The sequence below is a fragment of the Fibrobacter sp. UBA4297 genome (assembly GCF_002394865.1).
In the GTDB taxonomy this organism is placed as follows: Bacteria; Fibrobacterota; Fibrobacteria; order Fibrobacterales; family Fibrobacteraceae; genus Fibrobacter.
The window spans coordinates 1-57,671 of the sequence record NZ_DGUZ01000022.1 but is presented as its reverse complement, the minus strand read 5'-3'; the positions used below and the strand labels follow the sequence as shown (position 1 = coordinate 57,671).

The window sequence follows — 57,671 nt, the reverse complement described above, 5'->3', positions numbered from 1 at the left end:
CGTCAGATGCACCGCGGTTGCCGGCTTCCATAATGCCCGGACCACCGCCCGTCATGATGGCGTAGCCGTGGTGGCGCTTGTTTATCCACTTGCCGAGCTTGGCAGCGAGTTCACGAGCTGCATTGTAAGAATCCGCGACTTTGGAGAGTCGGTCAAGCCTTGCAAGTTCCTTTTTATCCTTGCAGCCCTTGCGGCGTTTTTTGATTTCGTCGGGCGGGAGTGTACGTGCCGAACCAAAGAACACGATAGAATTCTTGATATCTTCTTGTGCAAAAACTTGTGCAGGCTGGAAAAATTCAGAAAGGAATCGAATGGGGCGTGCGGCATCGCTTTCCATAAATTCGGCGTTGTGGTATGCCATCTGCCCTGGAATCGTGCGTACTTTTTTCGGTGCCATAATGCGAACCTCTTAATTAAGTTTAAATTGATTCATTCTTGTCATTCCCGCGAAGGCGGGCGGACAGCACTTAGCGCTTTAGTGCTTAGTGCGCATGGCCACCAAGGTGGGAATCTCCTATTTTCTTTTAAAAGGGAGATGCCCGAATAAATCGGGCATGACATTGTTGTATCTTATTGAATAATATACGTTAAAATGGCTTTAGGGGCGAAAAAATAAGGTTTTTATCTTCTTACTTGGACTAACATTTATATATTAGTGGTATGCTAGTAAAAATGTGGACAGATAATTTTGTCATTACGGGCGAAATCGACACGCTGCGTGACGAACGCCTCACGGACTATATCCGTGAAAACAAGGATTTTATTGCGGTGACGCAGGTACGCGTTTGCGACAGGAATGAGAAGGACCTGTTCCGTACGCACTTCCTCAACGTCAGCACCAGTCACATCGAGATTATTCTCCCGGCTGAATAATTACCACTCGATTGCAATCTTTGCGACGAGGAAGCGGCGGGAGACTTCATCGAGCTTGGCCGGGTCAATCTCAATGCCAAGCAACCCTGCAAAAATGACAAACGGACTGGGGGTTGTCCCCTGGTTGTTGCACTTGACGCGCACAACCATTGTTCCGTTTTGAATATCAATTCCAAGAACCTGCTCGTTCAAGTCCATCTGCTGACCGCGGTGGTTCGTGACAATTGGCAATTGCTTTTGTTCGAACTTTTGCATAAGGTCGGCGGGGATGCTTTCGGGCGTGTGGCGGTAGACCATCGCCTTCGGGAAATGCTTCGAGAGCTTTTCCTTCAAGGGCTCGATGTCCACGATTTCCATGCCGCGCGGGAACGGAGCGCTGAGCTTTGCAATAATGGCGGGTTTACCTTCGGCGGAGAGGTCGAGCTTTTGCAATAAATCAACGCTGATGACTTCGCAGTAAGTTTCAAGTCCAAGCGGCAAGGCCCCCATGTTCACAATGCGGGGCTTCGGGCTGAAGCCTTCGCTGAACTTGATCGGGATGCCTGCGCAAATGAACGTGCGTTCGAAGAAACTGAGCATGTTGTGGTGCGGCAGGAATCGGCTGATGCCAGTCTTCTTGAACGTAATCTTGTAACTGTAGCTCACCTTCTGGCTCGGGCGGCGTTCTGCCACGAGCTTCTTGATTTCTTCAGGGGTACGGCTCGGCGCCTTGTGGCGCACAGGGTCGTCGGCGAGGACGATTTCTTTGCCGAATCCCGGGATACCGCAAGCTTGGCAATCACCCCATTTGCAGTTCGGCACGGGTGCGGAATTCGGGTCGAACGCCTTTTCCCATTCGCGGCGCAAGTATTGCTTTGTCGTGCCTGCGTGAATAAAGTCCCACGGGAAGACTTCGTCCTTGTCGCGTTCGCGGTAGACCCAGCTTGTGTCGTAGCCGCATTCTTGCCAGACTTCGAGCCATTTGTTAAAGTCAAAACGATAGCTGTCGCTTTCGAAGATGATGCCCTTCTTGTAGGCGGCGTAAATGACTGGACCGAGGCTGCGGTCGCCTCGGCTGTAGACTGCTTCCAAGAAACTTGTTTCCCAGGCCGCCCAGTTGATTTTCACGTTCGGATGCTTGAAGAACTTTTCGCGCACGTAGCGGATGTGCCCGAGTGCTGTTTCTTTGTCCATAAACGGAGCCCATTGCAGGCCAGTAAACGACTTCGGGATGAGAATGCCGATACTCACCGCAATTTGAATGCCGCGGTTATACTTGCGCCCGATTTTCACGAGATTGAAGATGAGCTCGCAGAACGCCTGCATGTCATCCAGGTTCTCGGTCGGAAAGCCAATCATCGTGTAAAGCTTAATCTTGTTGAACCCGCTAGAGAAAGCGTGTTCGGCGGCGTCGTACATGTCCTGGTCGCTGATGGTCTTGTTGATCATTTTGCGGATGCGTTCAGAACCTGTTTCCGGTGCGAACGTGGCGCTACGACCGCCTTTGAGCGCTGCAACCTTTTCGGCGAGACTTTGTCCGAAACTATTGACGCGGATACTCGGGAGGCTTACATCTACGTTATCGTAAAAAGGGTCATCGATAATGGAATCCGTGAGCGCTTCGACCGGCTTGTAGTCAGCGGTCGAAAGTGACAAAAGACCGAGTTCGCGTTCGCCAGTCGCCTGAATGCCCGCCTTTGCAATGTCCAAGACATCGTCCGGATTGAGCTCGCGGCACGGCCTGTACCAAATGCCCGCCTGGCAGAAACGGCAACCCTGCGCACAACCACGCATCACTTCCACGCTAAAACGATTGTGAACAAGTTGCATGTTTGCAATCAAGTTCTTGATGGGGTAGTCTTTTGGGTCCAAAACCGGGATGAACTGGCGACGTACACCGTTCGTTTTTTCGTAAGAGCCCTTTGCGGGTTCTGCCGGGACAATCACGCCGTATTCGTTCTTGACAACCTTCATCAAGCTCGGTACGTAAACGCCATCAATTTTAGACAAATTTTCCAAAATCTGGGCGCGCTTGAGGCCCGCCTTGCGTCCTTCGCCAACGCAACGCACAAATTTGACAATCAGCTTTTCGCCATCGCCAATCATGAACGCGTCAAAGAAATCCGCGACCGGCTCCGGGTTCCCCATCGAGGGTCCGCCCGAAACGACAATCGGGTCGCTTTCGGCACGGTCTTTTTGCCATGCCGGAATCCCAGCGAGTTCAAGCACGTACGGCACGTTTGTAAAGTTTAGTTCGGTCTGGAGCGTAAGCCCCACGACTTCGTAATCCTTGACCGCCGTATAGCTTGCGTGCGTATAAAGCGGAATATCGTACTTCTTCATCTCGGCGGCCATGTCGTCCCACGGCGCAAAAGCCACTTCGCAAAGCAAATCCGGTTCGCGGTTCAGCACATGGTACAAAATTCTGAGCCCGTTGTTGCTCATGCCGATTTCGTAAGTGTCTGGGAACACAAACGCCATGCGTGCAAGCATTTTGCTGTGGTCTTTGATGACGCTGTTCGCTTCGCCACCCATGTAACGGGCGGGGGATTCTACTGCGGGGAGTGCAAGTGCGATTTTCTCAAGGATTGTCATGTTGGTAAATATAGAATAGAATGGGGAAGGGTTGTCTTTTTACGAGTGATAATCTATATTCAGGATATGGCTGACAAATACAAAATCCCATATGTGAATATGTGCATCCGGCTTTTTGCGAAGCGTTTTCGATTGTCGCTTCAGGCTGCAGCAAGTTATTTATGTGATTTCAAAGGCGTTCGTTTTCTCGATGAATGCTATTCTTCGGAACACCTTCTTCCTGTAGAAGATGCATTGAATGACTTGGTTGTTGTTTGCAAAAATAATGGGGGCACAATTGGATGATTCTTTATCATGGGACAAATAGCGATTTTTCTGAAATAGATTTGAAGAAAACAAAGCCTTATAAGGACTTTGGAAGAGGCTTTTATGTGACTGATATCCAACGTCAAGCGTATGAGTTGGCTAAAAATCGTAGTCGTATTTTTGGAGGAAATCCTGTTGTCCAAGAATATGAATTTGATGAAAGTATTTTTCAATCAAATCAATTGAGATTATTACGATTTGAAAAAGTGTGTGTTGAATGGGCTGAATTTATTTATAAAAATAGAAGTAGTTCTGCTAAGTTTACTCATAACTATGATATTGTTGTAGGTCCGATTGCTGATGATGGAGTCGCTTATTTGCTGAATATGTATGAAGACGGCCTACGTACGTTAGAAGAGTTGGCTAAGGAACTTGAGTATAAAGACTTGAATAGTCAATATTGCTTTTTAACAGAAAAGGCTGTTTCTCTTTTGCGGAGGGTTAAGTAATGACTACGGCTCAAAGCGAATCATTGGTTTCGAGGATTGTTGAAAAAAATGTTCAATCTTTGATGAATGAGTTTTCTTTGGATATGGAAACTGCTTTCAATTTTGTTTATAAGTCAAAGATTTTTGATTCTTTAAATGATCCTAGTACGGGATTGCGGGCTCGAAGTGCTGATTACATCTATGAATTCGTTCGCGAAGAGTTTTTGCAAAAGGGCTAAGTTTTATATCGCACATTAATAGTTCCATCCTTTTTGTATCAATGAGTATCGTAGAGAAACTTCGCTTTTAAGGGGCTGTTTTAAAAATTCTTTACAGCCATGCCCTGTAATATTTTAATATTATTTATGGTATGAATATCGTTAAATATATCTTTTGGTTGGTCGCCTTTTTGATGGGCGTTATTGCTGCATATGTAGTCCCCGAAGAAACCATGTCCATCGGGGCGAAGTTCATATTTGTCGGAGCTTGGGGCGCAGTACTCGGCTTCGTTTTTTATACCGTCTGCAGTCGGCAGATTGAAGCCATCGAAAACGATTTTAACGAGGTGCTGAACAAGCCGCAGCCCAAGGACACACAGTTCGTGTCGGTTCGCCTCCAAGAAGAAAAGAAGAACCCGCTCCCGCCGGGTGCAATCCCCGCCGCCGAAGCCCTCAAGCAGCAGCCCGTGCCCGCTTCCATCAAGAAACTCGATGCAGCCGCCCTCAAGGTCGGGTTCCCGCTCGAAGCCTGGAACGGCTTTAAGCTCGGAATTCTCCGCAACCGTCCGTTTACCGAAGTCATCGACGCCATGCAAAAGCTCTTGCCGGAACTCTTCCCCGAAGCTTCTGGCGTACTTTATATGTACGGCGGCGTGCAGACTGAACTCTCTCAGATTTTCCGCTTTGGCCCGAACGTCATCAGCGACGAAACCGTGCTCCCGGCTGAATGCGCAAGCTTCAATACCGGCGACATCGTCGTGACCGACTACAGCTCGCCCGAAGTCCCTAGCGGTTGTACGCACTTGCACCACCGCCCGAAGGGCATCGCCATTTGCGCTCCGATCGAAGGCCTTGAAGAACACTTCGGCATCCTGACCCTCCAGGTCGATAAGCTTCCGGAAACAGAAACCAAGGAATACTGGCAGGCCAAGGTGAGCATTGTCGCTACCGCGTTTGGACTTTACGTGGCGAACCAGGACCTCAGCATACGCTTTGAACAGCACAGCATCCGCGACGTGCTGACCGGTCTTTTTAACAAACGTTATATGGAAGAATCGCTCAGCCGTGAAATCACCGCTGCCGTGCGCCACAAGTCGCCCATTGGCATTGTGATGCTTTACCCCGATGCTATCCCTGCCGTGCAGAACGCTCAAGGCCGCCATGCCGTGGAACAGCTCTTCTGGGAACTTGGACAGCGCTTGCCGAGCTACATCCGTGGCGAAGACATCCCGTGCCGCTACTCCGACGACGTGTTCTGCGTGATTATGCCGGGCGCTGACCTCAACATCACGAGAAACCGTGCCGAACGTATCCGCAACGAAATCTCGCAGCTCCAGATTGCATACGGCGAAGGGATCCTCGCGACCACGCTCAGCATGGGTGTTGCCGTGATGCCGACCCACGCAAATGATGCCGGCTCGCTCATCTACACCGCAGAAGCCTCCCTCCAGATGGCAATGCAGGCCGGTGGCAACCGCGTCGTCGTTGCAAACTCTGTGATGAAGTAAGCGTCAATCCAGTTAAGTCTTGTAAAGCCTCCTGCGGGAGGCTTTTTTATATGTATAACCGTGCTAAAATGGAAGTGGACTTCCTGTTTAGCACGGATTTTTGAATTCAGGTCGGAAAAAGTGTATGATTTGGCCGATTTTAGCCTCGAAAAAATGTCGAAAAGTGCAGAAAAACATTTCTATGTTGAAAAAATGGAATTTTTATCCATGTTTTATGTTGAATTTTTGTAATTTTTGGTGTATTTTTATATTGAATTTTTGGAATTTTTCTCAAAGAGGCGAATAAGTGTTGTTCAAACGTAAGGTTTACGATAAGTTGCTGGAATGGAAAAAGTCTTATTCGGGACGGTACGCTTGCTTGTTGGAAGGAGCCCGTCGTGTGGGAAAAAGTACCATTGCTGAGGAATTTGCGAAAAATGAGTATGACTCCTATATTGTAGTGAATTTTGCAAATATAACGGAGGAAATGCTTGATGTTTTCAAAGATATAGCGAAGTTGGATGTTTTTTTCTTGCGACTTCAGGCTGAATCGGGAATATCCCTCAAGGAACGAAAATCTGTCATTATTTTTGATGAAATCCAGCTGCAACCCAAAGTTCGGCAGGCTATCAAGTTCTTGGTAAAGGATGGTCGTTACGATTATATTGAAACTGGATCACTCATTTCTATAAAGAAAAATGTTCAAGGGATTGTAATCCCCTCAGAAGAACATCGGATAAGTGTGTATCCCATGGATTATGAGGAATTCATGTGGGCTATAGGGAAGGACCCGAATACCATCCGAGAGATTTATAAGGCGAATACGGCTATTGGAAACTCAACAAACAGAAGTTTAATGCGAGATTTTAGGCTTTATATGGCTGTAGGCGGTATGCCCCAGGCCGTAGAAGCGTATATTCAAAAAGAAAATTTTGAATATATCGATAATGTAAAAAGAAAAATATTAAATCTGTATTTTGAGGATTTGAAAAAAATTGATCCGACAGGTCGATTGTCTAATATTTATAAGGCAATTCCTAGCCAATTAGCCTTAAAAAAGAAACATTTTGTCCTATCTTCTGCGATTGGAAAACGGCAAACCGCAAAAGATGAAAGTCGTTTCTTTGAATTATTGGATTCAAAGACTGTTCTTTGTTGTTATCATGTTTCTAATCCCGATTCGGCCCTTGCTCAGACAAAAGACTTGGAGCGATTTAAGCTGTACGCGTCTGATACCGGGTTGTTTATTTCTTTGATGTTCGACGATTCGAAACAAGCTAATGAAATATATGCAAAACTCTTAAGCGACAAATTGGATGCTGATCTTGGTTATCTGTATGAAAATGTTGCAGCCCAAATTATTACCGCTAGTGGCAAAGAACTTTATTACCATACCTGGTTGAAAGAAAACAGTTCCCATCATTTTGAAATAGATTTTTTGCTTTCTAAAGGAAACAAAATTATTCCTCTGGAAATTAAGTCTTCTGCTACACGAAACCACGAATCTATTGAAAACTTTGTAAACAAATATTCTAAAAAAATATACAAGGAATATCTGTTTTCTCAAAAGGATGTTGCTCATGTGGGACAATTGCTGTTAAAACCGCTGTATTTGCTGCCTTTTATGTTGGAAGAATTTTAGTTTTTAGTGATAATTATCTTTGAAAGTAAAGAATTTTAAACAAACAGGGCTGAAAACAGTGTGACGGTCGTCACACCTCCGGTTGATATATTCCAAATTGGAATATAAAAAACAGATGAAAATCCCTTTTTCGTAAAAAATTATCTATATATAGTTCATCGGAAAGTTTGGTTAATATTTGCGAAATTTTACGAAAAACGGCACTTTTAAGTTGGAATATACTGAGTCATGACAAAAACGTGACAAAAGTTTGACAAAAGTATTGCTTTTCGGGAAAAAAGTGGATATATTACTGAATGTAAACGAGCAATAACGCTCAAAACAAGAATGTGTCACAAAAACAAGGAGAACACACTATGAAGAAGCAAGGTTTTACCCTTATTGAATTGATGGTCGTGATTGTTATCATGGGCATCCTCGCCGCAGTCGCAGTTCCGAAACTCTTCGGTATGATTGCTAAGTCCAAGGCCTCTGAAGTTGGTCCGGCAGCTGGAACCTACGTGAAGTTGCAGGATGCACACGCTGCTGAAACTGGTGCATTTGGTAACTGGGCAAACATCGGTTACATTGCTCCGGGTTCCAAGACTAACTCAAACAGCTACTCAACTACGGTATTCGATTATACCGGTGCATTCACAAACGGCACTAAAGATGGAACAACCATGGTTGGATTACTTAGTGACAATACTGAAGGATGGAGAGCTACTGCCAAAACAGCTCTGAACGATTGCAAGATTGGTAGCTATTGGATGATTGTGTCGTCTAAAGCCGGCAATGGAGCATCTCTTAGCTTTACTGCTAGTATCACGGACCTGGGCAATAATAAAGATAACGTCAACTGCAAGTCTTTGACTGCAAACTTCACCAACATTGGTCACGAATAATCAATTGTCTGAGTTGATAAAGAACTTCAAAAGCCTTCCCTTTCGGGAAGGCTTTTGCAATATTATAACCAGTTTCAATTTTTTTGTGCTTAAACCTATTTTTACAAAATTTTTTCAAAAACAGGTGAACCAAAATCTCCAAAAAAGCGTGTTAACTATATGGATGGAGAATGTTTCTTCGTTCAAAAAAATGGAGATTTTAGAATGAATATAGATGACGAATCCTTATTCGAAACATATGACCATATAAATGATGTTGAAAGCGCTAGAAAATAATTTGAGGGGCAAAAATACCTGGATCCTCGATGCGATCCCGCATTTAGGGCTCTGCTTGACAGCGAAGATGCGCTCGTGAACTTTCTGAACGCAATTCTGCATTTTGAAGGCGAAAATGCGATTCATTCGCTGACTTATACCGTTCAACAGGATGAAGTTTTTCATTTGCCAGAACCATACCGTGTTAAGTTTGATATAGGAGCCAAGACCAAAGCCGGAAAGCGAATTGATGTTGAAATGCAAAAGCTCAAATTGAACGATTACATTGACCGAATGATGATATACAATGCTTTTCTGTTGTTGCGAGCGAAGAACGACTACAATAAAGAAATAGACTTTCAGAATATGCCTGACGCCAAAAAGAAAAGGTTCCGCTACAAATTACCAGAAATCTATTCTATTTGGATTATGGATTACCCTGTTCAGTTTATGGAGGATGTTTATAGAGATGAAGTTGGCCTTTACAATCAGTCCAGTGTCGGTAAGGACGGTTGTATTCCAATTTCTACAAAAAATAAGTATATTATTGTAGACCTTACCAAGTTTGACAAGCCGAAAGACAAACTCAAAACGGATGAAGACCGTTGGCTTTATATTTTGAAGAATGCAGGTTCTTCTAGTTCGCTGCCGGAATTTGAAAATCCCACTTTCGAAGATGCTCTAAGGCGAATTGAATGCGATACGGCAAGCGATGAACTCTTAATCAAGCAGGCGAATATGAAAGATTTTCTCTATGCATATAGTGATGCTATTGATGAAAGCTTTGAAAAAGGGCGTGATAACGAGCGTACAGCAACTGCGCTTGACATGCTCGCAGATGACAAACCCATTGAAGAAATCGTAAAATATTCGCATTTGCCTAAAGAAAAAATATTAGAATTGCAAAAGACGCTGGCAACTAAAGCCGATAAATAACGGAATCGGTTATATATAGTAAAAGCCCTCCCGATGGGAGAGCTTTTGAAGTTTTGTAATCTTTTAAAGATTATTGGTGGGCAATGTTGCCAAAGTTTGCAGTCAAAGACGCGCAAGACGTGGAGTCACTATTTGCAGCCGGGACAATCTTAGCAGTATAAGCAAGAGCATCACCAGTACCAGACTGTTTGAAACTCATCTGCCAAGTGCTCTTAATTCCACAGTCGTTCAAAGCTGTTTTTGCCTCAGCTTTCCATCCATCTGCATTGGAAGTAAGTTTGTTAACCATGGTCGTATTATTCGTTGAGCCTGTGAACTCATCGGTATAATCAAAAACATTGGTGGAGTATTTTTTATCATTTGATGCATCCTTAGCACCCGGAGCAATGTAGCCGATCAGCTTCCATGTACCAGCGGCACCAGTTTCAGATGCATATGCATCCTGCAACTTCACGTAGGAAGTGGTGTAAAAGTTGGCTATTTATGCAAAAAAAAACACGTTTTTTACAATATTATATGGTCAGAAAACGGTTCCCTTTTAGAAAAAATCCAAAATAGACCAGCAAAAGCAATATAGCTAGTTGACTTAAACTGGTTGTTTTATTTATATTTATAGTATGACGAAGATGGAAATGAAATCCTTGCAAAAAAAAGCGAAAGCGGCATACGAAGCGATGTTGCATTTTCCTGTTTATAACGAAAATAGGTTCCGCAGGATTAACAACTTGCCCAAATTGTCAACGAAACAACTCTCGAAATGAGTGAAGGATCCTTTTTCCCATTAAGACAGCCTCATAAAGGGGATTTCTATTGCGAACCGCTTTCTAAAGCCCATAAAGCGGTAATAAAAACTTTTCAACCGTCTCATAGCAAAGGAAAAAATTTAGCGATATATCTCAAGAAAAAGGCTTTGTCGGATATAGAAAACGGGATAGCAAGAACATTTCTTGTCTTTGAAGATCCCGGCTATCTTTGCGGATTTTTTACGCTCAAAGCAGGTTTATTTCCGTTAGAAGCGAAGGGTAAGCTGTTCTACACTTTGCCGGGTATTGATTTGGTGTATTTTGCCAAGAACGGAGCTTTTGTTGGTAACGGCAACACAGATGTTGGCTCAATAATGTTCTTTGATTTCATCCTGCCCATTGTTCGTGAAGTAAAAGAATATATTGGGGCGTCCCATTTATACATTTATGCTATTCATGAAAGCCCGTTGCAAGAAACTTATAAATCTAAGTATGGTTTTTCTTACCCTCCGGCTCCTGTAAAGGAATTCATTGAATCGCATATAAAACCAGATTACGACGAAGATTGCGATTTCATGTTCATTCATTTAGGTGGAGAAAATCTGCAGTCAAAAAATCGTCAGCCGAAATCTAAGAAAAAGATATCTCGTAAATAAAACATAATAACCGAAACTATACGAAATTGTATACTATCCGTCATTGTATTTTTTAGAAAAATGAGTGGTATTGACGTCCTTTCCTAAATAATCTATATGCATATACTGATATGCATTATGCTCTTATAAACAAGGAAACACCTCTTTGTGACTTCATCATCGAAGGTGAAGGTGAACTTGAATTATGCGAAATCGTAAAAATATATGCACCATTGCCATTATGGTGTGAAAATATTGATTCGTGGGTAGCTGATAGAAGTTCTGCAAAGCACCGTAGCCACATAAATAAAATACTGAAATTATGCGGTGGAAAAACAAAGAGCGGTTTTATCACTTTGACGCATTGTCTTTCCTTGACCGACACTACCTAACCGTTTTGATGAGGACGTTTCTAAATTTGCGTTTAACGGACATGATGTAGCTAATTTACAAAAAATAAGGATATTTCCTGAGCTCACAACAGATGGCGCTTACGATAAATGCTGGTTGAACGAAAAAGACGGAATCCATCTTATAAAAACAGGGAGTGCAGGAGCAAGAAACGCAGGATTAGAACCCTATAGTGAAGTTCTTGCAAGCCAAATCTTTGAACGGATTTGCAAGTCCGTAAAATATGATATGAGAAAATACGATGGTCGAATTGTGTCTGATTGCAAAATTTTCACAAGTCAGGAATATGGTTATAAACCTGTCAGCCTTTTCTTGAAGAATGGTGTGAAATACGGACTTCCCGAAACTCTTGAAATTTATCGCGAATTTAATTGCGAAGACGAATTCCGCCGTATGGTCGTGGCGGATTGTATTACGTTGAATTCAGATAGGCACTTTGGAAATTTCGGTTTCTTAGTGAATAATGAAACCTTTGAGCGTACCGGCTTGAATCCATGCTTTGATTTCAACATGGCTTTTGTCCCTCTCGCCGAAGACGGCTTTGATTTCGGCATACGAGCTGATGGATCAAAGGCAGACTTTGACGAATACTTGTCGAAGCGAGGCCCTGTAATCGGAAGCGATTACGTTGCTCCAGCTCGTGCAATTCTCACGCCTGAAATCAAGAAAAGCGTAGAGGAAATTCGTGAGACTCCATTAACAGTGTCATGTGATGATCGATTCACCGAGAAGCGTCTTTCGCAGATGAACATGATAAAGAACGTCCAATGCAAACGAATTCTTGGTTTTGATTCAAAGTGGAAATTTTAAATTTCCGTTTGAATTAATTTCCCGTTCTTTAATTCAGAATCTAGCAAATCGTAATTGTAGGCTGAACTTTCCGTACAAAGGCCTGTTGATGGATTTTGTAGCAACTCAAAAGTTTTTGAATTGTAGATGAGGCCCAATGCCGACTGTAGAGAAAGACTACGTTCTTCCATCAGCCATTTAGCCATATCGCTGACGATTCCCTCAACTAGAAATTCTTGTTTTGGTCTCATACTTAAAATTCACGGCACAACATTATTGAATCTGACCTCCGTTTCTTTGGCAGATTGCTGTCAAATCTTCAACGGTATCTTCAAAAGAAAGCAAATGCTCAGCCCCATAATGTGCTTCTAAGAAATCCATTCCTTTAAATAGGCTCAGATAATTAAATGCCTGCTTTACCGAAAGTGCTTTTGCTTTCGCAAATTCACTAATAGCAGCCACAGTCCATGTTATTTGCTTTTCCATATAGAGAAATATATAAAAATGAATCATTCGGTCAATATAAAACACATACACGTGAAGTTGCTGCAGACTTACTTCACCGAAAACAACCAGATTGGTAGTTGGAATATGGTTGGTTATATTGCTCCGAACAGTGGCGAAACGACTAACTTCTATTATGGTACTGGTGTTGCTCTGAACACGAACTCCCAGAATGCCACAAATGTTGTTGGTTGGGCTGCTGATAACAGGGTCACTCTCAACAATTGCCCAAAGGGAAACGATGTGAATAGCGCAAATAAGGTTGGTGCAACAGCTGCAGCTCATTGGCAGATCTTGGTATCTGTCAATACCGCAAATGCTGCTGACGTGACATTCCAGTCTGTAGCAGCAAACACTACAACTACAGCAGAATGCTTGGCTCTTACTCCTAGTTTCGAATCTATCAAGTAATATTTAAGAAAACTTAAATATAAAAAGACTCCCTATTTAATAGGGAGCCTTCCTTTTTATAATCTTTCCAGATTATTCGTGGCTGATGTTCTTGAAGTTTGCTGTCAAAGAAGAGCATTCAACACCCGTGCCATCGATAGAGGCTTGGTACTTAACCGTTGCACCCGTACCTGCAGCAGCAATCTTGACATGCCAAACACTGTTAATCGGGCAATCATTCAAAGCTGTTTTTGCCTTAGCTTCCCAAGCATCTACGAAAGACGAACCAAGAGCGTTGACCATGGTTGTACCTTGGTTTGCACCAGTAAACTTATTATCGTAATCGAATACTGTGGTTGAATAACTTTCGGCACTACCTCCATTTTTTGCACCTGGAGCGATGTAGCCAATGTTTGCCCAGTTTCCTACTGCACCAGATTCAGATGCAAAAGCATCCTGCAACTTCACGTAGGTTGAGGTCATTTGGGAAAGTGAAAAAATTAGTTCAATATCACGAAAGGCACCCATCGTTTGTAGAAACGTTCCTGAAATTTTATTGGGGATAGGATGGGGTTGTGGTCGCCTTGAACAATGAATCTTGTTTTGGGGTACTTGTGTGCTAGTTTGGCGATTTGAATGAGTGTGCTATTAAGTCGTTCTGTGTAGGCAGAGTCTACTGCATCAGCGTTGCTGTTGTATATGTCTGAAAATTTTGCCAGTGGAAATTTTGTATCTTGGGTTGTCCATGCGATAAAAAGCTTTTGCGTTGTGTCTGCGAGGATACTATTGATTTTGCTAATTACTTTAACATCGTTTAAGACTCTGTTGTTTGTATTTTTGCCGTAATAGGCCTCGCTAAATCCAATGACTTTGATATACTTGTATCGTTGGTGTTCTAGGCTGTCACCACCGAATAGAAATGTTGTCTTATAGCCGATGTTACTGAGTTCTTTAGGTAGGAATGTTGTATCGCGTTTTCTAGTGACGGAATCGCGCATGATGGTTTTAATTAAATCTTCTCTTTCGGCAGTTCTAGTACGGCTGTACATGCGGTTGTGTATGCCGACAACAGTTGGAGTGTTGAAATTTTTTAGTCGCTCTTCGAATCGTTGAATGTCTAGTGGAACGCCCCAGCTTTCGACAAGAATGATGACGTTATTGCGGGTTGTATCTATGTAGTCCCGAGTAATAGTTACTGAATCTGTAACTGTGTACTTATCGTAAAATTCATTGGCTATTTTAGTGCGTTGGACGGGCTTGGGTGCGGTTCTTTCTAGATAGTCGATTGTAGGAAATTGAGCGAGCGGCTGTGCTGCGTATTGGTTGTATGCTTCTAGATGTAATATGAGCGCTACGAAAAGAATGAAACATATTGTGTTAAATTTGAAAGGTTTGATTTGCCAAACCATCGCGATGGCGAGTCCACAAGTGACGAATGGGATTAATCCGTACCAACCTGTGCTCCAATTTTTTATGGCTAGGAGATTCTGTAAATCAATCCAGGCGATAATGAAAAGTAATGCGATTGATGGTATTAGGATCCCTTTTAACTTTTTGAAAAATACAATAAATAGCAGTATTGCAAAATATTCATAACCAAATAGCCCGCGGACAATATTTTGACCTTTCTCAAAAGTCAGTAAAAAGGGAACAATTGTAATGAGCGAACTTGCAATCAGCGGGTAGAGTAGTTTTTTCATTATTTACCCTCCGCTTGTTGAACGCTTGAATTGACAAGTCTGTATTTAAAGAATGTCATATCACCAATAGACTTGAGTGTATCAACGGCTACGCTGTCATAATAGTGGCGCTGCAAAAATCCTGCAAGACCAGGCTCGTTTAGAACGATAACATTGTCTTTGATGACGTCTTTTATGGGATTGGTGATGTCAAATTCATTGAGGGCTTCGGTTACTTCGGGTAAATAGGGTGTCCAATATCCGAATGATACTGTACGCTTGAAAACCCCTGGTGGTGTCGCTAAATAGGGTGGATTGCGATGGTGGCTGAATCGCATGAATGCGTTCATGGATAGTAAGAACATCTTGTCGGGTTTGCTGTCTATGTAATTGAATACTTGTGCGTAATCTGTAGAGTCTTGAACGACGATAGTTCTCATTTGCCCATTGACTGGATTGCGGACCATGGTTCCTGAACTAGCGTATGAAATGGTATTTGCTGTTGCGATTATGCCAAGAATTGTAAAAGCGAGTTTTTGTGAAATTGAAATTGTGATTTTGTTAAATAAAGGAATTGCTAGAACAGCAGCGTAAAGCCAAAAGCCGCTTTCGACTCGGTAAACAAGACGTCCAATAGCGAGTAAGTGTGCCATTAAAGCAAGTATCAGAATTAGGGATGTCCATGCATACAGATTTTTTTTTGAGTTCGTAAAATAAATGATTAGGCAAAAAATGAACCATGTCCAGAAAAGTGGTGAGTGTAGAGATTTGCTGAGAGCATTGAGTAAATTGCGTGGAATGTCTTGAATCGGATTTTCATCTCGATAAGGCGGGATTATGTCTGTGTAGCGCTTAAGGCTATCTGCTGAAAAAATTTCGGTGTCGTAATGAACCCATTTTGTGAGCATGAGGTAATCTTTGCTGGATAATCCAAGTTCTTCGACATCTTCTAATACTGCGTTTTGGTTGTAATTGCTATTGTCGCCTAAAACTATGCGAGGTCCTTGAAATTTATTGAATGCTTCGTATTCGGGAGCCTTATATATATTTTGATCGAATGCGTGCATGCCGAATGCGCCTGCAAAAAGAATTGCAAGCCCAGCAATGACGAGCCTCTTGGCTGACCAACATTCGCGTAGAATAAATAACAGCCCAAGACAAAAGAAAGGCAAACCCATCAAGAATGCTTGCCAGCGCATTACGGAACCCCAAAGCATTAGGAATATGCCTAAAATAAACGGAGCTATAGTTCGAAGAATGCTCCAAACGTCATTGTGAGCCCCATTAGGGGCGTGGCAATCTAGTGAAATAATGCCGTATGCAAATAACAACATTCCTGCTGCACTCAAAATCGATGCGCATTGTGTAAATTGAACCACCAAATAAAAGTCGCTTGCGAAAAGGGCCGTAAATAGAGCCGCTAGAATTGCTCCCCAACGTTCTCCGCATCGCTGTAATAATACGTACCCAATGACAGTGAAGGAGAGAAAAACCGAGAACATTTCGCCTATGTAATACCAGCCAATTGCGGGGAATAGGTGGTAAAGAGGCAAAAGGGCGTATCCGTAAATAGCGTTGACGAAAATCAAGTGTGGATTGTAATCTGTGCCGAGCGAGCCTGTGAGACGAGCTGCCATAAAGTAGTCATCGACGGCGCCAAACTTAAGGTCGCCGAAAATCAGGCATAAAGCTAAAAAGAAAAGATTAATAACTAAAGAGAATGTGAGTGCGCGTTTAAAAGGCATGTGAAAAATATATATTTTTTTGATATGATTCGCGTTTGTCAGGTGCTTCATGGAATTGTGGGCGGCGGTTCGGAACAGGTGGTCTTGAACTATTGTTCTCGTATGCACGATATCCATTTTGATTTGCTGTATCAATATGAGCCGAACTCGCAAATTTTGGAACGGTTCCGCGAATCTGGAATAAATTGCATCCAAATACCAGACAAGGTCCATCATCCGATGAAACATTTATGGACGATGTTTAAGATTTTTCGTAATGGTAATTACGATGTGGTCCACTGCCACTTGGATTGGTTTATGAACAGCTATGTGTGCTTCTTGGCAATGCTTGCTGGCGTCAAGAAACGTATTGCTCATCACCACCAGGCTTACACCATAGATACGTCATTTCGGACCCTGCCCCGGAATCTCATTTGCTCTATAATGCGTATCCCTTGCAAATTTTTTGCGACTCATTGGCTCGCTTGCGGCGAATCTGCTGCAATTAACGGCTGGGGTAAAAGAGCTGTACAGAATGGCAAGGTGATGATTTTACCCAATGCTATCGATCCTGAACGATTTAAATTCAGCGAATCTGCCCGGCGAGAAATCCGTGCGAAATATGGAATTGCCGATTATGATTTTGTAATTGGGCATGTGGGGAGATTTTTTCCTGAAAAAAATCACAAGTTTATTATTGAACTGTTTTCGGAATATTCGCAGAACCATAGTAATTGCAAATTACTATTGGTTGGGAATGGTCCGCTTCAAGTTGAAATCCAGGACTTAGTAAAACAAAAAAGTCTTGAAGATAAAGTTGTTTTTGCAGGACTGCAAAAAGATGTGGTTGGATTCTATAGTTCGATGGATGTGCTGCTGCTGCCGTCAACGCGTGAAGCCTTCCCGATGACGCTGGTGGAGGCTCAATATAATGGATTGCCTTGCGTAGTGAGTTCTGCTGTGCCAAAGGAAACTGCAATAACGGACTATGTATTCCCATTGCCAATTGATGATGCAAGGTCTTGGTGCGAAATGTTAAGCTCTCCGAATGTGGTTGTTGACCGCAAAAATCCGCAGATAAAAAGCGAACGATTTGATATTAGAAAATGCTATGGAATGCTGGAATCACTTTATCAGGTTGTATAATTTCATTACCAGTTTTTTTCCGAAAATTCGAATCATAAAATTTGCAAAACGTTGTTTAGTGCCAATCCATGATGCCGCGTAGTGGTGGATTGTATGTGTATTTTCTGTAATTTGAATTTTTCCAAATTCTGAAGGTTTGGGGCAGAAATATTCGGCGGGATAGAAGTTCGCTCCTCCGAATTCGATAATGCAGGGTGTTGGTTGTAAGCCTTTTAAAATCAGCATTTCAGAAAAATATCCAACAATCGTTTTTTTATTGAGCTCGCCAGATGCCGTTTCGAACTGCATGTTGGCGTATAAGTCTAGCATTTCTTTTAATAAATGAAATTTTGGTTCGCAGGCAAATCCGAGGCCTGGATTACATGCGAAAAAGCTTTCGTTTTCAAAACCGAAAAATGATCCTTTTGCGAGAATATCATCTAGAGATTTGATAACCTCAACGTCTGTGTCAAAATAAATTCCGCCGTATTCATAAAGAATTTTGAAACGTGCGTAATCGCTGACGAATGCGTATTTCTTATGTTTATAGGCTTGCGCTGTATAGGGGATGCTGTTTACGTCAAAGTTATCTTCGTTCCATTCCTTTATCTCATAATCGGGCAGAAACTTGCGCCATGATGCAATGCATTTTTTTGCAAGAGGGGGCAACTTGTTATGGCCGAACCAACAGTAATGTATGACTTTAGGGATCATTGAAGTATTTCACTTAGAAAAAAAATTGTATAAAGATAAAAGTAGTGTGGCTATAAGAACGGATATCTTTGATGTTCCTAGTTTTGTTGCTGTTTCACTAATAGATTCAGTATTGTTGACTGCATGACGATATATTCCTATGGCTAGGAGTCGTTCTCGCCATGAATTTGGGAAAGTTTCTAGTTGTCCCTTTGCCCAAAGCAACCTTCCTTGAGGATTTTTTTTGTCCTTGGCGTTGTCTCTGGTGAGTCCGCCTTCAAGGTAATTACAGATATAGATGATTTCGTTAAACCATCTTAAATAGTAGTCATCGCGAGCTATAGTGTTCCAAACGATTTCTTCAGAAATGAAATTTTCACCAGAAATTTCTGGGAATGGGTGCTGCTTTAGGACATCTGTAAAATAAATTTCGGCTTTGTCGCCTAATAGATTGTATTTGCGACGCTCGCTATTTTTGGCGTCTATATAAAGAGTTGAATTGTGTTGACCTACGACTTTATTATTGGAATAGCCTCTCAGTCCTGCAATGCCTGCCCACTTGTGCGATTTGTCTAGTGTCGTTGTCCATTGATTGATTTTTTCAATGGCTTTTTCTGTTAGATAGTCGTCGGAGTCTACTATGAAAAATAATTCACCTGAAGCATTTTGGACTCCTTTGTTGATTGCTCTATGTTTGCCTCCATTAGGTTCTTTTTTATAGTGGATAGAGAATGGTTGTGGTATTGATAAAATCTCGGTGAAATATTTTTCGGTGTCATCTGTGCTGCCGTCGTCAATCACCAACCACTCAAAATTTTTTTCAGTTTGCGCCAACAGAGATTGATAGAGTCTTTCTATCAAATCTTTGCGATTGTAGGTGGGTGTAAAAATGGTGATGAGTGGCATTATAATTGAATTGTTTTTAAAACTTTCTTATTGAAGTCAATATATGAAAAATAATCAGTTATTTTTTGCTGCTGAATGTCGTTTTGATCTTGATTTTTGTTGATTTTGTAAAGAGCGTTTTCTTGAACTTTAGATATGACTACAGGATCTCTATATTTTGCTGCACATACAACAGGAATGTCGCTCAAAAGTTCCATATATTTCAACCAAATATCGTCTGCAATGGGCGAACACTTTTGAATCGCTTCGATGTTAAAAGTTTCTTTTGGTAATATAGCGGGAGGGTATAGAGCTCCTGCAAAGCCTTCCACAGACAAATCGTGCCTAGGAAAAAGGATTGTGGTGTCATAACAAGGAATGCTTTGACTATAGGGAAGGATTTTGTTGTTTTTTACGATGAGTTTGCACGTGCATAATCCAGAAATTGCTTTTGGAAATTTTCTATAGCTCTCAATTAATTTTTTAGTGGTTTTTCTTGGGTATAAAATGTCATCATCGATAGTAATTATTGCCGCTTTTGAATATTTTTGCATTGCATAGAAATACTTGTTGTGCGGTTTTAAATTTTTGTCGGCCCAAAGAATTTCAAGGCCACATTTTTTTAAGTCTAGAAGCTTTTGTGGAAGAGCCTTTTCTTGATTAGGAAATTCTTCTAATGATAAAGTTAGTATGATTTTATTGACGGAAACTTTTTGTGCTAGTAATGAACATATTACGTAGTATGTATCATTTATTCTTGCAGGATAAGATGTTAATGATACATATATTGGTGTAAAGGGTTCTTTTTCTTCTGGAAGCTTTTTGCCCTTTGCGAGAAATGCATAATATGGGCAAAGAATTTTAGATAAGAGTATGTTCTTCCATTCTAGACTTTTTCGATACAAATTGGCAAATATGGATATAAGAAAAAAACTTCTGCATTTTTTCCAAAAAGACGATTGCCAAAATTCTTGTTTAATCATTTTGAAATCTTTTCTAGTAGGTGGTGTTCTTTATATGCTTCTAATATTGCAAGAAATTGAGCGTCATTTTGATTATTCTCCATATTGATTTTGTATAATCCAACATTTTGGGAGAATGAAATTATGAAGACTTTTTGATTGTTGTTGTAGCATACAACAGGAATGTTTGCAAGAAGTTGCATGCATTTTAGCCAAATGTCATCGGCATAAGGTGCTAGTTGTTTGATTTTCTCGATGTTGAAGGTCTCTTGCGGCATTATTGATGGTGGATATAAAACAGAAGAACCTCCTTCTGCAAGAAAATCCATTCGTTCTTGCCCTAGAAGTTCTTTGGATATTCGATAAGGCTCATAACATAAATTAGCGTTCCATTTACAAAATGCTTTCGGTTGCTCATTTTCCACTGTGATTTGCCTTACTCCTAATGCGCAGATTGCATGAGGATGTTTTTTGTATGTAGCGATAAGCTTTGAAACAGTATTTGATGGATATAGAATGTCATCATCTGCTGTAATTATGATTGCTTTAGGATACTTCTTCATTGCGTAGAAGTATTTGTTATGTGGTTTAAGATTCTCATCACACCATAAAATTTCAAGACCTTTTTTTTGAAAATCTAAAATTTTTTGAGGGATATCTTTTTCGCCATTGGGAAATTCATCTTTTGCCAAAGTCAAGATAATTTTGTTTGCTGGAGTGTCTTGGGCAAAAAGAGAGCAAATTGCAAAATATGTTGCTTGAAGTCGTGCAGGAAAGGACGTTAATGATATGTAAAGTTCTCCAAAGGGGTAGGACTTGGATTCTAGTTTGTGGTGTTGAAATTTTTTTTCAATTTTTTTTGTGAAAAAAAAAGTTTGAATGGAAACTTTTTTTTTAATATACCACCAATAAATGGTTCGAAGGAGCTTGAATGGTTGTTTTGCCTGTGCCTTCAACCAAAAATTTGATTTCCAAAAATTTGTGCTCATTGCTTTTCTCGTTGAAATAAATCCCAAATGATTTTTCCTATTTTTATGAGTATTTTTGATAAAAAAATAGATTTTACCTCTGATTTCCATAGCTTATAAGCTTTGTCTATTTGTCCGTTATGTCTTGTTTTATAAGCTTTTTTTATTAAATCTAAATAAACATTTGCAAGTACAAGTTTTTTGTAAAATGAAATGTACCCTCTTTTTCTCATATAGCGGAAAATTCTGTAGTTTTCTACATAGTTATTACCTGATTCTACGTTTTGAATTGTAGTGTTTTTTGTGTGTTGTCTCCAATAGTTGAGTGAATTTGGAGTGAAAAAAACATTTCCTGTTTCGCAAATTTGAATCCAAAAAAAATAGTCTCCAGACCCTTTGAATTCTGTATAAGACTGGTCGACTTTACTAATTCGATCTTTTCTAAATAAAACGGAACTTGCATTGTGTATTGAATTATTCCAATACATTTGCTCTTTTATGAATTGGAGGCCGTTTAGTGTGGTTTCTTTCTTAAAAGTAGGGTAGGATTTGTAATCTTTATCGAAATACCAAATAGAATTGCAATATGCCAATGCGATGGATGAATCGGTTTTTATTTTTTTTATTAGGGTTTCTAGGAAGTTTAATTCCGCCCAATCATCGCTTTCTGCTATCCAGATGTATTCTCCTCTTGCTAAATCAAATCCTTTTGCCCATTGTTTAAAGGGGGAACCGCTGTTTGTCTCGTTGTATACGATATGACTTACTTGTGGGCGAATGCGATATTCTTCTATGATTTCTTTGCTGTTGTCTGTGCTGCAATCGTCAAGGATGATGACTTCAAAATCTTGGTAGGTCTGATTAAATATGGAATCAAGACGTTGCCTTAGATAAGCTGCGTGGTTGTAATTGGGGACTATGACTGATACAGTGGGCATTTTAATAGTTCTTAAAGATTGAATTTTTTTTGCATTGTCCTAAAGTTAGAAATAGAAATATCTTTTGCTAAAGCATAATTGATGTAGTGTAATTTGTTGATATTACTGATTTTCGTTTTAAATTCATCTAATATGGAATCTGCGTTTTTAAAGATATTTTTTAAAGATATCCCACAATTATTTATGTTGAGCTTGTTTAGCAGACCTTCCATTTTATGTTCGTAATTTAGTGCGATAAAGGGAATACCCTGATTTATGGCAAATACAATAGAATGGTATCGTGCTCCTATTAAAAAATAGGCACCTTTGATTAGCGTTTGCTGAATGTCTGAACTATAGCAGTCTGCTGTTATCATTACTCGATGGTCGTTGACTTTATTTGCTATTTCTCGGAAAAAATTGATATCGTTTTCATCTTCGTTTGTGTTGTCAAATGTTTGAGGAAGCATTAAAATAGAATAATTACTATGAATTTCTAAAGTGTTTTTGATAATATTTGCGTAAAAATCTATTAGTTGTTCTTTTGAGCCTTTATTTTTATAGGCGTAATGCCAAAGAAGTAAATTGGGAACAAAGATGATATATTTTTTTCCTTTTATCAGTAGTTTTAGTTCGTATGGTAAATCTACATTTGGTGTTTCGAGGAATGCTGTATCTGTTGTCGAATGGTATGATATTTTTAAGTTAAGATTATCCAGTATTTGCTCTGATTTTTGATCTCTAATTGACAGAAAGGAAAAATACTTTAGCATTTCTATGCTTTTCTTTTTGAAAAGGATATTGTCGCTTGTTTCTGTTGGAAAGGGACCTAAAGATCGTGCAAAATAAATGAGTGGTTTATGGCAAAATTTTGCCCACTGTAGGAAGTATAAGTGGTTCCAATCTTGAAACCCTCCCATGCATATTCCTCCAGGAGCACAAATTACGTAGTCTGCCCATTTGTACTGTTTTTTTATATCATGAGTTGTGGGATGAAATTTCCAAAGAAAATATAGTCCGTTTTTTAGTGCTCCTGGACCTATTTGCGAATGCCACCAAAAACTTGTTATGTTAATGTATTTTACTTTGGGGGATTTTATTGTGAATTGCCTCATTCCATCAGGTGAATAACAGTCTACAAAGAGAACACGTATTTCGACATTGGCAATTTCTCTTAATAGGGTTCTTATAAGAGCTTTATGTGCTGCTTCGTCGCCTCTATTATTAAGTGGTTGATTTACAATTAGTAGTTTAGTCATGGTAAACGACAACCTCAGAAATTGGTTTGCGTCTTGATTCAGCTACATTAAATGAATCTTGCAAAAGCCCCGTTGCTACAATTTCTATGGGTACTTCATTTTCTGGAATGTTGAAATCTTGCCGAAGTTTTTTTAGCTTAGAACTGTCAAAACCACAAGAAAGAGGAATTGTACCTAAACCGAGTGAATGAAGTGCGTAAATCAAACTCATTGCGTACATTCCCCCATCAATATATGCTTGGAATGGTTCGTAATATAAAAATGCTTGCAAATCTGCAGTGATTAAAAACGCAACGGAAGGTTCTGATTCAAAACCTCGTGCGCCTTCTTGCCATTTTAATAATTTGGTGCAGTTTTCTAGATCAAATTGATGGACTTTCCAGCATTGTCTATTGCAGGCTGATGGCGTTAGTTGAGCCATTTGAAGTGCTCTGTTTAGTAATTCTTGTGCTGGTTTTTCTTTTTTATAATATCGGATGCTATGTCTTGCCTTTAAAAACGTTTCAAAGAATGCACTGTGATTAGGAATATCTTTTTTGCATAATTTTTTTATTCCATAAAGATGAGAATTATGAAGGGGATACTTTAGTTTTTCAAGGTTGCATGTAATTTTTTTGCTGTCCCAACCATTTTCTCTTGCATATGTAAGATATGCTCGTAAAATATCTGTTGGATAAGTAATGAAATCAGAACTGTTGTCGCCATATTTTTTTTTGTATTGTAATAATTTATTGCTTACATCTTCTGCATTGATAAGGCCAAAGAATTTATGAGGATTTCTCATTGAGAGACCTTTTTCAATAACATGACACTGTCGCAAAAGTGTATATTCAAATTTTTTTTGATTTTGTTCTGTCTTGAGAGATGCGTTATATTTGTAGAGCCTTTTGAAAAAATCGATTAAATCGCAACCAAAGCTATACCATGGTTTGTCTGAAAAAAAATAGTCAAGAAGCTTCATGTGCGGCCTTATAGTATTTCGAAGTCGAGAATTTGGTTGCCTTGACATGCTGGCAGTTGAATTCCCTGATGATAATAATCGTCAAAAATAACTTCAAAATGCCCGATATGCTTTATCCAATCGGCTTTGCCAACATTTGTTTCGCAATGCAGGTTTATATCGTATGAACCTTGATTGAGCATTAAATGAGGAATTTTATAAATGACAACTCCTTGATTGTAATCTAACTCTTTTTTGAAAATTCGTGAGCTGATCCAGGTGATTCGTTCTTCCCGGTCGTTGTTGAAGCCAATGTCGATATAAGAGCTTGTGATTCCGTTTAAAGAATGATCGGCTTCAAAGAATACTTTGATTGTCATTTCTTCACCTGTTTTGAAGGTGTTTGTTTTTAGTCCGTTTGAATTAATGTATTCTAATTTTTTTATTCTAATAGACTTGTTTCCAATTCTATTTTTATAATTGGTAAAATCATTTTGCTCTATGTTTTGGTTTTGTGTCAGGTATTCATCAACAATTTCGTTGACATTCCCTGTGTTGCGAATCATTCCACTTTCGAGCAGTACTCCTGTCTTGCACAGATTCTTCACTGCGCCCATGTTATGGCTCACGAACAGCACTGTTCTGCCTTCGCCACGACTTACGTCCTGCATCTTACCGATGGCTTTTTTTTGAAATTCGGCGTCGCCCACGGCCAGCACTTCGTCCACCACCAATATTTCGGGTTCCAGGTGTGCTGCGATGGCGAACCCGAGGCGCACCGTCATGCCGCTGCTGTAGCGTTTCACGGGGGTGTCCAGGTAGCGTTCGCAACCGCTAAAATCCACGATTTCATCGAGCTTGCGGGTAATCTCGCTGCGGCTCATGCCCATGATGGCGCCGTTCATGTAGATGTTCTCGCGGCCGGTCATTTCGGGGTGGAATCCGGTGCCTACTTCGAGGAGGCTTGCGATGCGGCCACGTGCGCGGATGGTGCCGGTGGTGGGAGCGGTCACGCGGCTGAGGAGTTTGAGAAGTGTACTTTTGCCTGCTCCGTTCCTGCCGATGATGCCTACGACGTCGCCTTGTTCCACTTTGAAATTGATGTCCTTGAGAGCCCAGACGTATTCGCTTTCGCCTTTGTGTGCGCGGTCGTTGACTTCGCCTACTTTGAGATAGGGGTCTTCGCGGCGCAACACTTTTGTCTGCCAGAATCTGTTCAAATCGTGGCTGAGCGTCCCGGTGCTCACTAGCCCCAGTCGGTACTGTTTGCTGATATTCTCAAATTCAATCGCGGTCATGGTATGCTAAGGAACCCAATTAGGACAGTGTTCAGCTTTAAAAATGCATTTCCCAGATTCAAAACGGGCTACACGTTGTTTTCCGGTTCCGTTGCATCCGGCGAATAAAATATATCGTTTCATCTAGAACAGGTTCTCTTCGATAACTTTTTTCTGCTTTTGCTTCAGGATGAAATCTGTTCCCATGCGGAAAAAATCGGCTTCTTCTTGGTTTTTAGCCGATGAGATAATGTCAAAGGATTCGTCAAAATTGATTTTTTGACATTGAGTATAGAGTTGATGTAGTGCTTCTTTGTTTGACATAGAGACCTCTTTCAATAATATAGATTAAAAGAAATCTAATGGCGAATTTTTGTGGGTGATATGGTCTAATTTGACCTTTTTACACCGTATCCATAAACGTTCTTTGGATTTTGTTAAACACGATAATTCCGAGCGCGAGGATGAATGCGGCGAAGCCTGCTGTGTAACCGAGGGCTACCCAGCTGAATTCTCCGACGCCGAGCATGCCGAACTTAAATGTTTCCATGATGCTGGTGAGCGGGTTTGCCTGCATGAGCATTTTGAGGCGAGGGTCTTCGATGGTGCTGAGCGGGTAAATCACCGGGGTTGCATACATCCAAAGCTGTACGATAAACGTGAGCAAAAATGTGAGGTCGCGGTATTTGGTGGTAAGGCTGCTGAACAGTACGCCGAAACCGAGCGCAAGGGCTGCAATAAGGAGGATGAGTACGGGCGTAAGCAACAGATAAATGTTCGGGTGTACGGGTGCGCTAGTGAAGATAAGGTAATAAGCGTAAACGATAAGGAACAATCCCATCTGAATACTGAGTCGGACGAGGTTGCTTGTGACTGTTGCGAGTGGCACGACGAGGCGCGGAAAATACACCTTGCCGAACATGTTCGCGTTCTCGATAAACGTTTTGCTGGTCTGGTTCAGGCATTCCGAAAAATAGGTCCACAGGCAGATACCCGCGAGGTAGAACAGCGGCTGCGGTAATCCGTCTGTGCTGATTTTGGCGATGCCGCCGAACACGACCATGAACATGATTGTGGTCATGATGGGCTGGATAAAGAACCACAGCGGTCCGAGAATGGTCTGCTTGTACCAGGTAACGATATCGCGCTTCACGAACATGCGGTAAAGGTCACGATACTGCCAAAGTTCCTTGAAGTCTACTTCGAGGAGGCTTGCCTTGGGCTTGATGACTGTAGTCCATTCGCTAGATTGTGTTGCTTGTTCTTGGGGCATTCTGCTATTTTGGTTTCTCGGTAGGTATGCGTGCAATATAGATTATTCTGCCATATGCTTAAGGCTAAAGATGGCGAATTCGCCATAATTAAAAATCAGCTAGGTTCTTTTTCCTGATTTAAACCCCTCGAAATCGAGGGGCTTGGTTTATTGAAAAGTGAAAAAATCCGGTTTAGGTTTGTTTTTATATATTTTATTAACGATGGACGAAAAATCGCAAATCATCTATATGCAGACTAGGCTTACGCGTCTTGCGGCGGAAAGGTGGAAAATGTCGATTCCGCAGGTTGCAACCCTTTTTGAAGAAAAGGGGGTGTATCATTATATCGCGAAGATGTGGGATTTGTTCCATGTAGAGGGTGATTTAGCTGTACTTGACGATGTAAAGCAGTATCTTGACGCGAAGGGGGCTACCTGTGGTTGATTTATTGAAAGATGGAGTCTTCCTTTACCATGGTAGTTTTTGCGAAGTTCAAACTCCTGATTTACAGAAGTGCGCTCGTTATAAGGATTTTGGTCAAGGCTTTTACCTGACAACTGACAAGAAACAGGCCGAATCCTTTGCTAAAATTTCTACGCAGAAGGCTATAGAAAATGGCGTTGTCGCAAGTCAAAGATTTGGCGTTGTCTCTGCATTTCGGTATAATGTAGGCGTCAATCTTAATATCAAAATTTATGAGACTGCTGATTCATCTTGGCTTCATTGTGTAGTCGCTCATCGGAAGAAAAATGTTTTCGCTGATGTGCTGGGAGATTGCTCTAAATATGATGTTATTGGGGGCAAAATTGCAAATGATGCAACCAATAGTACGATTGTGACTTATATGGCGAATGCGTTTGGCGAGATTGGCTCTGCCTCTGCAGATGATATTTGCATTCGGTTGTTACTTCCAGAGCGATTAAAGAATCAGTATTGCTTCAAGTCTAATGCCGCATTGAACCAACTGTCGTTTATGGGGAGTGAACGTGTATGGATGTAATGACTGATCGCATTAATGCAGCCATTGACTTGCTTACTACGATGGTTGTTGAAAGCATAGCAAAAGAGGATGGTTGTGATGCATCCGATGTTTTGCCTGGCTTTTTACGCTCGCATACGGGACAAATGCTCTATAATGAAAGTAGCAAGCTTTGGTGGGATGGCCCCGCATTTATAGAGGAACTATACCGTCAGGAACTATCTAAAACGTCCGTTCGCGCACAACATATTGCGGTGACTGGTTGATGCTGATGTAGATGCGGCCGACGTATTCGCCGATGAGCCCGAGCAATAGCATGATCATGCCGCCGATAAAGAGTATGGTGGCGAGCATGCTGGTGTAGCCGACGGGGACTTCGGGGAACATGAGTTTTTTGTAAATGACAAAGAGGCCTGCTCCGAAGCCTACGAGGGCGCAGAGAATGCCGATGAAGGTGGCGGCGCGGAGGGGCTTCACGGAGAATGCGGTAAAGCCGTTAATCCAGAGTCGAATGAGGCCTGCAAGCGTGTAGCCGGATTCGCCTTCTATGCGGTGGCGGTGTTCGACTTCTACGTTGCCGAGGCTCTTGGTGGCGCGGAAAACGAGGCCACTGATGTAGGCGAAGGGGTGGGGATAGCGCACGATTTCATCGGCGATGAATTTGCGCATGATAAAGAAACTCGTGGTGTGGAGCGTCTTGGGTTGCCCAATGATGGTTTCTGCCATTTTTTTGTTGACCCAGCTGCCAAAGCGACGGAACAGGTGTTGTGCGGAGTGCCTGTAATAGCCGTAAACGACGTCGTAGCCTTCTTCGATTTTGTCGACGAGCTTGAAGCTTTCGCTGGCGGGCGTTTGTCCGTCGTCATCGAGGCTGATGATGTAGTCACCGGTAGCTTGTCCGTAACCGGCCATGAGCGCGCTGTGTTGACCGAAATTTTTGGCGAGGCAGATTCCCTTGATGTGCGTGTCTTCGGCGGCAAGCTTCTTGATGACTTGCCATACGTTGTCGGGGCTACAGTCGTTGACGAGCACGATTTCGTATTCGGTGCTTGGGCGCGTGGCGATTGTTTCGCGGATTTCTTGGACGACAGCCGAAATTGTGTTTTCGCTACGGTAACAGGGAATTACAAAAGAGAGTTTCATCTAGAACCTTTGCTGAACGGATTCCCACTTGTTGCTTTGGGCGGACTTGGCGGCGGCTTGCATCATAGCGAGGCCTTCGAGCGATGTGCGGATGCCGCATACATACTGGCTTTTGAAGCTGCCGGTGGCAAAATACTGGCTGAGGCAATCGGCGATGTCTTTATAGTAGTTCGCGAATGCTTCGATGAATCCGGCGGGGTGGCCTGCCTTGAAGCGGTTGTAACGTTGCTGGTTGGCGATCTTGACGTCTCCGGTGCGGTCGCGGAGGCTAACGTTGCCGCGCAGGTCGCATGTCTTGAGCGTTTCGGGTTCGAGCTGGAACCATTCGGCGCTGCCTTCGCTGCCGTAAACGCGGATGCGGAGGCCGTTGCGGTTGCCGAGTGCGGTTTTGCTGAACCAGATTTGTGCGCGGACGTTGTTCGTGTATTGCACGAGTGCGCCCACGTTATCAACGATTTGCGGGAAGAGTCCGAAGGTTGTCTGGTCGGCCACGATGTGTTCCGGGCGTTCGCCGGTCAAAAAGTAAATCATGTTGTGCAGGTGGCTGCCAAGGTCAAGCGAAATCTTCGGAATCACGGTGTCCTTGAGTCGCCAAATTTGCGGCTTGGGCGGTTCGTTGTTTGCGCCTAGGCGCATAAAGCCTTCTTGCGGCATTTCAACTTGCACTTGCTGAATTTTTCCGAGCTTACCATCGGCGATGAACTGCTTGAGTTCGCGAATCATCGGGTATCCGGTGTAGTTGTACGTGGTGCAGAAAAAACCTTTTGTCTCGGCAACCGCTTTTGCAATGGCTTCGCCTTCGGCAACGCTTGTGGCGAGCGACTTTTCGCAAATGACGGGGTAACCTGCTCTGAGAGCTTCGATGACGATGTCTTTGTGGTAGTCTGTCGGTGCGAGCACTACGACGGCATCGAGTTTGCCTTTTTCGGCTTGCAATAAATCTTGATATTTTGCGTACGTGCGTTCTTCGGAAACACCCCAGGTGCGGGCGGTTTCGCGGTTTGTTTCTTCGTGTGTGCTGAATGCGCCGGCCACGAGTTCAAAATGGCCGTCCATCTGGCTTGCTGCCTTATGGACTTCGCCAATGGCTGAATTGATTCCGCCTCCGATAAACGCAATTTGGTAAGGTTCTTTTTTCATCATTTTGAATATAGTAAAGGATTAGACGAAAGACGAGAGAGGAAAGACGAGAGAATGCTCCCTGAGCTTGCCGAAGGGTATATCTTAAATTACTCGGTGATTATTTTCACGAGGTCGACCATTCTTGCTGTTTTGTCTTGCATTTCGGCGAGGGTGTTGAACTTGAAAAATACGATGCCTGCTTTGTATAAAAGCTTGTCTGAAATAGATTCGCCCGGCTTATACCACAGCAATTTTTCGACAATGTTCTTTTGAATTTTTGGAGCAAAGGTGACTTTGCGGACAATTCCTTCTCGATCCGTCATAATGCAGTGCCTGAGCCAGAATCCTTGCGTGGGAATATCGGCGATGCCTGAAATGTCCATTCCTGTTTCAGCCATCACAATGAATTTTGGGTAGTCAATTCCGGTGGCGTATTTGACGAACTTGATGTACAAATCTCCTGGCGGTCGGCGACATATCTCAATGATGACTGGCGTGCCGTCAGCACGCTCAATGTACTGGATATGCAAAATGCCATCGACGAGGTGCAATTCGCGGGCGATGCGTTCGCTGTAGTCTCGGAGCTTGGCGAGGCCCGCTGCACTTGTGGTGCTTGGCGTGTTTGCTCCCGAGACCATGTACTTGTTGAGGTAATACTGTTCGTTGTCGGAAAATGCAAATGCGACTTTGCCTTTCACGAGCATGGCGGAGAAGCCGTGGTTCGTACCTTGTACGAATTCTTCGACTACAATGTGGTCTTGTCGGGTGCGGCTGCAGGCATCTTTGTAGGCCGCGCGAGCTTCTTCGATGTTGACGGCTCGGTGGATGCCTTTGCCACCGGTCAAATCAACGGGTTTGACGATGATAGGGAAGGTGAGCCGCGCAATCGCTGTATCAAAATCTGTGGCGTTTTCCCTTGCAGAATCAGTGCCAGCGACTTTGACGGTAATCGCGCGTGGTGTCGGTATTCCTAGTCTTGTCGCAAGTGCGCGATACTTGTCCTTATGATGTAACTCAAGGCTTGTCGCATAGGAATCATGCCCTGGCAATCCCAATTTTTCGCAAACGTAGACTGTTGAAAGCAAAGCGAAATCGTTGCATCCGGAACAAACGGCTTGCACGCCTTCATTGCTGGCTAGTTCTAGCATAGCGTTTTTGTCGCTGAAGTCTGCAAAAACGGTCTTGTCGGCGTAAGGGTGTCCGAGCCCATCGCGGTTGTTACCCGTAGTAATCACGTACCAGCCGAGTTCATGTGCCGCTTGAATGAGCGGAATTTCAGCATGGCTGCCGCCTAATAGCAAGAGTTTCTTTTGAGGATTGCTTTGCTCCATTTCTTTTTACTTCCCGAAAAATTCCTTTACTTTATCACACACGAATTCCTGATCGTCTGGCTTTAATCCGTAGAACATGGGGAGTCGTAACAGACGGTCGCTTTCGTGGGTGGTGTAACGGTCTTCGCCATTGAAACGTCCGAAACGTTTACCGGCGGGGGCGTTGTGGAGCGGCACGTAGTGGAATACTGCGAGAATTCCATTTTTGACGAGATGTGCAATGAGTGCTGTTCGTGTTTTGAGATCGGCGACCTTCAGGTAGAACATGTGAGCGTTGTGGCAACATTCTGTCGGAATGTACGGAAGCTGCAAATCGCCAGCATCTGCGAGAGGTTGTAAACGTTCTCGGTAGGCGTTCCAGCTTGCCATGCGATTGTCGAATATTTTTTGAGCGTTTTCGAGTTCGGCGTAGAGGTAGGCTGCGTTGAGTTCGCTCGGCAAGTAGCTCGAGCCGAGTTCAACCCATGTGTACTTATCGACTTCGCCACGGTGGAATTGCACGCGGTTTGTGCCTTTTTCGCGGATGATTTCGGCGTGGTCGGAATACTTTTTGTCGGCGATGAGAATGGCTCCGCCTTCGCCCATGCTGTAGTTCTTTGTTTCGTGGAAACTGTAGCAACCGAAATCACCGAGTGAGCCGAGCGAACGTCCTTTGTAGGTAGCCATCATACCTTGCGCGGCATCTTCGATGACGAATAAATTGTGCTTTTTGGCGATGGAGTTGATGGTGTCCATTTCGCAGCCGACGCCTGCATAATGCACAGGGACGATTGCTTTCGTCTTTTCCGTGATGGCGTCTTCAATCAGTTTCTCGTCGATGTTCATCGTGTCCGGACGGATGTCTACGAACACGCATTTGGCGCCTCGCATGGCGAATGCGTCCGCAGTCGAGACGAACGTGAATGACGGCATGATGACTTCGTCACCGGGCTGGATGTTGCACAAAAGTGCGGACATCTCAAGAGCGTGGGTGCAACTTGTAGTGAGCAATGCGCGGGCGACACCCGTTTTTTGTTCTAGCCAGGCGTGGCATTTCTGGTTGAATTGCCCATCGCCGCAGATTCGGCCGCTTTCGACGGCCTTCCGTACATAATCAATTTCAGGCCCCACGAAGGGAGGCTGGTTAAAAGGAATTTTCATTGCTCTACACATCCCTAATTGTTTACAAAGCGTAATATATAATTTCTTTGGGAGTGTAGTTGGTTTCCCTTGTGGTATAATACTTTAATTTGGAGAATTTTTAATTTTTATTTTGAGTCGATGCCGAGTATGATTTTAGGGCTATTTAGGAGTGTCCTATAGCTTTATATAAGGGGTTATTGACCATTTTACTCAATTTTATATATTTCTCTATATGGAAAAGCAAATAACATGGACTATAGCGGCTATTAGTGAATTTGCGAAAGCAAAAGCGCTTTCGGTAAAGCAAGCTTTTAATTATCTGAGCCTTTTTAAAGGAATGGATTTTTTAGAAGCTCACTATGGGGCTGAGCATTTGCTTTCTTTTGATGATACAGTTGAAGATTTGACCGCAATCTGTCAAAGAAACGGAGGACAGATTCAATGATCTTGTATCATGGTTCTAATTGCGATATTGAAAAAATAGACTTGGCCATGTGCAAACCGTTTAAGGATTTTGGGCAGTCTTTTTATCTAACAACAATATTAGTGCAAGCTCGCGAAATGTCACAAAAGGTTGCTGATAGATTTGGGGGTAAGTCGGTTGTAAATGCCTTCGAGTTCGACGATTCCGATTTGTCATCATTGAAAATCAAGAAATTCGAGCAACCTAATCGGGAATGGGCTGAATTTGTGATGGCGAATAGAAGTCGAAATCAAAAGCATCCCGCAGATGAATTTGACTTGATTATCGGTCCTGTGGCAAACGATGATATTGCTACGTTGTTCAGGACATTTGCAATTAACGTGATTACAATAGATGAGTTAGTGAATGGGCTGAAATCTCGTAGATTGAATAATCAGTATGCTTTTAGGACTCCGAAGGCGATATCTTTTTTGCAAAAGAGGCCAAGCGTATGACGTCAAAACAAGAATTTCTCGTTGAGGGGATTGTTGGCGATATGGCCAAATGGTTGATGGAAGAGCGCGGCCTTTCATTGCAGTCGGCCTTGAGTCTCATCTACAATTCAAAAACATTTGAGTTGCTTCAAAATCCGGCGACAGGCCTTTGCACAGAAAGTTCGGCCTACAATTACGATTTGCTCGATTCCGAATTAAAGAATGGGAAGATAGTTCAAACGGAAATTTAAAATTCCCACTTTGAGTTAAAACCGAGAATTCGTTCGCATTGGACGTTCTTTACCATGTTCATCTGCGATCCAACCGTGAACTGGCGAAGATAGTTTCCAATTTAAGCCACTGAAATTCAACCTTAGTTTATCACGATAATCGGCACCCACCTAAAATAGAACGATTGAACAAAGCCAGATTGTTCTAAGGAGCCTATTGGACGGTGATCGCCTCGAATGACAAAACGACATTCAGGGTGTTTTGCGGCAAGCTTTGCAAGCGCACTCATTGAGTTTTCTTGCAATGTCAAATACGTGCAATCCACATTAGACAGCGAAAGTTCCTTGCAAAATGCAGATCTTTCGGCAACTCCAGATAATTCATAAGGAGGATGTGCATCAAGCATTGTCCAATAAATGAATTTGGGTATAGAATCCGTAAGAAGTGAATCAATGTAATTGACGATGGATGTGTCGCAAATTCCGTCGAAGCCATAGTGGCAGCTCGCAAGCCCGCGGCTAGCTAAATCCTTTTTGAACAACAGACTGTCAAATCCAAATTTCCCATAATTTTCGCCACGCTCATAAAATTTTTCATCCCCCCGACGGGGAGCTTTTTGGGGAGGGGATGAAATGGTTTACCAATCGTGTTTACAGTACATGCCTTTGCCTTGTGGTGTTGATTGATTAGAGTTTGGTGCTGGGGATGTTTTTGGAGCGAGTATCTCTACATTTGCGATGTATCCATTGTAGCATTGGGTATTTTGCCCGTCAACGGTCTTTCCGTCATTTTGGGTGGATTGAACTTCTACAAGCATACCGTTGTATCTCATTTGACAATCGTAATAATTCGATACGGCATTGGGACATTTACATATTAAGTGTCCTGAATATTGATTTCCTGTGCATGCAATTTTGTGCGTTCCCTCACTAATGAAAGTCCAATTACCTCCTCCGTAAGTGAGTTCGATATCTCCACTTTGTTGGCTTTGGAAAGACACATTGAAGTTACAAGAATAGTTGTGTCCTTCGTTGTCCGAAACCTCAAAACGATAAGTTCTAGTTCCTGTAGCGTTATTGTCGTAGAAAAATAGTTCATTGTTTTCGTTTTTCTGTACATTGTTGTAGAGTATTTTGTATTCGCAATCTGTACAATCCGAAGTATGGCCATTTATGGTTATCTGAGCGCTTGCACTCACATTGATAATGTTTTCTGGATTTTGATTGGTGATTGTTGTAGGGCAAGTTGCAGAAAGAGTCGAAGTTACTGATAGAGTTTTTGTACACGTTTGTGTTTCCCCACCATTGATTGTGATGGAGTACCTATAGGTTCCGGATCCCGCCATTCCTGGAGTATAAGAATATGCAAGGCTTGTTTCATTACTTGAACCGCTTTGACCGGCAAAAACATTACCTAATGGGTCGGTAACTCCGAAGGTATAGGTGTATTGGATTTCATCGGGGTTGCTGATGCTAACTGTGAATGATCCATTATTGTCTACTTCGCTTGATTCGCAGTTGATTGTTGGTGGGGTCTTCTGGACACCGTCTTCAACGTTGAAATCAGCAGTGCAGGACTGTGCCCACATTGATGCGTATGGTCCATTTCCGAACCAAGTTTCAACCTTGTATTGATGTTCGCCACTGGAAGGCTTTGTGTCTGATGATATGTTTTGGTTGGATCCTAATTTTGCACTGCCTTCTTTTATAACATCGTCGTCTAAGGATACTCTATAATTGGCTGTTACTCTATCCCAGCCAGGTCCGAGTCTTGGTTCACCGATTTTAAATGAGAATGTAGGTGCATCACTGCCTGTGGTAATGTTTGTTGGGATTACGCTACAGGTGGGTGTAAATGTTCCTAAATTTTCTCCTGTGACTGTGCAAGAAACTGTGGAACCATTGTTGTCCAAAGCTGTTACTGTAAAGGAGGGGGCGCTGCCCAACCAATAGTAACCGTTTTCCTTATATGTTAAGAACGTCTCTGAATTTGTGCATCCGATGATGTTTTCAAGGGGTTCTATATTGTTGTCTGACGATGTGTAAGAGCATTTTATGCTTGGACTCATCGGGTGGACTTTTACATCGACTTTCCACCCTTTATTAGGATCAAAATGCGCTTTTTCACATTCAATAGAAAGCTTGTTTGAGCATTTGTTTGCTATATGGATGTTTTTAATATAGATGTTGTTGTCGCTTGTAATAATGATTTTTGAAACATGCTGTGGATCAAATCCAAAAATATTTGATAAATTGTCAATTCCAATTTCGTGATGTCCAGCTGTACTGATTAATCTTGACGAACTTTTTATTCCGTTTGTTGACTGTAATTGAATTTCCAAATTAGCGTTAAGGTTATTGTTTTCGTCATTTGAGTCGTCTGTTTCAATATCAATATGCAAAATGGAGCCACGCATGTTTATGTATCCATCGCCATTTTCTTCTGTTGAAATTTCTTCAGGAACGTTGCTTGTTAAATATATGGGCTTATCAGGTATAGAAAGTTCACTTGAGCAATTAGTAACCTTTCCAACCCAGAATGTGCCACAGCTATAGTATTCTTTAGCAAGGTCCAGACTTGTAACTTCTCCTGGACAAACGACTTTTACGGATGCATCTTGGGCCCTTTTATCATCATCTACAAGGTATCCATGAGCTCCTTCCGCTGTAAATTTGTAATTGCTTCCCGACAATGTCGCTCCGATTTCTCCAGGTTCGCCAGTGCCGTTTACGCAGAGAGATGTTGCATTGTCACATCCGTTGTAGTGGTATTCTGTTACACAATTTTTATCAGTAAACCAACTGGATATAATGACTTTGGGGGTGACCTCTTCATTAAGGGGAACCGTTTCGCCTACATATTTGTCAGCGAAGGAACATGATATCGAGGGAAGTTCCCAGCATTGGTCATTGAACGAGGCTGATGTCCAGCCATTATCAAATATTTTAAATTCAGGATCTGCTAAACTGAAACCAACGTAGGTATGTGTAATGTCGTTGAACCCAAAGTCCTTGATACTGAGTTCGCCGGACCATGCTTTGTTATTTACGCTAGCATTAACCGTTAATAAATCTTTATTGTCGATTGTGAAAGCCACTTTGATGAAATCCGTGCTGGATATGGGTACATTCAATACGTCTTTTCCTTTTGGAATAAGTTTGCAATCACCTTGATTTTTATTGTTTATTGCTTGGCCAACCACTTTGCAAACTCGGAATGTTAAGTCTCCTGAGCTTTTTCCTGCAGTACTAGTTCCATAAACGTTTAGTATTAAGTGTTCTTTCCCGTTACTCCTAAAAATAAATCCCGTATTTAAGAATTCATTTGGATTTGAACTTGCAAGAATGGCTGTTTGTATAAGGGCGTTCATTGTACCATATTGTCCTGCATTCTTGTTTCTGAGAATTACCGATACTTTTCCGCTCTGATTGTTTCCATTCTGGTTATTGGGGGCGAAAATAGAGCCTGAGCCAAAATTAGGTCGAATGTAATTGGAATTGTTTCCTTTGCCATTGTTGTGGTATGTCATTAGCCAGTGTGATTTTGGTTGTTTGCTGTTTCTAGGATCGCATACTTGCTCTCCTTCAATAATTGTTGCGCATGTATCTATGCAGTTTTCCGCGTCAGTGTCGCAAAATGCCGTTGTTTGTGAAAAATCATCGTAATAGCAATGGGATTCAACACCGTAATCAGCAGTAATTGTATGACTGCTGTAGAATCTGAATTCTTCTTCATCATTGTAATAGGTAGATTTTGAACAATTATCTCCAGAACATCTCCAAAAAGCAAAACTTTCTTTGTCTTCACCGTAATCCTCATGAGAAATGATAATTGGAGCGCCTGCGATGATGTTATATTGGCAAGGATAGGGGGTGCTGTTTTTTGTGCAACGGTGCTCAGTAGATGTCATTTGGTCGTAAACGCGAACATACGTGTCGTCATCTTTGTTGTCTTTGAGCTTGACTGTCAGTTCCACTTTTTTGTGTTTTAGTGATGCGTAAAGATTTTGAGATTCACCACTGTGTGGTTCATCGATGCTATTGTTGTCTGTTGGTATGACGATTTCGCAGTTGGATGGAATATCGGATTCGTTTACGGATACAAGAGAAATTGCCGTATTCGTTAGGCATGACCACCGGTCATTTTTGACAATTTCACTACAGCCTGTACCACTGACCGTAATCCATTCACCCTCATAGATGCAGTCTGGATAATGGCTTTTTTCTAGAGTCGCTGCATCACAAGTGAAGTTATCACAGTAGTCGGATATGGAGGCTCTGGTTATATATAAATGGCCTCTTACGTAAACATGATGAGTGTTTTTAGAGCCTCCGATGATGCATTGCTCAGTTGGCGTAGTTAAAGATATGTGAATGTCTCCGTCTTGAGCATCTGCTTCTGTTGATACCTTTAAGACATCGATTATTTGATCTTCGGACGCATTAGGTGTAACTTCTACGGTGTAATAATGTCTACCGGAAAATCCTCCTGAGCGTTCCTTGATGTAGGTTGCTCCACTAGGTGGCGTAACAGTCCATCCAGAAGGAATGTCTCCAAAAGAAAAATCAAATTTTATTTTTCCGTTGACGGCTTTGGATTTGTCGATTTTTACGGATACGGTGACTTCTTCTCCTAATTCTAGTGATTGATCACGTTCTGTGAAATTGACTTCTGGAAGATCACCACTTGCGTCTGAAACTACAACGTAGAATGGGATATCGCCATAGTTTTGTGATTTATATTCGCATCTGTGCGTACCGATGTCCAAATAGGAAGATGTGTACATTTTCCCTGTTGGTGGAATAGAAGGATTGCATGACACGTTTGAAGCGTTCTTGACTTCGTTTGCTCCATTTAAGTTGATGACAGAATAGTAGTCTGCTAATGTTCCTGGCGCATCTTTTGGGAGATAAATGATGCGAGGAAGGATTAATATTGAAGGATCTAGTTCTGCAGCATCTGCAGGTGCATCTTCTGATGACTTGTATTGTGTTTCAAGAGTTATTCCTAGCTGTGGTGCAATGGATATAAAGTAAGGGTCTTTCCCGTTAATGGCTCCTTCTGCTGATGCTGAACTTGTCGGTTCGGCGACAGAAGATGAACTTGTGGCTACACCTCCACAATTAGTGACAGAAGCGTCGCAAATAATTCTGCTTTGGTTGAGGCTGTTGAGCAAATCATGGTTGAATTTCATTTCCTTACTTGATGTGAGTGCCGCAACTTTTGAACAACTTGCGGCTTCCGCGTAGACGGAACCGCTAAGGGTTGCGTTGTTGAAGAGAATGCCTCCACTCGGAGATATAGAATTGTCTGCCGCATTGTATGATGATGAGCCTACATTTCCCTTTGTGTAAATGAAGTAGTTGTAAGTGTCGGTTCCTTGTCCGACTATTTCTCCTGCGCCTTCTTGTAAGTACAGAAATACATAATCATTGATGCCTGCTGTGGGTGGGGGCGCCATTTGCGAGGGCTTGTTTGTTACGATGATTATGAATTTTCCTTTAAGTCCTTCTGAATAATCCTTTTTTTGTGTGGATGTAACCTTTACAACTAAATACCCATTATAGAGATCAGTTTTCTTTTTTTCTTCATCTTTGATATTTGTATCATAACAGCTATTTGCGTTTGTAACAAAGTTTTCGTCCATTTCTGTGATGTTTTTAGCACATCCTTTATTTGCATAATCTTCGAATGCATCGTATGCAGTTTTTAAAATATCATCAACTTTAAATTTAGCTCCATCGCATCCTGGTTTTTCTTTCCATATGTCGTAGCAAACTTTTCTTACAGAGTCGGCACAGGCTATTGGTCTTGATGATGGTAAATTGTGTGTGACAGTACCATTTGACTTAAACCATGGCGATACATGGCATTCTGGGCGAAATTTGTCATTGTTGTGAATACAATAGGGGGACCTTTTTTGTGGAAATCCGTCTCCATAATTGTATTCTGCCCATGTATTTGGTTCATTTGTTTTGTGATAGACTTTGCCACCTATAAAATAGGCCCCCATAGCCGAAGGCGATTCCCATGCACCTGCGGTTCTATTTTTCCAATATGTATTGTTGTATTCTTTAAATTCGACATCTGTTACTCCTGGCTCAACGTAATAAAAGTAGTACATATCTGAATTCGGTGCGATATAGCCGTATGGAGTTCTTGAATCATCATGCCAATAGTCCCATTGGTGGTATTCTCTTTCAGAACTATTTGAGTTTTTATTGTAACAGCCGTATTGTCCATAACCAATTGATATAGGATTACTGCAGTGTTGTCTGTAATTTGAGTTTTCTATAAATGTTTTATTTTCTCTCAGTTTTACGTAATCGCTATGAGGGTAAGCGTCTATAATATATACTTTAGATGAATTTTTGTTGCCTAAGATGATTTTATTATAGTACTCGTGAAAATCCCCATGATTTGGATCTCTTGCATAGAAAGAATATGGGTGTGTAATCCAGACATCTCCATCAACACGAAAGTCGCAGTTGTATTGTGGAGTCGTGCCTTGCATTCCGCCAATTTGAACTTGTGCATTTGGGCCAAGGCACAGATTTCCTTCAATTGTAAAAGCCGCACTTCCTGTACCCATGCTAGTTTTGACTTTATTATTGGATGTCATGTTTCCGCCAATTCTGATTTCTCTATTTTGGTCCTGTTCCAGAACTCCATCAAAATAGGCGTGGTTTGAAACACCTATGGCGTTTTTTGTGCCAAATTGTTTTGAAGTCCCTGCTACATAGATGTTTGCAGCGTCAATGCCGTTATCTGCAAATAAATCACCTCCGAAACAGCCTGTTCCGTAAATGTAGACGTTGTTACCGGATAGTTTTGCGTTACCTGTGATAATGATGTTCTTGTCAATTCCAAGAGGATTTCCGTACCAGTTTCCGTTAATGAGCATTGATGATAGTTTTGCCGATCCGTGGTTGGAAATAGAAGCGCCGAAGTAGGAGTAATCATAAGCGATATTTTTAATTTCGACTTCTTCTTCTGGAGGAGTGACTTGGTAAAGTCCTGAAACGTTAATTATGGCTGCTTCTGTGTATTTGGAATTGTCACGAGAAATACCTTCGGATAGTATCTTTAATTTGTGGTGTCCGTTGATTTCTGTTACGCCTGTAAGCCATACGTTAAAATTTTGCTTTCTGTTTATGTGGGCTGCGACGCGACTGTTTAGCAATATCGGCTGTTTCCCATTCAAAAGGTATTGCTTTATTAGGGCGCCGACATCATTTGCGTTATTGGTCATCCAAGCTCTGATACTCTGAATGCCTGCATTGGCGCTCAGCCTTGCTTCTTGTATTTCCATTCTAGAGGAGGACGACTTGTTTTCGGATGTCAGCCATTTGAATGTAGCTGTTGCGGCAATTGTCGCAACAAGCATGAACAGAAGAACTGTTATAAGAGAAACACCTTTTTTGTTAAACATTGCTACACTCCTAATCTCTGGGTCCATTGCTGGGTATAGACACAATAGCTGTCTCTGTACCTGTTTCGCCATTTTTGTTTATGGCGATTTCTATTTTTAGGGCTTTTACATTTTTTTTGTCTGCGATGGCAAGAATCTCATCTGTAAATGTGTAATTTGAACTTGCTATTTTTCTGAGCTTTATATTGGCTAAGTTTATATTTCCTGCAGATGCAACAGGTGAAAAACTCGCAAATGTAAATGCCAAGCATACGCCATCGATGGTTTCGTTGGTTGTGAAGCGCATTTTACGAAGTCCTGTATCTTTGCTGTCGCCAACTGTTGGTGGGTAAAATTGAAAGTCGCTAAGGCTACTAGGCTTGTTTCCGTTTTCTGCATATCTAAAACCGACGGCCATGTGATCTCGTCCTGGGCAAAACATTCGACTAGGGTCATTTTCTGTAAGAGGCATTGAAAACGAAATTTCGTACTCAATATAAGGCTCTAGAGTTATTTGAGTACACTGAAAATTCCAGGAGGTAATATCGTCACCTTGATTAGCCAAGAAAACTTGGTTTGCTTTAATTTGGTCTTTATTTGTAATGGGGATGTTTGCATCAAAATCGTAGTTCATGGAAAAACCTGATAGTCTGATAGTTTCCCCTCCATTTGGAGGGTCGATATTGATGGGCTCAAAATTGCCATCTCCAAAACGCGAAATGAGTTTGAATGCTTTTACGGGTTCAGAACTTGACGGAAGAACACTAGTCATTGTGACTGTTGTACTTGGTTTGGCGGGTGTAATTTTAAATTTGTCAATACCCTCGGCGATTATTACTATTGCGGAATCTGTTGATGGGCAATTTTCATCTTCGGTGTTTGAAACTATTGTTCGACAAGCTCTTTTTAAAACATTGTCTTCCACAAACCAGGTTACTTGTTCTACGGCGTCATACGCACCTGAGCTTGTGTAGCGCAAACGACGCATTGTAATTTTGTCTAATCCCGTACCGCCATCGTTTTGCGTGATTATAAATGAAGATGAGTCCTTATCAGAGTCTGTGATATTGTCGGGATCCATATATACGTCATGCATATGAGCTGTGCTGAAAACATTCATTGAGGTAATAGTCGGATCATCAGTTTCTGTGGAACTTTTTGCGCCGAGTTGTGCTATATCGTCTTTTAATATCGAGGATACATTCCCAACAATTTGGTTTGCCTGCAGCATGCTCTGCGTCCTAATTCGCATTTTGGTGCTATCGCTGAACGCCTGGCCCGCGATGAGAACAATACCTCCAAGAAGGGCGATGTAGACCATCAGCTCCATGAGGGTAAAACCAGTTTTAAATTTAAAATTCATTTTAATTCCTCTACACCACATCGTTTTTACCATTAAAAATAAGTTTTTTGGAAATAAAATGAAAAAATATTTTTTCAGCGTGGCTAGTATCACCAAAAAAAGAACCCGAAAGGGTTCCTTTTTTGTAATTTTGCCCAAAGCAGCAAAGCTGCGACCTCATACCTCAAAGGCACGAAGTGCCAACCTCACTCCTCTTACTTACTTGATGATGAGTATGGAATCGTCCCAAGCTTCTCGTGAGACTCCGCACCTATGGTGCGGGAGGAGGGCTTTATGCCCTCCGTTCGTCGAACGAAATCGTTGTTATTAGAGATGCGCCAGCCTATGGCTGCCGCAGCTCTTAACAAGGATTTGGAAGCGTGGCAAAAATGGAACCCTCGCGGGTTCCATTTTTAATCTCGTTATATGTTAATCGTTTATTTAACGATTAACATAGATTCGTCCCAAGCTTCGTGCTTCTCGAGGCCGAGGAGGTTCGCCGTCGTTGCAGCGATGTTCGAAAGACCCCAGTCACCTTCCTTGAGGGAAAGCTTGCCGCCCGTTACGTTGTCGTAAAGGATGCAAGGAACCTTGTTGAGCGTGTGGCTCGTCTTGGCCTTGAAGGAACCATCCTTGTTGACCTTCGGCATGCCGGTCTTCTTGTCGATTTCGTACATTTCGTCGGCGTTACCGTGGTCAGCCGTGATGATTGCGACACCACCGAGGGCGTCAATCACCGGGAGGAGTCGAGCAAGGCCGATGTCCACAGCTTCGATAGCCATCGTAGCGGCGCGGAAGCTACCGGTATGGCCCACCATGTCGCCGTTCGGGAAGTTGCAGCGGAGAGTCTGGTACTTGCCGCTCTTCAAGGCTTCGATCATGGCGTCGGTGATTTCGGCGGCCTTCATCCACGGGCGCTGTTCGAACGGAACAACGTCAGATTCAATTTCGAGGTAGGTTTCGCCGTCGAACTTGCTGGAACGGTTACCATTCCAGAAGTAGGTCACGTGGCCGTACTTCTGCGTTTCGGAGCAGGCGAACTGCTTCACGCCCGTTTCGGAAAGCCATTCGCCGCTGGTTTCCTTGATGGCCGGAGGCGGCACGAGGAAACGGTTCGGGAGCTTGAGGTCGCCGTCGTACTGGAGCATGCCAGCGTAGCACACATGCGGGAAGCGCTTGCGGTCAAATTCGTTGAAGGATTCTTCTTCGAAGGCGCGGGTGATTTCGATGGCGCGGTCGCCACGGAAGTTGAAAAACACCACGGAGTCGCCATCGTTGATGGTACCCACCGGAGCGCCGTCCTTAGCAATCACGAACGGCGGGAGATCCTGGTCAATGGCCTTGGTTTCGCCACGGAGAGTTTCGATAGCCTGCGTAGCGTTGTCGAAGTAGCGGCCTTCGCCCAGCACGTGGGTCTTCCAGCCGAGCTCCACCATCTTCCAGTTAGCGTTGTAACGGTCCATGGTAATCTGCATACGGCCACCGCCGCTAGCAATGCAGACGTCGAATTCCGGGCTGCGGAGTTCGTCGAGGAACTTTTCGAACGGGCCAACGTAATCGAGGGCGGAAGTTTCCGGAACGTCACGACCGTCGAGCAAGATGTGCACGCGGACCTTCTTGACGCCTTCCTTCTTGGCCTGGGCGACCATGGCCTTCAGGTGTGCAATGTTGGAGTGAACGTTACCGTCGCTGAAGAGGCCGATGAAGTGGAGAACCGAGTTCTTTTCGCGAACGTTGCCGGAGATTTCCTTCCAAGCGTCGCGATCAAAGATGTCGCCGCTGTTGATCGCGTCTGCAACGAGGGCTGCACCCTGGTTGTAAACCTGGCCAGCACCGATAGCGTTGTGGCCGACTTCGGAGTTACCCATATCTTCGTTGGTCGGCATACCGACGGCGCGACCGTGAGCCTTCAAAAGCACGTTCGGGTACATCTTGAAGAGGTTGTCGAGAGTCGGGGTGCGGGCAGCCTTGATGGCGTTGCCTTCGACCCTATCGGTGATGCCAAAACCGTCCATCACGATGGTGACGACGGGTCCCTTGATACCGGGGAAGTTGGAAAGTTTCTTGAGCATAGTTTACTCCGTATTGTGCCGGCGGATTCCCGCACGGACGGGTTAAATTACGGTGTAAATTTAGAAAAAAAAGAACCTCCACAGGGGAGGTCCTTTTAAAGCGTTTCCGTTTTTAGATTACTGAGCTGTCTTGTAGAAGAACAGGGTCATCTGTCTATGGCCGTTGGCATCTGCAATACCCTTGTCTATGACGACGAATGTAAAGAAGCCTGTGCCCGGGTTTGTTTGCGGGTCGTATGTCGGAGCGATGCCAACAAAGAACTTGTCGGTGGCGCTCAGGAAGTTAGGATAGGTTTCTTGCAGGGAGGCCGGTGCGTAAATGAAGTCCGTTGTAGTCGGGTTGCTCGGATGGCGTTTCTTACCGTAGTCGTTCGAGTAATCATTGTCATCCTTGTTGCCGTAGAGGGCGAACTTCACGCCTGTCGTGCTGGAAAGACCAATTGAGGAAGTGTTTACATCGAAGCAGACATCGCCGTTTTCGTCCGGAGAGACAGCCTTTGCTGCGACGTTGATGCACTTGTTAATCTTGGTATCGACTTGGATTTCGAAGCTATCCAGCGGGGCGCCTATGACTTCCGGAGCTTCAGAGGAGGAACTTTCCGGTTCCATGCACCATCTGCTCGGACGTTCGAATGGGATTCTTGCAACAGAAACAGAAGGTTCTGCAATGCCGTCTTCAACCACGGCTGTGATGATGAGTTCAAAATCACCACAATCGGTATAACCGTTTTCAAAATCGGTCTTGAGACCCCATTCTCCAAGCGGAACGGTTTGGATTGGGTATTCGTTGAAGTCTATAGGGATGCTGAATGAAGCCGTACCTTGCTGGACCTGGGTTTCTTTTTTGACAACGACCGTGGTAACTTGTGTAAAGTGGGCGGCAGATACGTCTACGACGGTATTAGAGTCGCCGAGGTCGATAGAAATTGTACCGCTGAACTTGACTCCAGTGTTAAGATTTGCGGCGTCAAGGCTTTCGAAAACGATTGAAGTTTCGATAGATGGTGCTGGCGGAACGTAAACGCTGGAAGAACTCGGGGTGGTTTGATTCGGAAGGTTCGGGTTGGAATCCTCACCGCAAGCGATAAAGCTTAAAGTTCCCAAAGCGAGAACTGAACTTAAAATAAGAGGTGATGTGAATTTAGAACTCATTGTAAATACCCTTTCTTTGTAATCTTAAAATGAAAATAAACAAAATTAGCTTGAAAAGTATCAAGTAATTAACTTTTTATAATAATACAAAAATTAATATACATTACGGCGTCTAAAGCGGGACCGTGTGATGAAAATTATAACAAATTTGTAAACAAATTTAAACACTATGCGTCCAACGAGCGTATGATATCGCGGATTCGGGCGGCTTCTTCGAAGTCGAGGCGGGCTGCCGCTTCTTTCATTTGACGTTCCAGGTCCGCGAGCTTGGACTCGGATGCTTTGGATGGTTTGTCGGGATGTGCGCCGGGGGCCGCTGCATTCTTTCGTCTCTCGTCTCTCGTCTTTCGTCTATAATTAGAGGGCTGCAACGGTTCCATCGGGCGGATACCGGGGGTAAAGTCTTCGCTGGAATCGTAACTGGATTCTTCGCTTTGCTCAGGATGACGTTCGTCCACTTCTTCATCGATTCCGAGCGGGTCCACGATTCGCAGGTCTTCTTCAATCTTGCGGGTGACGGACTTTGGCGTGATGTGGTGCTTGGCGTTGAATTCCTCTTGCAAAGTGCGGCGGCGGTTTGTCTCGTCAATGGCTTTTTGCAGACTTTCGGTCATGTTGTCTGCGAAAAGGAGCACTGTGCCGTTCACGTTGCGGCTTGCACGGCCCATCGTCTGAATGAGGCTCCTGTAGTTGCGGAGGAACCCTTCCTTATCGGCGTCGAGAATCGCGACCATGCTCACTTCGGGGAGGTCGAGGCCTTCGCGTAAGAGGTTGATGCCCACGAGCACGTCGTATTCGCCGCTACGCAGTCCGCGGATGAGCTCGTGGCGTTCGAGCGTCTTGATGTCGCTATGGAGGTACTTGGCACGGACGCCTGCTTCGATGAAAAATTCCGTGAGGTCTTGCGCCATCTTCTTGGTAAGCGTCGTGACGAGCACGCGGTCGCCGTTTTTGACGACTTCTTCGATGCGGTACAGGAGCACGTCCATTTGGCCCTGGATCGGGAACAGCTCGATTTTCGGGTCCAAAAGCCCGGTCGGACGGTTGATCTGTTCTGTGACAACGCCGTTCGTCTTTTTGAGTTCGTAGTCGCCGGGGGTAGCGCTCACAAAAAGCACTTGCTTCGGGTACATGTACTCGAATTCGGCAAAGTTCATCGGGCGGTTGTCGAGAGCGCAGGGGAGGCGGAACCCGTACTGCACAAGCGTGGTTTTGCGGGACTTGTCGCCTTCGGCCATGCCGCCCACTTGCGGAATGCTTACGTGCGATTCGTCAATCATCAAAAGCCAGTCATCGCCAAAGTAGTCGATGAGCGTGAAGGGGCGTGTGCCTGGAGCGCGGTCTTCGATGATGCGGGAGTAGTTTTCGATGCCGTTGCACATGCCGGTTTCGCGGAGCATTTCCATGTCGTAGCGGGTGCGGCTCGAAAGGCGTGCCGATTCAAGAACCTTGCCTTCCTTGTCGAGTTCGGCTAGGCGGTCGGTAAGTTCCATTTGGATGCGCTGCAGCATACCCGCGCGGTTTTCTTCTTTGGTGACAAAGTGCTTTGCGGGGGCGATGGTGAGTTCTTCAACTTCCTTGATGACTTCGCCCGTGACGATGTTGAAGCGGTAAAGGCGATCGACTTCGTCTCCGAAAAGTTCAATGCGTAGCCCATCTTCGTCGTAGCTCGGGTGGACTTCAATCACATCACCGCGAACGCGGAATGAGCCTCGATCGAGGCTAAAGTCGTTGCGTGAATACTGGATGTGGACAAGGTCACGGAGAATCTTGTCGCGGTCGTAGATGTCGCCCTTCTTGATGCGGACCATCAAGTCGAAGTATTCGCTCGGACTTCCCAAACCGTAAATGCAGCTCACGGAAGCAACGATGATGACGTCGCGGCGGGTGAGGAGGTTGGCCGTTGCGCGCAGACGGAGTTTGTCGATTTCGTCGTTGATGCTCGCGTCTTTTTCGATGAACGTGTCCGTGTGCGGGATGTAAGCTTCGGGCTGGAAGTAGTCGTAATAGCTGACGAAGTATTCCACCGCGTTGTTCGGGAAGAACGACTTGAATTCTTGGTAAAGCTGGGCGGCGAGCGTCTTGTTGTGCGTGAGGATGAGCGTCGGCTTTCCGACATTCTTGATGACGTTTGCCATGGTGAACGTCTTGCCGGAACCGGTCACGCCGAGAAGCGTCTGGAACTGTTCGCCGTTCTTGAATCCTTCGGTCAATTCTTCAATGGCCTTGGGCTGGTCGCCTGCGGCGCCGTAAGGACTTACGAGGTCAAAATCCGCACGAGTGGGCGCCTGGAACTGCTTGAGTTTTCCGGGCAAGCTCTTGGAAGGCGGTAGCGGTTTCGCTATCGGTTTTGCATACGGATCAGGAGTAATAGTCTTACGTGCGCGAGCCATTGTTAGGTGATAGGTTTTAGGTTATAGGGGGTAGGAAATTGTCATTGTGAACAGTGCAATCAGCCTTTGAGGTATGACTTGGGGCTTGTCATGCCGGACTCTGTTCCGGCATCGCCTTTACCCATTAAGATAGAAAATAATTGTATCATCCTAGAGGAAACCGTAGGGCGACCCTTAACAATAACCAAGAACCAATGACTAATGACCAACAACTAATCACTATTTTTCTACATTGCGTTCCATGATTTGCAATCGAATTCTTGGTACGACTCATCACGGCACTTACAAGAAGGTCGTTGATGTTCCTCTTTTGCGCGAGGAACTCTCGGCACGTTCTATCCGCTGCATTGCACGCGATGGCGTCGAAATTGAAATCGATGTTTACGAAGACTTGCAAGAAGGCGATATCTTGGCAGAGACGGACTTTAACGTGTATGCCGTAAAGATTTACGTACCCAAGAAAAAGCCCGCCGAAGCACCTGCGCCGAAGTTCAAGAGCTATTTGTAATTGCGTGCCGCGCAGTCGTTTCCGAGATGCGCATCGATTATTATCTTGTCATTCCCGCTATACGAAACTTAGAACTTTAGTTCTGTAGTTGAGTTATGCTCTTTGAGTAGAAAGCGGGAATCTCCATCGAGCTAAATTTTGCTCAATCTTCTTTTTGCGTTTTAAAAGGGTGATGCCCGCTCGGAGGCAGGCATGACAGGAAAAAGGTGCCCCCGGCACTGAGTCCGGGGTGACAAATGGAGCGGTAATGACAAAAGCGGGCTAGAGAGCGCTTTACTCTTTAATGCAGAGGCTTTCTTTTACGCTGATTTTTTCTTTGCCGAGTAGGCGGTGGAGTTTGCATCGGAAAAGCGGAATGGCGGCGATGGTGCCGAGGGCTACAATCGGGATGGCGATGTAAGCGATTCCGGGCTGGTTGATTGCGGGACGGCAGAAAAGTCGCAGCATCAGGACAATCCACCAGTGAACGGCGAGAATCACGAGTGCGTTGCGGGATATGTTGCGCAAAATGCCTTTGGTAATGCGGATGGGGGCGATGTCGGGAAGCTTGCTTGCGAGCAGAAACGTGGCGATAAGGCCGATAATGCCTGTGATGGAACTTGCGACAAATTGGGGGAGGCTCTTGCCCAAGTCGTTGTTCATGATGCTAAAATTCGGACTTGGCGATTCCAAAAATGCGTAGGCGATATAGTTTGCTATTCCGATGGCGGCAACGATGATTGTGTTTTTTGCGGCGTGAGCTGTACTCGCAGAAATGGCGTTGTGGATTTTTTTGATGGGTTCCTTGCAGAGAAAACCGCATCCGAAGAAGAATAGGATAGTAAGGTCGCGTTCAACACCAAGCGGCAAGTGAATATGGTTCTCGTTTAAAAGCCAACCGCAAAGGAGCCCTTCTATGGACATGACGGCGAAAAACAGTTTGGGGTTAACTTGTCTTTTCGACATCTCATGAAGCAGGTAAAAAAGCAAGCTGACGGAATAAAGTGTAAACACAAACCACAGCGGGCCCGCTCCGACCGAGGACTTCCCGGCGATGAAAATTTTAGCGATGTTCCAATAGATGTATTGCCATGTATTGTTGATGTCGGGAATGGTATTCACGACCATCATCGTGGGCGATTTTGGAAACAAAGCGAAATTGTAAACGACCGGGTCAATGGCAAAAAAGAGGAACGAAAGATAGAGGTATGGAATTAACAGGACGTGCGTTTTGTGGGTAAAGTAACTCTTAAAATTGCTGAACCGTTTTGTGCTAAAAAGAAACCCTGAAATAAAGAAAAATGCCGACATGCGGAGTGCGCTCAAGTGATACATTCCCAGGTGCGCGTTCGGGAAATTCTGCTCAATGTGAAACAGGCAAACGAACAAAAGAACGAATCCCTTGAACTCGTCAATCCAGCCGATTCTTACCTGCCCGTTGTTGCTCATAACAAAGGTCCCTGAGCCTGTCGAAGGGTTAATACCACATCTTCTCGTTGCCAATGGTAGTGCTTGGTCCGTGGCCGGGGAATACAACGGTTTCTGCCGGGAGCGTAAGGAGCTTCGACTTGATGCCGCTCACGAGGGCGAATTCGTCACCGCCGTAGAGGTCGCTGCGACCGCGGCTTCCCGCGAAAATGATATCGCCCGGGAAAAGGAGTGGTGGGACGTTATCTTGTCCGTTCACTTTGCCTGGATTCTCGCAGAAGAAGGCGAGACCGCCCGGGGAATGCCCTGCAACGTGAATCACTTGCAGACGGATTTCTGCAATTTCGACGATGTCGCCATCGTTCAGGTAATTGCCCAACGCTGGTGCTAAATCGTTGCAGGGGAGGCCGAACATTTGGCTCTGTTCTTTTTGCGCGTCGAGAAGGAAAGTGTCGTCTTTATGTGCTTCGGCCTTGATGCCAAAAGTGCGTTCCGCAAATGCGTTCCCGAGAACATGATCCAAGTGTAGATGTGTGTTCAAAACGCGCACGACTTTGAGATTTTCGCTTTTGATGTAATCGGTGAGTGCCGCTTGTTCGCGGGCATTGCTCACGCTTGGGTCAATTAAAATGGCTTCGCCCTTGCTGTTACTCAGGATGTAGCAGTTCACTCCGAACGGATTGAATACAAATTGCTTTATTTCCATAATAAACCCCTAACGTTTCTTTTGGCGATTACGTAAACGACGTTGTATGCGGCGCTCCCGTTTGAGCGTTTCCATCGAGACCGTGTGGAGAATGTCAATGACGCGTTCGCGGGCGTAAGACTTGTTCAGTTTTTTGTGCGTTACGTAGTCCAGCAAACACACGCATAAAAGTAACAATCCGACAAAAATCGAGAGTGAAATCGGCCAAAGATGGACTGTGAATTTAGCAGCAACGAGACCAAATGCGGGCGGCATCAAAATGGAACCGACGTAGGAACCGGCGAGCTGGATGCTAATCGCTTGACTCGAAAGCGATTCTCCAAAACGTGCGGGAGTCGCGTGGATTAGCGACGGGTAAACGGGGGCGCAACCGAGTCCGAGCAGGCAAATACAGGCGGGCTGCAAGTTCAGCGGGAGCGGGATTGAAAGGATGAGGCAACCCACAGAGACGATGGCTATGCCTGCGTAAATCAGGCGATGGTCGGTGAACTTGATTGCAAAAAATCCGCTTGCAATTCGGCCAATCATCACGGATGCGAACATGAGCGAAACGATGAATGCTCCGATTTCGGGTTTGAATCCGCAAGCGATGAGGTAGGTGCCGCACCAAAGACTAGTCGAAATTTCGAGTGCCGAATAAAAGAAGAACGTGAGGAACGAAAGTTTCATTCCCGGGACGCGGAGCGCTTCGCGGATACTGATGTGCGGCGCATTATTTGCGTTGTTGTCGGAGGGCGCGGCATTTTTTTGCGCATTCTCGGGAGCGGTGCTTATAGAACTCGCCGGGATGGTGACGTTTTCCGAGAGCCCTCCACGCGCTTCCTTTTTTTTCCACAGCGGGAGTGAAATGAGAATCAAAACGAATATTGCAGCGAGGGTTATGGCGACATATTCGTATGATCCACGCCAACCGCTGCCGGTCAAAATCGAAAACGAAAGAAGCGATGGTCCGAGCGTTGCTCCAATGCCCCAGCTGGCATGCAACCAGTTCGTGTGCTTGGATTCCAGATAAATGGCGGCGAAGTTGTTCATCGCCACATCGACGGCTCCTGCGCCAATGCCCATCGGGATGGCCCAAAGGCAAAGGATGTTGAACGAGTCCGCAAAGCCGTAACCGATGGAGGCGATTGCGGTAAGCGCAATGCTGTAGGCGACGAGTTTTCCTGTGCCTAAAACGCGCAGAACTTTCGGTGTGCAGAGACTAGAAACGATTGTCCCGAGCGAGGCGATAATCGAAAGAATACCCGCTGCAGAAATTGGCGTTTTGAGGTCTAAATGCATTAAGGGCCAAGCCGCCCCAAGAATGGTGTCGGGGAGACCTAGCCCAATAAATGCAACGTATATGACAACGAGGAGGAAAATGGCTTATTCCTTCACGCTCCAGGTCGTGCCTTCCTTAGAGTCCTTGATCACGATGTTCATCGCGGCAAGTTCATCGCGGATGCGGTCGCTTTCGGCCCAGTTCTTGTTGGCGCGAGCTTCCTTGCGGGCTGCGATGAGAGCTTCGATCTTAGCGGTATCGATGTTGTCGTTTGCGCCCTTCTTGACGTATTCTTCGCGCGGCTGGTCGAGCTTGAGACCAAAGATCTTGTCGAAATCAGCCACGAGTGCAGCCTTTTCGCCGTCATCGATGTCGCTCTTGAGCATCGTGTTCATGATGCCGAGTGCACGAGGCATGTTGAGGTCGTCGCCGATGGCGTCCTTGAATTCCTGCTGGAAAGCCTTGGCAGCTTCGCTTGTGATAGCGGTTGCCTTGCCAATCAGCGGGTCCGTCTTCTTGTGCAAGCTCTTGAAGGCTTCCTTGGCGCCGGTGAGGGCTTCCCAAGTGAAGTTCAGGTAGTTGCGGTAGTGGCTGCCGAGTGCAAAGTAGCGGTAGTCGAGCGGGTTGAAGCCGCGTTCCATGAGGAGCGTGACGGTCAAGAATTCGCCCGAGGACTTGCTCATCTTACCGAACTTCTGTTCGGTCGTGCCGTCTTCAAGCTTTTCTTCGCTTGCGGTGCGGAGGAATTCACCATGCATCCAGAAGCGGCTGAACTGAACGCCGTTGGCGCATTCGCTCTGGGCGATTTCGTTCGTGTGGTGCACGCGGATGTGGTCCGTGCCACCGCAGTGGATGTCGAGCGTCGGGCCGTTGTACTTCATGGCCATGGCGGAGCATTCGATGTGCCAACCCGGGAAACCAACGCCCCACGGGCTGTCCCATTCCATAGCGCGCTTCTTGTCCTTCGGGCTGAACTTCCAAAGTGCAAAGTCCGTGGCGTTGTGCTTTTCGCCCATGTCGATGCGGCTACCCTTGCGGAGATTTTCTACGTCAAGGCGGGCAAAGTCGGCATAGCGCGGGAACTTGAGGCTATCGAAGTAGATGCCGTCCGAGGTGCGGTAGGTGAAACCCTTTTCTTCGAGCGTTTTCACCAAGTTAATCTGTTCCTGGATGTGGTCCGTGGCGCGAGTCCAGCGGGTTGGTTCCTGGATGTTGAGGCGGTGCCAGTCGGCCATGAATGCGTCGGTGTAGAACTTTGCAATGTCCCAGACGGACTTGCCTTCGCGGGCTGCGCCCTTTTCCATTTTGTCGTCGCCAGTGTCGCCATCGCTTGTGAGATGGCCCACGTCGGTGATGTTCACGATGTGGTTGACCTTGTAGCCGTAGTAGTTGAGCGTGCGGACGAGGAAATCTTCAAAAATGTAAGTGCGGAGGTTGCCGATGTGGGCAAAGTGGTACACCGTCGGGCCACAACAATACATACGCACGGCGGGAACGCCTTCGGGAAGAGTGAACAGTTCTTTCTTGCGTGATGCGGTGTTGTAGAATTGAAGTGCCATAAAGCCTCCGGTTAATGCGGCGCAACATGCGCCAAACATGCTAATGCGCGAGGCAATTTAGAAAAATCTGTGGCGGACGGCAATTGTGAGGGGGCAATAACTGGCTATAGGATTTGGCTAAGACTGTTTGGGTGGTGTGGATGGATGATTTAGAGATTGACGAGGCTATAAATGGGCTGTTGGAACGGGCTTAGCTTGAATCTTGGGAGCTACGTAGCCTGGGTTGGGGCGTAATTGTTTTTGTTTTGGGTAGTTTACGTACTTGAAGTGTGTTTTGTGATGTTTTAGTACGTAAGGTGAGTTTGCTTAATTTGTGTGCTACGTACTAACGGGCGGTTTTGCAAGGCTTTAGTACGTAAAAATGCAGGCTGGTCCCATTTTATTGCCGGTTTTGAGTTTTCGGCAAGGATATTTTACGTACTTGCGGCGTTGTTTTACTTGGTTTAGTACGTAATTGCGCTGGGCTTCGTAAAATAGGCTTGTTTGACTTTTGATTTTTACGTACTAGTTGCGTTCAAAATTCTTGTCTAGTACGTAAAAACGCGGCAATCGCTTTTTCCCAAAAGCTTATTCGGCCACAAAATTGCTTCGCCTGCAAACGGTTGTTTGCAAAATGATTGGATTGTCTCTTTTTTCTTGCCAAAACATAGGTGAGGGTTGTATTTTATCCACATGAAATGGATTAATGATCTTATGCCTCATGATGAACTTGTTGGTGCTGCTCAAAGTCGGATTAAAGAGCTGATGCGTTCTTTATCTCACATTGAAACGGAACTTCGTAATGCTCCTTTGGAAAAATTAAGAGTAGTTCGCTGTCATAATTCAATCCAATATCATTTGGTTTCTGACGACACTAGACCAAATGGAATTTATGTGAATAAAAAGCTGATGAAAAAAGCCTCTGCTGTTGCGCAACGGGATTATTACAGAGATGTCTCTTGTGAAATTCAAAGAGAAATTTCGGCTATAGAAAAGTTCTTGAGTGAATACCATCCTGACCGGGTTGAGGATGTTTATCGAAATTTGAATGATGGACGTCGAAAATTAGTGAAAAATGCTTTGACACCGGATGCTGATTTCGTGTTTGCTTGGAAGTCTGTGGAATATGAGAAACCTACTTTTCTTGAAAATTCGTCGGAGTATTTATCAAGTGATGGCTTGAGGGTTCGCTCCAAGTCCGAAATTATTATTGCGAATCAGCTTGTTCGTGCTAAGGTTCCTTTCCGCTACGAAGCTCCGCTAACGCTGAATTCTAATAACCGTAAGATCGTCGTGCACCCCGATTTTACATGTTTGAATGTTCGAACTCGAAAAGAGTTCGTTTGGGAACATTTTGGAATGATGACGGATGAAAGCTATGCAGAAAATGCGGTTGGCAAAATTCAACTTTATTCCGCTAATGGATTTGTCCAAGGCAAAAATTTCCTTGCAACATTTGAATCTCTGGCAAATCCGCTTTCTGTGAAAATTGTTCAACAGTTTGTTGATCAATTTTTGAAGTAGTTCTTGCTTGTCGCGGGGGCTTTGTTGCGTTTGGTGGCTGATTACTTGTCTTGGTCAGAAATGATATGCTTGTTGACAGATTGGCGCTTGTTTTGTCGTGTTTGTTTTGGAAAACATGTTTCAGAGCGTTTTACGTACTTGAAGTGTATTTTGTGGAGCGTTAGTACGTAATGTGAAAATTCTTAATTTGTGTGTTACGTACTAAATGGCGGTTTATTGACTGTATAGTACGTAAAATTTTATGTTACTCAAAAATTCTTAAGATTGTAATTTGAAATTTACGTACTAGAAGCTTTTTTGAAAGGCGAAAAGTACGTAAATGCGATGCTAAATCTGCAAAAGGTTCTGTGAGGTAGTAAAATTGGTCGTGAATTTACGTACTAATGGGTAGTTTTGCAAGGCTTTAGTACGTAAAAAGCTCCCCAAAAACGAAATGCACGATTGTTTATCCCTGTTGTTCCATCTTCAACGGATTTTGGGAGGGGGCGGGGTGGCCTTGAGGGACCAAATTTATTTGAATCTATATTAATTAAAAATGGAGCATATAATGAAATTAAAGAAATTGCCTGTGATTGCTGCATCTGCAGCTTTGGGTTTTGTGGCGTGTGGTGATGAAACTTCAATTATGGATCCTAATGCGGGGGCTTTTGTGCCTGCGGAAGCTTCTTCTAGCAGTGAAACTTTTGGCGTTGAATCTAGCTCCGGCATTTTAGACATTGACGTGGAAATCTGGAGTTCGGGCGATGCTGCTCCGTTTGTCGGATCTTCTGGCTCTGGCGCATTCCCGGGCGGTACCGTTTCTAGCTCCGGCGTTATTCCGGGCGTTATTCCGGGTGTTGGCGTTTCAAGCTCAAGTGCTGTGCCGCCTACCAACGGAACTTCTAGCTCCAGCAATATTGTTCCTGGCGGATTGTCAAGTTCGAACGGTGCAAATCCCGGCGGAGCGATATTAGGCAGCTCGGAATCTGGCGATAATGAAAATGACAACGAAGACGCAAAAATTTTGGATGGTACGCAGATTCTCCTGAAACTTGCGGGTACTTCGGCTACTGTCGAAAACAACAATGGTTGCGTTGAAATTGCAGACAAAAGCGCAACGATTACTTGCCCGGGTGCCTATTACGTCACCGGTGAATCGTCCGATTTCCAGGTGGTGGTGAAAACTCCGGGTGCCGAAAACGAAGGCAACACGGGCATCTATCTTCACAATGCGACTATCAAGAGCTCCAATGCTCCGATTCTCGTGAAAAATGCCGACAAGACGGTTCTCCATTTGGTCAAGGGTACGACCAACGTGGTTGAAGACGGTAATGGTAATCACTTGTTCGTGAAAATCAACGGCTCTCAGGATACGGCAAAGGCTGCAATCTACGCCCGTGATGATTTGAATATCAAGGGTGCCGGTTCTTTGACCGTCAAGGGTAAGTTCAAAAACGGCATCCAGTGCAGTAACGATCTTAAAATCAAGAACGGCAACATTACTGTTGAAGCCGAAGAAAACGCCATCAAGGGCAAGGGTAGCCTCCAGATTTCTGGCGGTACGCTGAATCTCACGGCCAAGAAAGGTGACGCCCTTGAAAGTGATGAATGCGAAGAAGGTACTGATGGCAAGTGCAAGTCTTTTATCGATGGCAAAGGCATTGTCGATATCCGTGGCGGTAACATCACCATTAAAGCGGGCGATGATGGCATTCAGGCCGCGCACTATGTGATGCTCAGCGATTCTACGGAGCCGTCAACGGTTAAGGTGACTTCTACAGGCAAGGGCTTGGTGGCTGAAAAATTCATCTATGTGAACGGCGGTAACATCAATGTGACTGCCGATGACGATGCTCTGCATACAAAATACAAAGTTTTCATGAATGCTGGTGATGTGACCATTTCTACGAAGGACGATGGTATCCATGCGGACTCCGCCTTGCATTTGAGCGGTTCTACGATTAATGTGGTCACTGCTTATGAAGGTCTTGAAGCGTATAAGATTTTCGCAGAAGGTGGCATTACGGCTACATTTGCCACAAATGATGGCTGGAACGCTGCCGGTGGCGCTAAGGAAAATTCGGGCGGGTATTCCATGTTCAGCGAATCTAGCGGTCATGCTGTGATTAGCGGCGGTCACCACTATATCGCATCAAAGGGCAACATGATTGATGTGCTTGATGCCAATGGTTCTGCAAAGATGACGGGTGGCGTGTTGATTCTCGAAATCACCGGCCAAAGCTATGAAAATGGCGGCATGGGTGGTGGTTTCCCTGGTGGCGGTGGCGGCTGGGGCGGCGGCTTTGGTGGATTCCCAGGTATGGGCGGCCAACAGGGCGGTGGCAATGGATGCCTCTCCAATATGGCCGGTGGCCTCATCGATACGGATACAGGCTTTGAAATTACGGGCGGCGTGCTCCTTGCATTCGGTGACTACTCGACCGACACCCCGAATTGTGCGTCTGTCAGCTTCACAAGCGATAACTACTACGGTACAGAAAATGCAGCTTTCAAGCCGGAATACCATGGTAGCACGATTTTCTACGGTGGCGATGTGAAGTCCGTAAGTCAGGTGAATACCGCTGGAATGAAAGAATTCAAGTTCCCCAATGGCAAAAGTTATATGTACAGGTAAAATAAATGCCTCGCCAGTAGAACGGCGAGGCTTTTTTGTTATTCCACTTCGTGGCTTGACGTGTTCGCCTCGGATATAGAAACATGCAAGCATGTTTCTGCATCGCTCGGCTCTTTTGTCATTCCCGCCTACATGTCCTCGCGCCTGTCCTCGCTTGACGG

53 protein-coding genes (1 of these 53 running past the window's edge) are annotated in these 57,671 nt (G+C 44.2%); 21 read left to right on the top strand and 32 right to left on the bottom strand.

Annotated features, from left to right (window positions below; genetic code table 11):
- Window positions 1-397 carry the beginning of a TIGR00730 family Rossman fold protein gene (locus B3A20_RS13790; RefSeq protein WP_290765945.1) on the bottom strand. 446 nt of this gene lie to the left of the window's left edge, so the window shows 397 of its 843 coding nt (coding positions 1-397); its start codon is at window positions 395-397; its stop codon lies off the left edge, out of view.
- Between the two features lie 263 nt (window positions 398-660).
- On the opposite strand from B3A20_RS13790, the gene B3A20_RS13785 reads away from it, so the two are divergent.
- Window positions 661-873 carry a hypothetical protein gene (locus tag B3A20_RS13785; RefSeq protein ID WP_015732184.1) on the top strand — a complete coding sequence of 71 codons (213 nt, stop codon included), beginning with the start codon at window positions 661-663 and terminating at the stop codon, window positions 871-873.
- Here the strand turns inward: B3A20_RS13785 and B3A20_RS13780 are convergent, their stop codons facing one another.
- Complete coding sequence (locus B3A20_RS13780) at window positions 874-3,447, bottom strand: TIGR03960 family B12-binding radical SAM protein (protein ID WP_290765942.1); 2,574 nt, start codon at window positions 3,445-3,447, stop codon at window positions 874-876.
- Between the two features lie 66 nt (window positions 3,448-3,513).
- On the opposite strand from B3A20_RS13780, the gene B3A20_RS15575 reads away from it, so the two are divergent.
- From B3A20_RS15575 to B3A20_RS13750, 7 genes are all read left to right on the top strand, one after another.
- Window positions 3,514-3,732 (top strand): DUF3791 domain-containing protein, encoded by a 219-nt coding sequence (locus B3A20_RS15575; protein WP_085491075.1) that lies wholly within the window; start codon window positions 3,514-3,516, stop codon window positions 3,730-3,732.
- Complete coding sequence (locus B3A20_RS13775) at window positions 3,729-4,202, top strand: DUF3990 domain-containing protein (protein WP_085491074.1); 474 nt, start codon at window positions 3,729-3,731, stop codon at window positions 4,200-4,202. The genes B3A20_RS15575 and B3A20_RS13775 overlap by 4 nt, the downstream gene beginning before the upstream one ends.
- Complete coding sequence (locus B3A20_RS13770) at window positions 4,202-4,420, top strand: hypothetical protein (RefSeq protein WP_163443573.1); 219 nt, start codon at window positions 4,202-4,204, stop codon at window positions 4,418-4,420. Before B3A20_RS13775 ends, B3A20_RS13770 begins: the two co-directional genes overlap by 1 nt.
- 131 nt (window positions 4,421-4,551) lie before the next feature.
- Entirely contained in the window at window positions 4,552-5,907 is a 1,356-nt protein-coding gene (locus B3A20_RS13765; protein WP_290765940.1) for a GGDEF domain-containing protein, read from the top strand.
- A 286-nt stretch (window positions 5,908-6,193) separates the two neighbouring features.
- Window positions 6,194-7,528, top strand: coding sequence for an ATP-binding protein (locus B3A20_RS13760; RefSeq protein WP_290765938.1), 1,335 nt, complete (start codon window positions 6,194-6,196; stop codon window positions 7,526-7,528).
- A gap of 356 nt (window positions 7,529-7,884) precedes the next feature.
- A complete protein-coding gene (locus B3A20_RS13755) occupies window positions 7,885-8,412 on the top strand; it encodes a type IV pilin protein (RefSeq protein ID WP_290765936.1) in 528 nt (175 codons plus the stop codon).
- 294 nt (window positions 8,413-8,706) lie between these two features.
- Window positions 8,707-9,603, top strand: a complete 897-nt coding sequence (locus B3A20_RS13750) for a PD-(D/E)XK nuclease family transposase (protein WP_290765970.1) — start codon at window positions 8,707-8,709, stop codon at window positions 9,601-9,603.
- A 70-nt stretch (window positions 9,604-9,673) separates the two neighbouring features.
- Here B3A20_RS13750 and B3A20_RS13745 read toward each other — a convergent pair whose 3' ends face one another.
- Complete coding sequence (locus tag B3A20_RS13745) at window positions 9,674-10,057, bottom strand: hypothetical protein (RefSeq protein ID WP_290765934.1); 384 nt, start codon at window positions 10,055-10,057, stop codon at window positions 9,674-9,676.
- A 303-nt stretch (window positions 10,058-10,360) separates the two neighbouring features.
- Between B3A20_RS13745 and B3A20_RS13740 the strand changes: the two genes are divergently transcribed.
- Together B3A20_RS13740 and B3A20_RS13735 are read left to right on the top strand one after the other, a co-directional pair.
- Window positions 10,361-11,002 (top strand): hypothetical protein, encoded by a 642-nt coding sequence (locus B3A20_RS13740; RefSeq protein ID WP_290765932.1) that lies wholly within the window; start codon window positions 10,361-10,363, stop codon window positions 11,000-11,002.
- Window positions 11,003-11,488: 486 nt separating this feature from the next.
- On the top strand, window positions 11,489-12,202 hold the full coding sequence (locus tag B3A20_RS13735) for a hypothetical protein (RefSeq protein ID WP_290765930.1): 714 nt from the start codon (window positions 11,489-11,491) through the stop codon (window positions 12,200-12,202).
- On the opposite strand, the gene B3A20_RS13730 is transcribed toward B3A20_RS13735, so the two are convergent.
- Window positions 12,199-12,432 (bottom strand): hypothetical protein, encoded by a 234-nt coding sequence (locus tag B3A20_RS13730; RefSeq protein WP_290765928.1) that lies wholly within the window; start codon window positions 12,430-12,432, stop codon window positions 12,199-12,201. The two genes, B3A20_RS13735 and B3A20_RS13730, sit on opposite strands and share 4 nt — an antisense overlap.
- A gap of 22 nt (window positions 12,433-12,454) precedes the next feature.
- Window positions 12,455-12,643 carry a DUF3791 domain-containing protein gene (locus tag B3A20_RS13725; protein WP_290765926.1) on the bottom strand — a complete coding sequence of 63 codons (189 nt, stop codon included), beginning with the start codon at window positions 12,641-12,643 and terminating at the stop codon, window positions 12,455-12,457.
- A gap of 129 nt (window positions 12,644-12,772) precedes the next feature.
- Between B3A20_RS13725 and B3A20_RS13720 the strand changes: the two genes are divergently transcribed.
- Window positions 12,773-13,096, top strand: coding sequence for a hypothetical protein (locus B3A20_RS13720; protein ID WP_290765924.1), 324 nt, complete (start codon window positions 12,773-12,775; stop codon window positions 13,094-13,096).
- A gap of 72 nt (window positions 13,097-13,168) precedes the next feature.
- Here the strand turns inward: B3A20_RS13720 and B3A20_RS13715 are convergent, their stop codons facing one another.
- The 3 genes from B3A20_RS13715 to B3A20_RS13705 are packed head-to-tail and all read right to left on the bottom strand — an operon-like array spanning window position 13,169 to window position 16,499.
- Entirely contained in the window at window positions 13,169-13,558 is a 390-nt protein-coding gene (locus tag B3A20_RS13715; RefSeq protein ID WP_290765921.1) for a hypothetical protein, read from the bottom strand.
- A 17-nt stretch (window positions 13,559-13,575) separates the two neighbouring features.
- Window positions 13,576-14,775: a hypothetical protein gene (locus B3A20_RS13710; RefSeq protein WP_290765919.1), complete on the bottom strand. Its 1,200-nt coding sequence runs from the start codon at window positions 14,773-14,775 to the stop codon at window positions 13,576-13,578.
- Window positions 14,775-16,499: a hypothetical protein gene (locus B3A20_RS13705; RefSeq protein WP_290765916.1), complete on the bottom strand. Its 1,725-nt coding sequence runs from the start codon at window positions 16,497-16,499 to the stop codon at window positions 14,775-14,777. Before B3A20_RS13705 ends, B3A20_RS13710 begins: the two co-directional genes overlap by 1 nt.
- Between B3A20_RS13705 and B3A20_RS13700 the strand changes: the two genes are divergently transcribed.
- Window positions 16,500-17,624 carry a glycosyltransferase gene (locus tag B3A20_RS13700; RefSeq protein ID WP_290765914.1) on the top strand — a complete coding sequence of 375 codons (1,125 nt, stop codon included), beginning with the start codon at window positions 16,500-16,502 and terminating at the stop codon, window positions 17,622-17,624.
- Here B3A20_RS13700 and B3A20_RS13695 read toward each other — a convergent pair.
- The 10 genes from B3A20_RS13695 to B3A20_RS13650 form a co-directional block, all read right to left on the bottom strand.
- The gene (locus tag B3A20_RS13695; protein ID WP_290765912.1) at window positions 17,604-18,317 is read right to left on the bottom strand and encodes a glycosyltransferase family 32 protein; all 714 of its coding nucleotides are present in this window, start codon (window positions 18,315-18,317) and stop codon (window positions 17,604-17,606) included. The two genes, B3A20_RS13700 and B3A20_RS13695, sit on opposite strands and share 21 nt — an antisense overlap.
- A 9-nt stretch (window positions 18,318-18,326) precedes the next feature.
- Window positions 18,327-19,202 carry a glycosyltransferase family A protein gene (locus tag B3A20_RS13690; RefSeq protein ID WP_290765909.1) on the bottom strand — a complete coding sequence of 292 codons (876 nt, stop codon included), beginning with the start codon at window positions 19,200-19,202 and terminating at the stop codon, window positions 18,327-18,329.
- Window positions 19,202-20,164: a hypothetical protein gene (locus tag B3A20_RS13685; protein ID WP_290765907.1), complete on the bottom strand. Its 963-nt coding sequence runs from the start codon at window positions 20,162-20,164 to the stop codon at window positions 19,202-19,204. The genes B3A20_RS13690 and B3A20_RS13685 overlap by 1 nt, the downstream gene beginning before the upstream one ends.
- Window positions 20,161-21,132, bottom strand: coding sequence for a glycosyltransferase (locus tag B3A20_RS13680; protein WP_290765905.1), 972 nt, complete (start codon window positions 21,130-21,132; stop codon window positions 20,161-20,163). Before B3A20_RS13680 ends, B3A20_RS13685 begins: the two co-directional genes overlap by 4 nt.
- Window positions 21,129-22,049 carry a glycosyltransferase family 2 protein gene (locus B3A20_RS13675; protein WP_290765902.1) on the bottom strand — a complete coding sequence of 307 codons (921 nt, stop codon included), beginning with the start codon at window positions 22,047-22,049 and terminating at the stop codon, window positions 21,129-21,131. The genes B3A20_RS13680 and B3A20_RS13675 overlap by 4 nt, the downstream gene beginning before the upstream one ends.
- 11 nt (window positions 22,050-22,060) lie before the next feature.
- Complete coding sequence (locus B3A20_RS13670; RefSeq protein WP_290765899.1) at window positions 22,061-23,287, bottom strand: polysaccharide pyruvyl transferase family protein; 1,227 nt, start codon at window positions 23,285-23,287, stop codon at window positions 22,061-22,063.
- A complete protein-coding gene (locus B3A20_RS13665; RefSeq protein WP_290765897.1) occupies window positions 23,280-24,248 on the bottom strand; it encodes a nitroreductase family protein in 969 nt (322 codons plus the stop codon). Before B3A20_RS13665 ends, B3A20_RS13670 begins: the two co-directional genes overlap by 8 nt.
- An 8-nt stretch (window positions 24,249-24,256) precedes the next feature.
- Entirely contained in the window at window positions 24,257-25,525 is a 1,269-nt protein-coding gene (locus tag B3A20_RS13660; RefSeq protein ID WP_290765895.1) for an ABC transporter ATP-binding protein, read from the bottom strand.
- A gap of 123 nt (window positions 25,526-25,648) precedes the next feature.
- The gene (locus B3A20_RS13655; RefSeq protein WP_290765893.1) at window positions 25,649-25,828 is read right to left on the bottom strand and encodes a hypothetical protein; all 180 of its coding nucleotides are present in this window, start codon (window positions 25,826-25,828) and stop codon (window positions 25,649-25,651) included.
- Window positions 25,829-25,907: 79 nt separating this feature from the next.
- Window positions 25,908-26,777, bottom strand: a complete 870-nt coding sequence (locus tag B3A20_RS13650) for an ABC transporter permease (protein ID WP_290765892.1) — start codon at window positions 26,775-26,777, stop codon at window positions 25,908-25,910.
- A 157-nt stretch (window positions 26,778-26,934) separates the two neighbouring features.
- On the opposite strand from B3A20_RS13650, the gene B3A20_RS13645 reads away from it, so the two are divergent.
- The 3 genes from B3A20_RS13645 to B3A20_RS13635 are packed head-to-tail and all read left to right on the top strand — an operon-like array spanning window position 26,935 to window position 28,002.
- Window positions 26,935-27,201 (top strand): DUF3791 domain-containing protein, encoded by a 267-nt coding sequence (locus B3A20_RS13645; RefSeq protein ID WP_290765890.1) that lies wholly within the window; start codon window positions 26,935-26,937, stop codon window positions 27,199-27,201.
- On the top strand, window positions 27,194-27,757 hold the full coding sequence (locus tag B3A20_RS13640; RefSeq protein WP_290765889.1) for a DUF3990 domain-containing protein: 564 nt from the start codon (window positions 27,194-27,196) through the stop codon (window positions 27,755-27,757). Before B3A20_RS13645 ends, B3A20_RS13640 begins: the two co-directional genes overlap by 8 nt.
- Window positions 27,757-28,002, top strand: coding sequence for a hypothetical protein (locus B3A20_RS13635; protein ID WP_290765887.1), 246 nt, complete (start codon window positions 27,757-27,759; stop codon window positions 28,000-28,002). Before B3A20_RS13640 ends, B3A20_RS13635 begins: the two co-directional genes overlap by 1 nt.
- Here the strand turns inward: B3A20_RS13635 and B3A20_RS13630 are convergent.
- The 4 genes from B3A20_RS13630 to rffA form a co-directional block, all read right to left on the bottom strand.
- A complete protein-coding gene (locus tag B3A20_RS13630) occupies window positions 27,959-28,879 on the bottom strand; it encodes a glycosyltransferase family 2 protein (RefSeq protein ID WP_290765885.1) in 921 nt (306 codons plus the stop codon). The two genes, B3A20_RS13635 and B3A20_RS13630, sit on opposite strands and share 44 nt — an antisense overlap.
- On the bottom strand, window positions 28,880-30,022 hold the full coding sequence (locus tag B3A20_RS13625) for a Gfo/Idh/MocA family protein (protein ID WP_290765883.1): 1,143 nt from the start codon (window positions 30,020-30,022) through the stop codon (window positions 28,880-28,882).
- A gap of 86 nt (window positions 30,023-30,108) precedes the next feature.
- On the bottom strand, window positions 30,109-31,332 hold the full coding sequence (locus B3A20_RS13620) for an ATP-grasp domain-containing protein (RefSeq protein ID WP_290765881.1): 1,224 nt from the start codon (window positions 31,330-31,332) through the stop codon (window positions 30,109-30,111).
- Window positions 31,333-31,338: 6 nt separating this feature from the next.
- Window positions 31,339-32,484: a dTDP-4-amino-4,6-dideoxygalactose transaminase gene (gene rffA, locus B3A20_RS13615; protein WP_349680083.1), complete on the bottom strand. Its 1,146-nt coding sequence runs from the start codon at window positions 32,482-32,484 to the stop codon at window positions 31,339-31,341.
- Window positions 32,485-32,686: 202 nt separating this feature from the next.
- Here rffA and B3A20_RS13610 point away from each other — a divergent pair, with 202 nt between their 5' ends.
- Genes B3A20_RS13610 through B3A20_RS13600 form a run of 3 tightly spaced genes read left to right on the top strand, consistent with a single transcriptional unit; the run spans window position 32,687 to window position 33,602 of the window.
- On the top strand, window positions 32,687-32,899 hold the full coding sequence (locus B3A20_RS13610) for a DUF3791 domain-containing protein (RefSeq protein WP_290765875.1): 213 nt from the start codon (window positions 32,687-32,689) through the stop codon (window positions 32,897-32,899).
- Window positions 32,896-33,372: a DUF3990 domain-containing protein gene (locus tag B3A20_RS13605; RefSeq protein ID WP_290765872.1), complete on the top strand. Its 477-nt coding sequence runs from the start codon at window positions 32,896-32,898 to the stop codon at window positions 33,370-33,372. The genes B3A20_RS13610 and B3A20_RS13605 overlap by 4 nt, the downstream gene beginning before the upstream one ends.
- Window positions 33,369-33,602, top strand: coding sequence for a hypothetical protein (locus B3A20_RS13600; RefSeq protein WP_290765870.1), 234 nt, complete (start codon window positions 33,369-33,371; stop codon window positions 33,600-33,602). The genes B3A20_RS13605 and B3A20_RS13600 overlap by 4 nt, the downstream gene beginning before the upstream one ends.
- A gap of 122 nt (window positions 33,603-33,724) precedes the next feature.
- Here B3A20_RS13600 and B3A20_RS13595 read toward each other — a convergent pair whose 3' ends face one another.
- The 6 genes from B3A20_RS13595 to uvrB form a co-directional block, all read right to left on the bottom strand.
- Entirely contained in the window at window positions 33,725-33,988 is a 264-nt protein-coding gene (locus B3A20_RS13595) for a hypothetical protein (protein WP_290765867.1), read from the bottom strand.
- A 231-nt stretch (window positions 33,989-34,219) separates the two neighbouring features.
- On the bottom strand, window positions 34,220-41,014 hold the full coding sequence (locus tag B3A20_RS13590; protein ID WP_290765864.1) for a hypothetical protein: 6,795 nt from the start codon (window positions 41,012-41,014) through the stop codon (window positions 34,220-34,222).
- 10 nt (window positions 41,015-41,024) lie between these two features.
- Window positions 41,025-42,494: a hypothetical protein gene (locus B3A20_RS13585; protein ID WP_290765861.1), complete on the bottom strand. Its 1,470-nt coding sequence runs from the start codon at window positions 42,492-42,494 to the stop codon at window positions 41,025-41,027.
- A gap of 278 nt (window positions 42,495-42,772) precedes the next feature.
- Window positions 42,773-44,407, bottom strand: a complete 1,635-nt coding sequence (gene gpmI, locus B3A20_RS13580) for a 2,3-bisphosphoglycerate-independent phosphoglycerate mutase (RefSeq protein ID WP_290765859.1) — start codon at window positions 44,405-44,407, stop codon at window positions 42,773-42,775.
- Window positions 44,408-44,524: 117 nt separating this feature from the next.
- Entirely contained in the window at window positions 44,525-45,559 is a 1,035-nt protein-coding gene (locus B3A20_RS13575) for a hypothetical protein (protein WP_290765857.1), read from the bottom strand.
- Window positions 45,560-45,726: 167 nt separating this feature from the next.
- Window positions 45,727-47,952, bottom strand: a complete 2,226-nt coding sequence (uvrB, locus tag B3A20_RS13570; RefSeq protein WP_290765854.1) for an excinuclease ABC subunit UvrB — start codon at window positions 47,950-47,952, stop codon at window positions 45,727-45,729.
- 241 nt (window positions 47,953-48,193) lie between these two features.
- Between uvrB and B3A20_RS13565 the strand changes: the two genes are divergently transcribed.
- Window positions 48,194-48,460: a hypothetical protein gene (locus B3A20_RS13565; protein WP_290765852.1), complete on the top strand. Its 267-nt coding sequence runs from the start codon at window positions 48,194-48,196 to the stop codon at window positions 48,458-48,460.
- Window positions 48,461-48,733: 273 nt separating this feature from the next.
- Here the strand turns inward: B3A20_RS13565 and B3A20_RS13560 are convergent, their stop codons facing one another.
- From B3A20_RS13560 to cysS, 4 genes are read right to left on the bottom strand one after another with little or no spacing between them, the layout of a single operon-like run.
- A complete protein-coding gene (locus B3A20_RS13560; RefSeq protein WP_290765849.1) occupies window positions 48,734-49,888 on the bottom strand; it encodes an acyltransferase family protein in 1,155 nt (384 codons plus the stop codon).
- 28 nt (window positions 49,889-49,916) lie between these two features.
- Entirely contained in the window at window positions 49,917-50,573 is a 657-nt protein-coding gene (locus B3A20_RS13555; protein ID WP_173561278.1) for an MBL fold metallo-hydrolase, read from the bottom strand.
- A gap of 9 nt (window positions 50,574-50,582) precedes the next feature.
- Window positions 50,583-51,902 carry an MFS transporter gene (locus B3A20_RS13550; protein WP_290765968.1) on the bottom strand — a complete coding sequence of 440 codons (1,320 nt, stop codon included), beginning with the start codon at window positions 51,900-51,902 and terminating at the stop codon, window positions 50,583-50,585.
- A 36-nt stretch (window positions 51,903-51,938) separates the two neighbouring features.
- Complete coding sequence (gene cysS / locus B3A20_RS13545; protein WP_290765843.1) at window positions 51,939-53,393, bottom strand: cysteine--tRNA ligase; 1,455 nt, start codon at window positions 53,391-53,393, stop codon at window positions 51,939-51,941.
- Window positions 53,394-54,065: 672 nt separating this feature from the next.
- Here cysS and B3A20_RS13540 point away from each other — a divergent pair.
- Together B3A20_RS13540 and B3A20_RS13535 are read left to right on the top strand one after the other, a co-directional pair.
- Entirely contained in the window at window positions 54,066-54,896 is an 831-nt protein-coding gene (locus B3A20_RS13540) for a hypothetical protein (RefSeq protein ID WP_290765840.1), read from the top strand.
- 547 nt (window positions 54,897-55,443) lie between these two features.
- Window positions 55,444-57,510: a carbohydrate-binding domain-containing protein gene (locus B3A20_RS13535; protein WP_290765838.1), complete on the top strand. Its 2,067-nt coding sequence runs from the start codon at window positions 55,444-55,446 to the stop codon at window positions 57,508-57,510.
- The last annotated feature ends 161 nt before the right edge of the window (window positions 57,511-57,671 follow it).

Coding starts and splice junctions, on each gene's coding strand:
- B3A20_RS13785 (WP_015732184.1), top strand. CDS start 661: ATGCTAGTAAAAATGTGGACAGATAATTTTGTCATTACGGGCGAAATC.
- B3A20_RS13780 (WP_290765942.1), bottom strand. CDS start 3,447: ATGACAATCCTTGAGAAAATCGCACTTGCACTCCCCGCAGTAGAATCC.
- B3A20_RS15575 (WP_085491075.1), top strand. CDS start 3,514: ATGGCTGACAAATACAAAATCCCATATGTGAATATGTGCATCCGGCTT.
- B3A20_RS13775 (WP_085491074.1), top strand. CDS start 3,729: ATGATTCTTTATCATGGGACAAATAGCGATTTTTCTGAAATAGATTTG.
- B3A20_RS13770 (WP_163443573.1), top strand. CDS start 4,202: ATGACTACGGCTCAAAGCGAATCATTGGTTTCGAGGATTGTTGAAAAA.
- B3A20_RS13765 (WP_290765940.1), top strand. CDS start 4,552: ATGAATATCGTTAAATATATCTTTTGGTTGGTCGCCTTTTTGATGGGC.
- B3A20_RS13755 (WP_290765936.1), top strand. CDS start 7,885: ATGAAGAAGCAAGGTTTTACCCTTATTGAATTGATGGTCGTGATTGTT.
- B3A20_RS13740 (WP_290765932.1), top strand. CDS start 10,361: ATGAGTGAAGGATCCTTTTTCCCATTAAGACAGCCTCATAAAGGGGAT.
- B3A20_RS13730 (WP_290765928.1), bottom strand. CDS start 12,432: ATGAGACCAAAACAAGAATTTCTAGTTGAGGGAATCGTCAGCGATATG.
- B3A20_RS13720 (WP_290765924.1), top strand. CDS start 12,773: ATGGTTGGTTATATTGCTCCGAACAGTGGCGAAACGACTAACTTCTAT.
- B3A20_RS13715 (WP_290765921.1), bottom strand. CDS start 13,558: ATGACCTCAACCTACGTGAAGTTGCAGGATGCTTTTGCATCTGAATCT.
- B3A20_RS13710 (WP_290765919.1), bottom strand. CDS start 14,775: ATGAAAAAACTACTCTACCCGCTGATTGCAAGTTCGCTCATTACAATT.
- B3A20_RS13705 (WP_290765916.1), bottom strand. CDS start 16,499: ATGCCTTTTAAACGCGCACTCACATTCTCTTTAGTTATTAATCTTTTC.
- B3A20_RS13695 (WP_290765912.1), bottom strand. CDS start 18,317: ATGATCCCTAAAGTCATACATTACTGTTGGTTCGGCCATAACAAGTTG.
- B3A20_RS13690 (WP_290765909.1), bottom strand. CDS start 19,202: ATGCCACTCATCACCATTTTTACACCCACCTACAATCGCAAAGATTTG.
- B3A20_RS13685 (WP_290765907.1), bottom strand. CDS start 20,164: ATGATTAAACAAGAATTTTGGCAATCGTCTTTTTGGAAAAAATGCAGA.
- B3A20_RS13680 (WP_290765905.1), bottom strand. CDS start 21,132: ATGAGCACAAATTTTTGGAAATCAAATTTTTGGTTGAAGGCACAGGCA.
- B3A20_RS13675 (WP_290765902.1), bottom strand. CDS start 22,049: ATGCCCACTGTATCAGTCATAGTCCCCAATTACAACCACGCAGCTTAT.
- B3A20_RS13670 (WP_290765899.1), bottom strand. CDS start 23,287: ATGACTAAACTACTAATTGTAAATCAACCACTTAATAATAGAGGCGAC.
- B3A20_RS13665 (WP_290765897.1), bottom strand. CDS start 24,248: ATGAAGCTTCTTGACTATTTTTTTTCAGACAAACCATGGTATAGCTTT.
- B3A20_RS13660 (WP_290765895.1), bottom strand. CDS start 25,525: ATGACCGCGATTGAATTTGAGAATATCAGCAAACAGTACCGACTGGGG.
- B3A20_RS13655 (WP_290765893.1), bottom strand. CDS start 25,828: ATGTCAAACAAAGAAGCACTACATCAACTCTATACTCAATGTCAAAAA.
- B3A20_RS13650 (WP_290765892.1), bottom strand. CDS start 26,777: ATGCCCCAAGAACAAGCAACACAATCTAGCGAATGGACTACAGTCATC.
- B3A20_RS13635 (WP_290765887.1), top strand. CDS start 27,757: ATGACTGATCGCATTAATGCAGCCATTGACTTGCTTACTACGATGGTT.
- B3A20_RS13630 (WP_290765885.1), bottom strand. CDS start 28,879: ATGAAACTCTCTTTTGTAATTCCCTGTTACCGTAGCGAAAACACAATT.
- B3A20_RS13625 (WP_290765883.1), bottom strand. CDS start 30,022: ATGATGAAAAAAGAACCTTACCAAATTGCGTTTATCGGAGGCGGAATC.
- B3A20_RS13620 (WP_290765881.1), bottom strand. CDS start 31,332: ATGGAGCAAAGCAATCCTCAAAAGAAACTCTTGCTATTAGGCGGCAGC.
- rffA (WP_349680083.1), bottom strand. CDS start 32,484: ATGTGTAGAGCAATGAAAATTCCTTTTAACCAGCCTCCCTTCGTGGGG.
- B3A20_RS13610 (WP_290765875.1), top strand. CDS start 32,687: ATGGAAAAGCAAATAACATGGACTATAGCGGCTATTAGTGAATTTGCG.
- B3A20_RS13605 (WP_290765872.1), top strand. CDS start 32,896: ATGATCTTGTATCATGGTTCTAATTGCGATATTGAAAAAATAGACTTG.
- B3A20_RS13600 (WP_290765870.1), top strand. CDS start 33,369: ATGACGTCAAAACAAGAATTTCTCGTTGAGGGGATTGTTGGCGATATG.
- B3A20_RS13595 (WP_290765867.1), bottom strand. CDS start 33,988: ATGCTTGATGCACATCCTCCTTATGAATTATCTGGAGTTGCCGAAAGA.
- B3A20_RS13590 (WP_290765864.1), bottom strand. CDS start 41,014: ATGTTTAACAAAAAAGGTGTTTCTCTTATAACAGTTCTTCTGTTCATG.
- gpmI (WP_290765859.1), bottom strand. CDS start 44,407: ATGCTCAAGAAACTTTCCAACTTCCCCGGTATCAAGGGACCCGTCGTC.
- B3A20_RS13575 (WP_290765857.1), bottom strand. CDS start 45,559: ATGAGTTCTAAATTCACATCACCTCTTATTTTAAGTTCAGTTCTCGCT.
- uvrB (WP_290765854.1), bottom strand. CDS start 47,952: ATGGCTCGCGCACGTAAGACTATTACTCCTGATCCGTATGCAAAACCG.
- B3A20_RS13565 (WP_290765852.1), top strand. CDS start 48,194: ATGATTTGCAATCGAATTCTTGGTACGACTCATCACGGCACTTACAAG.
- B3A20_RS13560 (WP_290765849.1), bottom strand. CDS start 49,888: ATGAGCAACAACGGGCAGGTAAGAATCGGCTGGATTGACGAGTTCAAG.
- B3A20_RS13555 (WP_173561278.1), bottom strand. CDS start 50,573: ATGGAAATAAAGCAATTTGTATTCAATCCGTTCGGAGTGAACTGCTAC.
- cysS (WP_290765843.1), bottom strand. CDS start 53,393: ATGGCACTTCAATTCTACAACACCGCATCACGCAAGAAAGAACTGTTC.
- B3A20_RS13540 (WP_290765840.1), top strand. CDS start 54,066: ATGAAATGGATTAATGATCTTATGCCTCATGATGAACTTGTTGGTGCT.
- B3A20_RS13535 (WP_290765838.1), top strand. CDS start 55,444: ATGAAATTAAAGAAATTGCCTGTGATTGCTGCATCTGCAGCTTTGGGT.